Source organism: Mesorhizobium sp. B2-5-4 (assembly GCF_006441095.1).
Lineage (GTDB): Bacteria > Pseudomonadota > Alphaproteobacteria > Rhizobiales > Rhizobiaceae > Mesorhizobium > Mesorhizobium salmacidum.
Genome location: NZ_VFUR01000006.1, coordinates 167,676 through 223,089 on the forward strand (window position 1 = coordinate 167,676; position 55,414 = coordinate 223,089).

At 63.1% G+C, this 55,414-nt stretch carries 55 protein-coding genes (2 of these 55 only partly in view); 30 read left to right on the plus strand and 25 right to left on the minus strand.

What is annotated here, in order from left to right; genetic code table 11:
* Both FJ492_RS09800 and FJ492_RS09805 read left to right on the plus strand, forming a co-directional pair.
* Positions 1-687 carry the 3' portion of an acetoacetate decarboxylase gene (locus tag FJ492_RS09800; protein WP_140503424.1) on the plus strand. It extends 102 nt beyond the left edge of the window, so 687 of the gene's 789 nt are visible here — the last part of the coding sequence; its start codon lies off the left edge, out of view; the stop codon is at positions 685-687.
* The gene (locus FJ492_RS09805) at positions 680-1,840 is read left to right on the plus strand and encodes a patatin-like phospholipase family protein (protein ID WP_140712870.1); all 1,161 of its coding nucleotides are present in this window, start codon (positions 680-682) and stop codon (positions 1,838-1,840) included. The genes FJ492_RS09800 and FJ492_RS09805 overlap by 8 nt, the downstream gene beginning before the upstream one ends.
* A 40-nt stretch (positions 1,841-1,880) precedes the next feature.
* On the opposite strand, the gene FJ492_RS09810 is transcribed toward FJ492_RS09805, so the two are convergent.
* The 3 genes from FJ492_RS09810 to FJ492_RS09820 form a co-directional block, all read right to left on the minus strand.
* Complete coding sequence (locus tag FJ492_RS09810) at positions 1,881-2,906, minus strand: transporter (RefSeq protein ID WP_181166622.1); 1,026 nt, start codon at positions 2,904-2,906, stop codon at positions 1,881-1,883.
* 89 nt (positions 2,907-2,995) lie between these two features.
* Positions 2,996-4,606, minus strand: coding sequence for an inorganic phosphate transporter (locus FJ492_RS09815; RefSeq protein WP_140503430.1), 1,611 nt, complete (start codon positions 4,604-4,606; stop codon positions 2,996-2,998).
* Positions 4,607-4,710: 104 nt separating this feature from the next.
* Positions 4,711-5,925 carry an ROK family transcriptional regulator gene (locus FJ492_RS09820; protein ID WP_140712876.1) on the minus strand — a complete coding sequence of 405 codons (1,215 nt, stop codon included), beginning with the start codon at positions 5,923-5,925 and terminating at the stop codon, positions 4,711-4,713.
* A gap of 219 nt (positions 5,926-6,144) precedes the next feature.
* On the opposite strand from FJ492_RS09820, the gene FJ492_RS09825 reads away from it, so the two are divergent.
* From FJ492_RS09825 to ugpC, 6 genes are all read left to right on the plus strand, one after another.
* Complete coding sequence (locus tag FJ492_RS09825) at positions 6,145-7,383, plus strand: extracellular solute-binding protein (RefSeq protein ID WP_140503433.1); 1,239 nt, start codon at positions 6,145-6,147, stop codon at positions 7,381-7,383.
* Between the two features lie 76 nt (positions 7,384-7,459).
* Positions 7,460-8,344, plus strand: a complete 885-nt coding sequence (locus tag FJ492_RS09830) for a sugar ABC transporter permease (RefSeq protein ID WP_140748030.1) — start codon at positions 7,460-7,462, stop codon at positions 8,342-8,344.
* Positions 8,344-9,189, plus strand: a complete 846-nt coding sequence (locus tag FJ492_RS09835) for a carbohydrate ABC transporter permease (protein ID WP_140769748.1) — start codon at positions 8,344-8,346, stop codon at positions 9,187-9,189. Before FJ492_RS09830 ends, FJ492_RS09835 begins: the two co-directional genes overlap by 1 nt.
* Complete coding sequence (locus tag FJ492_RS09840; protein WP_140769750.1) at positions 9,186-10,208, plus strand: SIS domain-containing protein; 1,023 nt, start codon at positions 9,186-9,188, stop codon at positions 10,206-10,208. Before FJ492_RS09835 ends, FJ492_RS09840 begins: the two co-directional genes overlap by 4 nt.
* Positions 10,208-11,146 (plus strand): PfkB family carbohydrate kinase, encoded by a 939-nt coding sequence (locus FJ492_RS09845; RefSeq protein ID WP_140769752.1) that lies wholly within the window; start codon positions 10,208-10,210, stop codon positions 11,144-11,146. Before FJ492_RS09840 ends, FJ492_RS09845 begins: the two co-directional genes overlap by 1 nt.
* Positions 11,133-12,218 carry a sn-glycerol-3-phosphate ABC transporter ATP-binding protein UgpC gene (ugpC, locus tag FJ492_RS09850; protein WP_140769755.1) on the plus strand — a complete coding sequence of 362 codons (1,086 nt, stop codon included), beginning with the start codon at positions 11,133-11,135 and terminating at the stop codon, positions 12,216-12,218. Before FJ492_RS09845 ends, ugpC begins: the two co-directional genes overlap by 14 nt.
* A 35-nt stretch (positions 12,219-12,253) precedes the next feature.
* Here ugpC and FJ492_RS09855 read toward each other — a convergent pair whose 3' ends face one another.
* On the minus strand, positions 12,254-12,787 hold the full coding sequence (locus FJ492_RS09855; RefSeq protein WP_140509808.1) for a TetR/AcrR family transcriptional regulator: 534 nt from the start codon (positions 12,785-12,787) through the stop codon (positions 12,254-12,256).
* A gap of 145 nt (positions 12,788-12,932) precedes the next feature.
* On the opposite strand from FJ492_RS09855, the gene FJ492_RS09860 reads away from it, so the two are divergent.
* Together FJ492_RS09860 and FJ492_RS09865 are read left to right on the plus strand one after the other, a co-directional pair.
* Positions 12,933-14,276: an efflux RND transporter periplasmic adaptor subunit gene (locus tag FJ492_RS09860; protein WP_140769758.1), complete on the plus strand. Its 1,344-nt coding sequence runs from the start codon at positions 12,933-12,935 to the stop codon at positions 14,274-14,276.
* Positions 14,273-17,356, plus strand: coding sequence for an efflux RND transporter permease subunit (locus tag FJ492_RS09865; protein WP_140769760.1), 3,084 nt, complete (start codon positions 14,273-14,275; stop codon positions 17,354-17,356). The genes FJ492_RS09860 and FJ492_RS09865 overlap by 4 nt, the downstream gene beginning before the upstream one ends.
* A gap of 105 nt (positions 17,357-17,461) precedes the next feature.
* Here the strand turns inward: FJ492_RS09865 and FJ492_RS09870 are convergent, their stop codons facing one another.
* On the minus strand, positions 17,462-17,917 hold the full coding sequence (locus FJ492_RS09870; RefSeq protein WP_140769762.1) for a L,D-transpeptidase: 456 nt from the start codon (positions 17,915-17,917) through the stop codon (positions 17,462-17,464).
* 283 nt (positions 17,918-18,200) lie between these two features.
* On the opposite strand from FJ492_RS09870, the gene FJ492_RS09880 reads away from it, so the two are divergent.
* Positions 18,201-18,368 (plus strand): hypothetical protein, encoded by a 168-nt coding sequence (locus FJ492_RS09880; RefSeq protein WP_140509800.1) that lies wholly within the window; start codon positions 18,201-18,203, stop codon positions 18,366-18,368.
* Positions 18,369-18,439: 71 nt separating this feature from the next.
* Here FJ492_RS09880 and FJ492_RS09885 read toward each other — a convergent pair whose 3' ends face one another.
* Positions 18,440-19,141, minus strand: a complete 702-nt coding sequence (locus FJ492_RS09885; protein WP_140509798.1) for a response regulator transcription factor — start codon at positions 19,139-19,141, stop codon at positions 18,440-18,442.
* Positions 19,142-19,186: 45 nt separating this feature from the next.
* Here FJ492_RS09885 and FJ492_RS09890 point away from each other — a divergent pair, with 45 nt between their 5' ends.
* Positions 19,187-19,960, plus strand: a complete 774-nt coding sequence (locus FJ492_RS09890; protein WP_181166623.1) for a response regulator transcription factor — start codon at positions 19,187-19,189, stop codon at positions 19,958-19,960.
* Between the two features lie 79 nt (positions 19,961-20,039).
* Positions 20,040-22,127: a PAS domain S-box protein gene (locus tag FJ492_RS09895; protein WP_181166624.1), complete on the plus strand. Its 2,088-nt coding sequence runs from the start codon at positions 20,040-20,042 to the stop codon at positions 22,125-22,127.
* Between the two features lie 131 nt (positions 22,128-22,258).
* Here FJ492_RS09895 and FJ492_RS09900 read toward each other — a convergent pair whose 3' ends face one another.
* A complete protein-coding gene (locus FJ492_RS09900; RefSeq protein ID WP_140769768.1) occupies positions 22,259-22,666 on the minus strand; it encodes a hypothetical protein in 408 nt (135 codons plus the stop codon).
* Positions 22,667-23,122: 456 nt separating this feature from the next.
* Between FJ492_RS09900 and FJ492_RS09905 the strand changes: the two genes are divergently transcribed.
* The gene (locus FJ492_RS09905; RefSeq protein ID WP_140769770.1) at positions 23,123-24,325 is read left to right on the plus strand and encodes an aromatic ring-hydroxylating dioxygenase subunit alpha; all 1,203 of its coding nucleotides are present in this window, start codon (positions 23,123-23,125) and stop codon (positions 24,323-24,325) included.
* A 45-nt stretch (positions 24,326-24,370) separates the two neighbouring features.
* On the opposite strand, the gene FJ492_RS09910 is transcribed toward FJ492_RS09905, so the two are convergent.
* Positions 24,371-25,789 carry an aminotransferase gene (locus FJ492_RS09910; RefSeq protein WP_140712897.1) on the minus strand — a complete coding sequence of 473 codons (1,419 nt, stop codon included), beginning with the start codon at positions 25,787-25,789 and terminating at the stop codon, positions 24,371-24,373.
* A 266-nt stretch (positions 25,790-26,055) separates the two neighbouring features.
* Between FJ492_RS09910 and FJ492_RS09915 the strand changes: the two genes are divergently transcribed.
* From FJ492_RS09915 to FJ492_RS09925, 3 genes are read left to right on the plus strand one after another with little or no spacing between them, the layout of a single operon-like run.
* Positions 26,056-26,973 carry an ABC transporter permease gene (locus tag FJ492_RS09915; protein ID WP_140712899.1) on the plus strand — a complete coding sequence of 306 codons (918 nt, stop codon included), beginning with the start codon at positions 26,056-26,058 and terminating at the stop codon, positions 26,971-26,973.
* Positions 26,970-27,791 (plus strand): ABC transporter permease, encoded by an 822-nt coding sequence (locus FJ492_RS09920; RefSeq protein ID WP_140712901.1) that lies wholly within the window; start codon positions 26,970-26,972, stop codon positions 27,789-27,791. The genes FJ492_RS09915 and FJ492_RS09920 overlap by 4 nt, the downstream gene beginning before the upstream one ends.
* A gap of 52 nt (positions 27,792-27,843) precedes the next feature.
* Positions 27,844-28,917 carry an ABC transporter ATP-binding protein gene (locus FJ492_RS09925; RefSeq protein WP_140712903.1) on the plus strand — a complete coding sequence of 358 codons (1,074 nt, stop codon included), beginning with the start codon at positions 27,844-27,846 and terminating at the stop codon, positions 28,915-28,917.
* Here FJ492_RS09925 and FJ492_RS09930 read toward each other — a convergent pair.
* From FJ492_RS09930 to betI, 4 genes are all read right to left on the minus strand, one after another.
* Complete coding sequence (locus FJ492_RS09930) at positions 28,881-30,191, minus strand: flavin monoamine oxidase family protein (RefSeq protein WP_181166625.1); 1,311 nt, start codon at positions 30,189-30,191, stop codon at positions 28,881-28,883. The genes FJ492_RS09925 and FJ492_RS09930 overlap by 37 nt on opposite strands.
* Before the next feature lie 43 nt (positions 30,192-30,234).
* Entirely contained in the window at positions 30,235-30,441 is a 207-nt protein-coding gene (locus FJ492_RS09935) for a hypothetical protein (RefSeq protein ID WP_246672653.1), read from the minus strand.
* Positions 30,442-30,560: 119 nt separating this feature from the next.
* Complete coding sequence (locus FJ492_RS09940) at positions 30,561-31,643, minus strand: ABC transporter substrate-binding protein (protein WP_140712907.1); 1,083 nt, start codon at positions 31,641-31,643, stop codon at positions 30,561-30,563.
* A 25-nt stretch (positions 31,644-31,668) separates the two neighbouring features.
* Positions 31,669-32,382, minus strand: coding sequence for a transcriptional regulator BetI (betI, locus tag FJ492_RS09945; protein ID WP_140712909.1), 714 nt, complete (start codon positions 32,380-32,382; stop codon positions 31,669-31,671).
* Between the two features lie 427 nt (positions 32,383-32,809).
* Between betI and FJ492_RS09955 the strand changes: the two genes are divergently transcribed.
* The 4 genes from FJ492_RS09955 to FJ492_RS09970 are packed head-to-tail and all read left to right on the plus strand — an operon-like array spanning position 32,810 to position 37,537.
* Positions 32,810-34,429 (plus strand): NAD(P)/FAD-dependent oxidoreductase, encoded by a 1,620-nt coding sequence (locus FJ492_RS09955; protein WP_140769772.1) that lies wholly within the window; start codon positions 32,810-32,812, stop codon positions 34,427-34,429.
* A complete protein-coding gene (locus tag FJ492_RS09960; RefSeq protein ID WP_140769774.1) occupies positions 34,416-35,996 on the plus strand; it encodes an NAD(P)/FAD-dependent oxidoreductase in 1,581 nt (526 codons plus the stop codon). Before FJ492_RS09955 ends, FJ492_RS09960 begins: the two co-directional genes overlap by 14 nt.
* A gap of 51 nt (positions 35,997-36,047) precedes the next feature.
* Entirely contained in the window at positions 36,048-37,274 is a 1,227-nt protein-coding gene (locus tag FJ492_RS09965; RefSeq protein WP_140769776.1) for an aminomethyltransferase family protein, read from the plus strand.
* A 2-nt stretch (positions 37,275-37,276) separates the two neighbouring features.
* The gene (locus FJ492_RS09970) at positions 37,277-37,537 is read left to right on the plus strand and encodes a hypothetical protein (RefSeq protein WP_027141923.1); all 261 of its coding nucleotides are present in this window, start codon (positions 37,277-37,279) and stop codon (positions 37,535-37,537) included.
* A 6-nt stretch (positions 37,538-37,543) separates the two neighbouring features.
* Here FJ492_RS09970 and FJ492_RS09975 read toward each other — a convergent pair whose 3' ends face one another.
* The 4 genes from FJ492_RS09975 to FJ492_RS09990 form a co-directional block, all read right to left on the minus strand.
* Entirely contained in the window at positions 37,544-38,602 is a 1,059-nt protein-coding gene (locus FJ492_RS09975; protein WP_140769778.1) for a dipeptidase, read from the minus strand.
* Between the two features lie 96 nt (positions 38,603-38,698).
* Positions 38,699-38,998 carry a GNAT family N-acetyltransferase gene (locus tag FJ492_RS09980; protein ID WP_006200562.1) on the minus strand — a complete coding sequence of 100 codons (300 nt, stop codon included), beginning with the start codon at positions 38,996-38,998 and terminating at the stop codon, positions 38,699-38,701.
* 2 nt (positions 38,999-39,000) lie between these two features.
* Positions 39,001-39,621, minus strand: coding sequence for an alpha/beta hydrolase (locus tag FJ492_RS09985; RefSeq protein ID WP_140769780.1), 621 nt, complete (start codon positions 39,619-39,621; stop codon positions 39,001-39,003).
* Between the two features lie 4 nt (positions 39,622-39,625).
* Entirely contained in the window at positions 39,626-40,558 is a 933-nt protein-coding gene (locus FJ492_RS09990) for a VOC family protein (RefSeq protein WP_140748051.1), read from the minus strand.
* 226 nt (positions 40,559-40,784) lie between these two features.
* On the opposite strand from FJ492_RS09990, the gene FJ492_RS09995 reads away from it, so the two are divergent.
* The gene (locus FJ492_RS09995) at positions 40,785-42,329 is read left to right on the plus strand and encodes an alkaline phosphatase family protein (protein ID WP_140769782.1); all 1,545 of its coding nucleotides are present in this window, start codon (positions 40,785-40,787) and stop codon (positions 42,327-42,329) included.
* Positions 42,330-42,373: 44 nt separating this feature from the next.
* Here the strand turns inward: FJ492_RS09995 and FJ492_RS10000 are convergent, their stop codons facing one another.
* On the minus strand, positions 42,374-43,675 hold the full coding sequence (locus tag FJ492_RS10000) for a PRC-barrel domain-containing protein (protein ID WP_140769784.1): 1,302 nt from the start codon (positions 43,673-43,675) through the stop codon (positions 42,374-42,376).
* Positions 43,676-43,980: 305 nt separating this feature from the next.
* On the opposite strand from FJ492_RS10000, the gene FJ492_RS10005 reads away from it, so the two are divergent.
* Positions 43,981-44,901 (plus strand): diacylglycerol kinase family protein, encoded by a 921-nt coding sequence (locus tag FJ492_RS10005; RefSeq protein ID WP_140769786.1) that lies wholly within the window; start codon positions 43,981-43,983, stop codon positions 44,899-44,901.
* Between the two features lie 29 nt (positions 44,902-44,930).
* Here the strand turns inward: FJ492_RS10005 and FJ492_RS10010 are convergent, their stop codons facing one another.
* The 3 genes from FJ492_RS10010 to FJ492_RS10020 all read right to left on the minus strand — a co-directional run bounded on the left by FJ492_RS10010 (position 44,931) and on the right by FJ492_RS10020 (position 46,180).
* On the minus strand, positions 44,931-45,131 hold the full coding sequence (locus FJ492_RS10010; protein ID WP_140712925.1) for a hypothetical protein: 201 nt from the start codon (positions 45,129-45,131) through the stop codon (positions 44,931-44,933).
* A gap of 232 nt (positions 45,132-45,363) precedes the next feature.
* On the minus strand, positions 45,364-45,843 hold the full coding sequence (locus tag FJ492_RS10015) for a hypothetical protein (RefSeq protein WP_140769787.1): 480 nt from the start codon (positions 45,841-45,843) through the stop codon (positions 45,364-45,366).
* Positions 45,844-45,853: 10 nt separating this feature from the next.
* The gene (locus FJ492_RS10020; RefSeq protein ID WP_140509753.1) at positions 45,854-46,180 is read right to left on the minus strand and encodes a DUF883 family protein; all 327 of its coding nucleotides are present in this window, start codon (positions 46,178-46,180) and stop codon (positions 45,854-45,856) included.
* Positions 46,181-46,532: 352 nt separating this feature from the next.
* Here FJ492_RS10020 and FJ492_RS10025 point away from each other — a divergent pair, with 352 nt between their 5' ends.
* Positions 46,533-46,913, plus strand: coding sequence for a response regulator (locus FJ492_RS10025; protein ID WP_246675955.1), 381 nt, complete (start codon positions 46,533-46,535; stop codon positions 46,911-46,913).
* Positions 46,914-46,949: 36 nt separating this feature from the next.
* Here the strand turns inward: FJ492_RS10025 and FJ492_RS10030 are convergent, their stop codons facing one another.
* Positions 46,950-47,501 carry an RNA polymerase sigma factor gene (locus FJ492_RS10030; RefSeq protein ID WP_010911883.1) on the minus strand — a complete coding sequence of 184 codons (552 nt, stop codon included), beginning with the start codon at positions 47,499-47,501 and terminating at the stop codon, positions 46,950-46,952.
* Between the two features lie 3 nt (positions 47,502-47,504).
* Positions 47,505-47,708: a NepR family anti-sigma factor gene (locus tag FJ492_RS10035; protein ID WP_032934943.1), complete on the minus strand. Its 204-nt coding sequence runs from the start codon at positions 47,706-47,708 to the stop codon at positions 47,505-47,507.
* Positions 47,709-47,923: 215 nt separating this feature from the next.
* Between FJ492_RS10035 and FJ492_RS10040 the strand changes: the two genes are divergently transcribed.
* The 6 genes from FJ492_RS10040 (at position 47,924) to FJ492_RS10060 (ending at position 51,344) form a co-directional block, all read left to right on the plus strand.
* Positions 47,924-48,718 (plus strand): response regulator, encoded by a 795-nt coding sequence (locus FJ492_RS10040; RefSeq protein ID WP_140509751.1) that lies wholly within the window; start codon positions 47,924-47,926, stop codon positions 48,716-48,718.
* A 205-nt stretch (positions 48,719-48,923) separates the two neighbouring features.
* Entirely contained in the window at positions 48,924-49,088 is a 165-nt protein-coding gene (locus tag FJ492_RS10045) for a DUF1328 domain-containing protein (RefSeq protein WP_006203859.1), read from the plus strand.
* 162 nt (positions 49,089-49,250) lie between these two features.
* Complete coding sequence (locus FJ492_RS10050; RefSeq protein ID WP_140769788.1) at positions 49,251-50,285, plus strand: sensor histidine kinase; 1,035 nt, start codon at positions 49,251-49,253, stop codon at positions 50,283-50,285.
* Between the two features lie 133 nt (positions 50,286-50,418).
* Complete coding sequence (locus tag FJ492_RS28690; RefSeq protein ID WP_181165928.1) at positions 50,419-50,595, plus strand: hypothetical protein; 177 nt, start codon at positions 50,419-50,421, stop codon at positions 50,593-50,595.
* Between the two features lie 145 nt (positions 50,596-50,740).
* Complete coding sequence (locus tag FJ492_RS10055; protein ID WP_246675957.1) at positions 50,741-51,016, plus strand: hypothetical protein; 276 nt, start codon at positions 50,741-50,743, stop codon at positions 51,014-51,016.
* A gap of 82 nt (positions 51,017-51,098) precedes the next feature.
* A complete protein-coding gene (locus FJ492_RS10060; RefSeq protein WP_027141909.1) occupies positions 51,099-51,344 on the plus strand; it encodes a YMGG-like glycine zipper-containing protein in 246 nt (81 codons plus the stop codon).
* Positions 51,345-51,473: 129 nt separating this feature from the next.
* On the opposite strand, the gene FJ492_RS10065 is transcribed toward FJ492_RS10060, so the two are convergent.
* From FJ492_RS10065 to FJ492_RS10075, 3 genes are all read right to left on the minus strand, one after another.
* Positions 51,474-53,114 (minus strand): CHASE domain-containing protein, encoded by a 1,641-nt coding sequence (locus FJ492_RS10065; RefSeq protein WP_140769790.1) that lies wholly within the window; start codon positions 53,112-53,114, stop codon positions 51,474-51,476.
* A gap of 137 nt (positions 53,115-53,251) precedes the next feature.
* Positions 53,252-54,010 (minus strand): ATP-binding cassette domain-containing protein, encoded by a 759-nt coding sequence (locus FJ492_RS10070; protein ID WP_246672658.1) that lies wholly within the window; start codon positions 54,008-54,010, stop codon positions 53,252-53,254.
* 54 nt (positions 54,011-54,064) lie between these two features.
* Positions 54,065-55,414 carry the 3' portion of a sugar ABC transporter permease gene (locus FJ492_RS10075; protein ID WP_140769791.1) on the minus strand. Its footprint extends 3 nt past the window's final position, so the window shows 1,350 of its 1,353 coding nt (coding positions 4-1,353); the start codon falls outside the window, past its right edge — the gene reads right to left on this strand; it ends in the stop codon at positions 54,065-54,067.

The following is a 55,414-nucleotide window of genomic DNA, read 5'->3' on the forward strand; positions in this document are numbered from 1 at the left end:
ATCACCTACCGCACGACACGCGAGGCGCTCGAAGCCGTCGTGCCGGCGCCGTTGGAGATCGACGAGCCGCTGGTCAAGTACGAGTTCATCCGCATGCCGGATTCGACCGGCTTCGGCGACTACACCGAGACCGGCCAGGTCATCCCGGTACGCTACAAGGGCCAACATGGCGGCTATGTCCATTCGATGTATCTTGACGACGACGCGCCGATCGCCGGCGGGCGTGAACTGTGGGGTTTCCCGAAAAAGCTTGCCAATCCCAAGATCGTTCATGAAGGCGAGGTGATCGTCGGCACGCTGCACTATGGTAGCGTGCTCTGCGCCACCGGCACGATGGGTTACAAGCACAGTGAGGCTGATCATGACCAGGTGCTCGCTTCGCTCGCCGCCCCCAATTTCCTGATCAAGATTATCCCGCATGTCGACGGCACGCCGCGCATTTGCGAGCTGGTCCGCTACTACCTCACTGATATCACGCTCAAGGAAGCCTGGACGGCGCCGGCCGCGCTCGATCTGCGGCCTCATGTCATGGCCGACGTGGCGAAGCTGCCTGTGCTTGACATCGTGTCGGCGGTTCACTTCAAGGCCGATCTGACGCTCGGCCTGGGCGAAGTCGTGCATGATTACCTCCCTGACCACAGCCGATCCGCTGCCAGCGCAACCGAGCTGGAGAAAGTCGGTGCTTGAGCGTAACCGCAACAAGGCAGCCGCCGCCACCATCGAGGAAATCACGGCGCAGTATGACCGTATCGCGCTGGTCTTTCAGGGCGGCGGCGCGCTCGGCGCCTATCAGGCAGGGGTCTACCAGGCGCTGGCCGACGCAGGCTGCGAGCCGAGCTGGCTATCAGGCGTCTCAATCGGCGCCATCAACGCCGCGATCATCGCCGGCAATGAACCGAGCCGCCGACTGCAACGGCTGGAACAGTTCTGGCAGACGATTTCCGGCCGCAAGATCTGGTCCTACACGCCCGAAGGTGACATCTACCGCGACATCCGCAACCAGACCTCGTCGTTGATGACGATGACGATGGGCCAGCCCGGCTTCTTCAAGCCGCGCAATCCCAATCCCTGGTTCCAGCTGTCGGGAGCGGAAGGCGCCACCAGCTTCTACGACACCGCCGAGTTGAAGGACACGCTGGAGAGCCTGATCGATTTCGACGTGCTGAACGACGGCAAGAAGCGGCTGAGCGTCGGCGCGGTCAATGTCAGGACCGGTAACTTCGTCTATTTCGACACCGAGAACGTGCGTATCGAGCCGGAGCACATCATGGCGAGCGGCGCGCTGCCGCCGGCCTTCCCCTCGATCCGCATCGAGGGCGAGTATTACTGGGATGGCGGCATCGTCTCCAACACGCCGCTGCAATATCTGCTCGACCAGGAAGAGGACCGTTCCTCGCTGGTCTTCCAGGTCGATCTGTTCAGCGCCCGCGGCGTGCTGCCGCGCGGCATGGCCGACGTGCTGTCGCGCCACAAGGACATCATGTATTCGAGCCGTACGCGGCAGAACACCGATAATTTCGAGCGCATCCATGCGCTGAAGATGAAGCTGCTCGATGCGCTGAAGCGCGTGCCGCCGGAGCAGCTTAGGGAAGGCGAGCAGGAGTTGATCGCCGACTATTCCAACGCCGGCGTGGTCAACATCGTCCACCTGATCTACCAGCACAAAGGCTATGAGGGCCACGCCAAGGACTATGAGTTTTCGGGCACCTCGATGCGCGAGCATTGGGAGATGGGCCTCGAGGACACCGAGCGCACGCTGCGTCACAAGAAATGGCTGATGCTGCCGACCAATGCCGACGGCGTTACCATCCACGACCTGCATCGCGAAGATCCGACCTGAGTTTCGGGCGGGGCGCCCGGCTCGGAATACTGAGCCGGGCTCAGAATCTGAGATTGGCGCCGGCTCTCAGCAAGAGCCAATAGAACAGGCCGGTCGCCCCCGCCGCGATCAACAGCGCCAGCTCGAAGCCGCCCGGCGTTTGCGTGAGCGGCAGCCCGGCGGTGTTCATGCCGAACATGCCGACGATCAGCGAGCCCGGCAAAAGCAGCGCGCTCATCACCGCCAGCGCCTTCAGGCTGCGGTTGGATTCGTCCGCGAGCTCGGCGGCGACCTCGTCCTGCAACAGCCGCGCACGGTCGTTGACCATGACGACTTCGCGGTCGAGCCTTTCGAGCCGCGTGGTAAGCCGGCGCAGGATCTCGTGCGCCCCTCCCGACAGCTTCCAGTCCGACCGGTCCTCGTCCTGGAAAAGTGCCGCCAGCGCCGAGATCGGGCGGTGCAGGGAGACCGCCAGCCGGCGAACATCTTTCAGCCGCCGCCTTTCGTCGGCAAGCCGTTCGGTCACCAGATGATCTTCCACCTCGTCGAGCCGCTTGGTGGCGACTGCGAGCCGCAGGCTCGTTCCGCCGCAGAACGCCAGCACGATCGCCTCGAACAGTTCGAAGGCGGTGGCGGGCCGCAGCCCCGCGGCCAGCGCCTCGTGCACCTCCTCGACCGCTGCCAGCGAATGGCGGCGGCCGGTCACCAGCAGCCGCTCCGAGACCGCGAAGCGCAATCTGCCGATGGTGGTCGACTGACGCGCGATTTCGCTGTGCAGGTCGGCGGAAATGCCATGAACCACACCGCCCTCATGCGCCAGCGCGGGGCTGTCCTCATGGCCTTCGAGGATCGCGTTGGCCGAAGCCGGCAAGTCGCAGGTACGGCTGACCCAGGAATGGGCGCGCTGGTCGACGAGATCGACATGCAGCCACACCCAGCCTTCCGGCATCGCCAGTGCTGTGGCGATGTCGCGCGGAGCAAGCGCCACCGGCGGTTTGCCTGGCAAGCCGTGACAGGCCCAGACCAGGCCAGGCGCCGGATGCTGGTCGTCGACGGCAAGCAGGGCCAGATGCGATGCGTCGTTCATGACTGCCGCCCGAAATCGTCGCGAACCTGTCGCCGGAAAACGAGACGGCGCCAATGTGGCGCCGTCGTTAGTGTCGTCGCTTCGCCCGCTCAGAACACCTGGCGGAAGATGATGAACAGCACGAAGGCCAGCGTGATCGAGCAGGGCAGGGTCAGCACCCAGGCGAGCAGCAGGTTGCGAACCGTCGACCATTGCAGACCCGAGCCGTTGGCAGCCATGGTTCCGGCGACGCCGGACGACAGCACATGGGTCGTCGACACCGGCAGACCCAAGCGGTCGGCCATGCCGATAGTGACCATCGCCACGAGTTCGGCGGCAGCGCCCTGGCCATAGGTCAGGTGGCTTTTGCCGATCTTCTCGCCGACCGTGACGACGATGCGTTTCCAGCCGACCATGGTGCCCAGGCCAAGCGCCAGGGCCACCGCGACCTTCACCCATATCGGGATGAACTTCGTCGCATTGTCGACGGCCTTGTGATAGTCGGTGACCGCCTTGAGATCGGCGGCCTCCATCGGCAGCAACTTCTTCTTGTCGATCAGCTTAAGCGCCTCGCCGATCAGATAGATGTCGTTGCGGGCGTTGCTGACCAGATCTGTCGGCACGTTGTCGACCGAAGCGTAAGGCTGCAACTCGGCCGTCGTGTTGTGGATGTAGCTCTGCAGAGCGACGGTCGTCTTGTCGCTCCAGCTCCGGGTGCGCACGGCATCCTGCACGGCAGCCTTGGCATCCTTCGCATCGGCGACGGTGACACCGGGCTTCACATATTTGCCTAGCGCGGTCTCCACGCTGACCGAAGCCGACTTGTAGGCTTCGAGATAGTTGATGTCGGGCGTGCGGTTGAGCGCATAGGCCGTCGGCACCACGCCGATCAGGATCAGCATGATCAGGCCCATGCCCTTTTGTCCGTCATTGGAGCCATGCGCGAAGCTGACGCCGGTGCAGGTGAAGATCAGCAGCGCGCGGATCCACCAGGGCGGCGGGGCATTGCCTTTCGGCGCCTCGTAGAGCGCCGGATTGCGGACGAGAAGCTTCATCGCGTAGAGCAGGATGGCGGCGGCGAAGAAGCCGATGATCGGCGACACCAGCAACGTCACGCCGACATTGGTGGCCTGCGACCAGTCGACGCCGCTGGTGGCGCTGCCGGCAGGTGCCATGAATTGGTTGGCGAGGCCGACGCCGATGATCGAGCCGACCATGGTGTGCGAGCTCGACGCCGGCAGGCCGAGGAACCAGGTGCCGAGGTTCCACAGGATCGCGGCCACCAGCAGTGCGAACACCATGGCAAAGCCGGAGGAGGAGCCTACCTGCAGGATCAGCTCGACCGGCAGCAGCGACAGGATGCCGAAGGCGACCGCGCCGCTGGAGGTGAGAACGCCGAGGAAATTGAAGGCGCCCGACCACATGACGGCGAATTCCGCCGGCAGCGAGCGCGTGTAGATGACGGTCGCCACCGCATTGGCGGTGTCATGGAAACCGTTGACGAATTCGAAGCCGAGCGCGATCAGCAAGGCGATGCCGAGCAGGATCCACGGCACCGTCCTGGCCACCGCCAGATCCTGGCTCAGCGCGTAGCCGACATAGACCACGCCGACCAGCACCAGCACACCGAAGACCGGCAGGAACCACTTCGCGCCGCCCGAACTATCCAGCGGATGATCCGGCCTTGGAATGCCCGCCTCACTGGAAACTATGTCCACCATGTCCCACTCCTATTGCATTGCAGCAAAGAACTGGAAAAGACGCTATGGCCGGACGATGAACCCTGTGTGACGCCGGAGAGGCCTGGCCTTTCGCGCGGTCTCCTTCAGGCGGGACCGGAGCGTGTCTTTAGGATCGCCGAGAACAGCGGATCGAAGGCTCGGCTGATCGGCGCTGCGGCGGCTCCCAGCGCGATCGACCAGGGATCGGTTGTGCCGAGCTGCAGGCGCGGCAAGGTCCGGCCCGGCCGGTCGGCGATTGACGAAAGCAGCGGATGCATGGCCTCGACAAGCCGGCGCGCCAGCGCTTCCGGCGCGCCGCTGGTCAGGATGACTGTCTGCGGATCGAAGATGGTTTCGATGAGATGCACGCTCCAGCGCAGGTCATGCGCCGCGCCCTCGATCCAGCGCATGATCTTCAGATCATCCGCCGCGACCAGCGCGTCGATCTTTCCGTAGAGATCCTCGTCGGCAGGATCGAGATCAAGATGCTGGTAGAGCGAGGCGAGCGACGCGCGATGTTCCAGCGGCGTCGAGCCCGGACCGGCCGGCGACAGCAAGGCCATGCCGATTTCGCCTGCATTGCCATGACCACCGCTGTACAGCTCGCCGTTCAGGATCAGTCCGGCGCCGATGCCATAGCCGACATAGAGACACACCGCGTGATCGACGCCATGCGCGGCACCCACGATGCGCTCGGCCGTCGCGCAGGCCGCGGCATCGTTCTGCAGGCCGACATTCAGTCCAGTGCCTTTGGCCAGCGTGTCCAGCAGCGGAAACTTCTGCCAGGCCGGCATCATCCATTTGTCGTCCGAATTCTTCAAGCCGAACGGGCCGGGCATGGCGACGCCAAGACCGACGAGGCGTTTTTCCGACTGCGAGGAGATGCCGGACAGCTCGCGCCGGACGCCATCGATCAGGTCCAGGATCACCTCGACGCCCCTTGACGGCTCATCGAAAGGCAGGTTCGCCTCGGCGCGCGTCAGCACGCTGCCCATCAGGTCGACCGCGACCGCCCGCGTCAGATGACGGTCGATCTGCAGGCCGATGGCGAAAGCGCCTTCAGGAACCAGCCTGTAGGGGGTCGACGGCTGGCCCCGGCCCTTGCGCACCGCCTTGAGCGCGACGACCAGGCCATCGCTTTCCAGGTCCTCGATGATGTTGGAGACCGCCTGCTTGGTGAGCTGCGTCGCTCGCGCGAGGTCGGCCCGCGACAGCGCGCCATTGAGGCGCAGTGCCTCGATCATGACGCGGCGATTGTGCGCGCTTGTGCCCTCCTGGTTGGTGCCGCTCTTGGCGCGGATCTGGCTGATGTCGTCCATCGGCGTTTCCCCTCTTGACTCCATTAGGATATTGATCGACTAATTAAGTCAAGCGAATTGACTTAATGCAAACCGAGCGCCCAAAAACAAGATGGCCAAGGCCTCCGCCTGTCGCCACTGGTCAGCCGGGTAACCATCAGGTCACGCGACACGGATCCGGGAAGACGATGCCGAATGCCTGGCAGCGCCGGCCCGTCAACGCTGCAATGGGAGAAGAAAATGCTTAGGACGATCACCAAGACACTGGTCGGCGCGGTTTTTGCCGGAGGACTGCTCGTCCCCCATGCCTTCGCCGAGACGACGCTCAATGCGCTCTTCATGGCGCAGGCCGCCTACAGCGAGGCCGACGTGCGCGCCATGACGGATGCCTTCACCAAGGCCAACCCCGACGTCAAGATCAATCTCGAATTCGTTCCCTATGAAGGCCTGCATGACAAGACCGTGCTCGCCCAAGGGTCGGGCGGCGGCTATGACGTTGTGCTGTTCGACGTCATCTGGCCGGCCGAATACGCCACCAACAAGGTGCTGGTCGATGTGTCGTCGAAGATCACAGACGACATGAAGAAGGGCGTGCTGCCCGGCGCCTGGACCACCGTCCAGTATGACGGCAAGTATTACGGCATGCCGTGGATCCTTGACACCAAATACCTGTTCTACAACAAGGGCATCCTGGAAAAGGCCGGCATCAAGGCCCCGCCGAAGACCTGGGAAGAGCTCGGCGCACAGGCCAAGATCATCCAGGACAAGGGTCTGCTGAAGACACCAATCGCCTGGAGCTGGTCGCAGGCCGAAGCCGCGATCTGCGACTACACCACGCTGGTCAGCGCCTATGGCGGCGACTTCCTCAAGGACGGCAAGCCGGACTTCCAGAATGGCGGCGGCCTGCTGGCTCTGAAATACATGGTAGACAGCTACAAGTCGGGTCTCACCAATCCCAATTCCAAGGAATTCCTGGAAGAGGACGTTCGCAAGGTCTTCGAAAACGGCGATGCCGCCTTCGCGCTGAACTGGACCTACATGTATAACATGGCCAACGACCCGAAGGACTCGAAGGTAGCCGGCAAGGTCGGCGTCGTGCCGGCGCCGGGCGTTGCCGGCACCAGCGAAGTGTCGGCCGTCAACGGCTCGATGGGTCTCGGCGTCACCGCGGTCTCCAAGCATCAGGACGAGGCCTGGAAGTACATCACCTTCATGACCTCGCAGGCAACGCAGAACCAGTACGCCAAACTCTCGCTGCCGATTTGGGCCTCGTCCTATGACGACCCGGCCGTCACCAAGGGCCAGGAGGAACTGATCGCCGCCGCCAAGCTTGGCCTGGCCGCCATGTATCCGCGCCCGACCACCCCGAAGTACCAGGAGTTGTCGACCGCCCTGCAGCAGGCAATCCAGGAATCGCTGCTCGGCACGGCCTCGCCGGAAGATGCCCTGAAAACCGCCGCGCAGAACAGCGGCCTCTGATTTCCACCCATTGCGGGCGGCCTTGTGCCGCCCGTGCTATTTCTGAAATCGTGTTGAATTGAAAGAGGCTGCTCCGATGTCGAGCACCTGGATGACAACCCGCGCCTGGCTGCTGATGCTGCCGCTGCTCATGGTCATGGTCGCCGTCATCGGCTGGCCGCTGGTCGATACGGTCGGGCTCTCCTTTACCGATGCCAAGCTGGTCGGCACGGCCGGCAATTTCGTCGGCGTCGACAATTACACCAACATGCTATCGAGCTCGAATTTCTCGCGTACGCTGATCACCACGACATTGTTCGCGGTCATTTCGGTCGCCGCCGAAATGGTGATCGGCGTCCTGGCCGCCCTTCTGCTCAACCAGGAATTTCGCGGCCGTGCCATGCTGCGCGCCCTCATGATCCTGCCGTGGGCGCTGCCGACCGTGGTCAACGCCACGCTGTGGCGGCTGATCTACAATCCCGAATATGGCGCGCTCAACGCCGCGCTGACGCAACTGCATCTTATCGACGCCTATCGGTCCTGGCTCGGCGAGCCGGGCACGGCGCTGGCTGCCCTCATCGTCGCCGATTGCTGGAAGAACTTTCCGCTGGTGGCGCTGATCGCGCTCGCCGCCCTGCAGGCGGTACCACGCGACATCACCGCGGCCTCGCTCGTCGACGGCGCGGGACCGTTCAATCGCTTCCGTTTCGTCATCCTGCCCTATCTCGCAGGCCCGCTGATGGTGGCGCTGGTGCTGCGCACCATCGAGGCTTTCAAGGTCTTCGACATCATCTGGGTGATGACCCGCGGCGGGCCGGCAAACACCACGCGAACACTGTCGATCCTCGTCTACCAGGAAGCGTTCTCCTTCCAGCGTGCCGGCTCGGGCGCGTCGCTGGCGCTGATCGTCACCTTGCTCATCACGCTGCTCGCCGTCGCCTATGCGGCCCTGGTGAGGAAGACCGCAGGGAGTGCCGCCTGATGGAACGCAAGAGCCCCGCTTTCACCATCTTCATCTATGCCTGCGCGCTGCTGCTCGCCGCGATCATCCTTGCGCCCATCGCCTGGCTGTTCATCATGAGCATTTCGCCGGCCGCCGATCTTGCCGCCAAGCCGCTGCGCTGGTGGCCGCAGGCAGCCGATTTCTCCCGCTACCAGCTATTGCTGTCGACGGCTGAAAACAGCGCCGGCGCCGCCTTCACCTCTTCGCTGCGCAACAGTCTCGAGATCGCCGGCATGGCGACGCTGGCGGCACTCGCCTTGGCCATTCCCGCCGGCTGGGCGGTGTCGCGCACGCCCGCGATCGGCTGGTCGCTGTCGATGGTCATCGCCACCTACATGCTGCCGCCGGTGGCGCTGGCCGTGCCGCTCTATATGGGCCTGTCGCATCTCGGCCTGCTCAACAATGTCTTCGGCCTGGCTTTGGTATATCTCACTATCCTGGCGCCCTTCACCACCTGGCTGATGAAATCTGGTTTCGATTCCATCCCGCGTGAGATCGAGGCGGCGGCGATGATCGACGGCGCCGGCCTGTTCCAGACACTGCGCATCATCACATTGCCGCTGGCGGCACCGGTGATGGCGACATCGGCGCTGTTCGCCGTGCTGCTGGCCTGGGACGAATTTTTCTATGCGCTGCTGTTCACCTCGGACCAGCGCGCCAAGACCTTGACCGTCGCCATCGCCGATTCGGCCGGCGGCCGTGTTTCCGACTACGGATTGATCGCCACGGCCGGGGTGCTGGCCGCGCTACCGCCGGTGCTGATCGGCCTTGTCATGCAGCGGGCGCTGATCTCGGGCCTGACCAGCGGCGGTGTGAAAGGATGACCATGACTGCAACAGGGATTCGGCCGGCCGGACTGGTCGCCATCGATCGCGAAATGCAGCGCCAGCATGCGGATGCGCGCGCTTCATTCGAACAAAACACCGCCATGGCGCTAAAGGTCGCCGGCTCGATCAGGAAGACCGGACGCCTGCTCCTGCTTGGCATGGGCGGCTCGCATGCGGTGGGGCGTGCCGTTGAGCCGCTCTATCGCACGCTGGGCATCGATGCGCTGGCGCTGCCGCTGTCCGAACAACTCGGCCAGCCGCTGCCGCTCGAAGACCGCACCGTGATCGTGACCTCGCAATCCGGCGAGAGCGCCGAGGTCGTCAGATGGTTTTCGCAGACCGGCGGCAGCTCGGATATTTTCGGCCTGACGCTCGAAGGCAGTTCATTTCTCGCCCGCACTGCGCCTTGCCTGGTCGGCGCTGGTGGCACTGAGCTGGCTTTCGCCGCGACCCGCAGCCTGACCGTGACCCTGGCCCTGCATCTGGCCATCCTGGCTGCTCTGGGTGAGGATCCGGCCGCCGCGCTTGCTGTGCTCGAGGCTCCGCAGGATTGCGTCATCGCCCCCGCACTTGTCGCGCTTGGCAAGGTGGACACGATCGTCACCTCCGGTCGCCGCCTGCAAGGCGTGGCCGAAGCCCTGGCGCTTGGGCTGACCGAACTGTCGCGGCTCCCCTGCTTTTCGCTGGAAGGCGGCCAGTTGCGGCACGGGCCGATGGAGATGCTCGGCCCCCAGATCGGCGTCGTCCTGTTTCGTGGTGACGACCTGACGTCGGACCTTGTCACCGCCATGGCCCTTTCGGTGGTAGAGGCCGGCGCGCCGCTGGTCATCTTCGACGCGTCCGGGCAACCGCCTGTCGTCGGCGCCGTCACGCTCTCGTTCAGATCAGCATCGGGGATGGCCGCTGTCTTCGCCATGCTGCCGGTGGCGCAGCGCCTGATGATCGCCTTCGCCGACAGCCGCGTCGACAATGCCGGCACGCCCGTGCGCACCACCAAGATCACCAGGAGCGAGTGATGCGTCCGCTGGCGGTAATCGGTAACGTCAATGTCGACCTGATTGTCGGCCCGATCGCGCCATGGCCGAAGGCGGGAACCGAGACCGTCGTCGACCATGACGAATTGCGGGTCGGCGGCCAGGCCGGCAACACCGGGCTTGCCTGGCAAGCGCTGGGCATCGATTTCGCGATTGCCGCCAATGTCGGTGACGACCAGTTCGGCCGCTGGCTTCGCGAAGCGTTTGGATTTCGCGCCGAGAAATGGGCGGTCCGTCCCGAAGGTACGACCTTGTCGGTCGGCATGACCCATCCCGATGGCGAACGAACTTTCTTGACCACGCGCGGCCACCTGCCCCGCTTCAGCCTCGGCGATGTCTTGTCCGTTCTCGACGGCGGCGCGCTTTCCGGTGGCTATGCATTGCTCTCCGGCTCCTTCCTGACCGAGGACCTCACGCGCGACTATGAAGCTTTCTTCGACTGGACCGACAGCCACGGCATATCAGTGGCGCTCGACACTGGCTGGCCGATCGATCGCTGGACCGAGGCCAATTGCGCCGCGACAAGGGCGTGGCTCTCGCGCTGCGCGCTGGCGTTGTTCAACGAAGTCGAGACGGTGACCCTGGCGGGATTGCCAGGTCCTGAGGAAGCGGCGCGTGAAATCCGATCCAGCATGAGGCAAGGTGCGACCTTTGTGGTCAAGCGCGGACCGCGTGGCGCCATCGCCATCGGCCCGGACAATACGCTTGTCGAAGCCGTCGCGCCCGATGTCCGTGTCGTCGACACGATCGGGGCCGGCGACGTCTTCAATGCCGCCTTCCTGGCCGCATTGGCACAGGAACAGCCGCTGTCCGCCTGCCTCCGCGCCGCGACGCATGTCGCCTCGCGCGCCATTTCCACCTTGCCCCGCAACTATGGCGGGCCGATGCAGTTCGAGGGTCCCATGCATGAGCGCGCTTGAAATCCGCGGCATCCGCAAGAGCTATGGCAGTGTCGAAACGCTGAAAGGCATCGACATCGCGCTGCAGAGCGGTGAATTCCTGGTGCTGCTCGGCTCATCCGGCTGCGGAAAATCGACGCTTCTCAACATCATCGCGGGACTGGCCGAAGCCACGAGCGGCGACGTGCTGATCGGCGGCCGCTCGATACTCGGCGTACACCCCAAGAACCGCGACATAGCCATGGTTTTCCAGTCCTATGCGCTCTATCCGAACCTGACCGTGCGCCGCAACATCGGCTTCGGACTGGAGATGCGCGGCGTCGCGGCCGACGAGCGTGACAGGGCGGTGAACGAAGCGGCAAGGCTGCTGCAGATCGAAGCTCTGCTCGACCGCAAGCCGAGCCAGCTGTCCGGCGGCCAACGCCAGCGCGTCGCCATCGGCCGGGCGCTGGTACGCAAGCCGCAGGTCTTCCTCTTCGACGAGCCGTTGTCCAACCTCGACGCCAAGCTGCGCCTGGAAATGCGCACCGAGTTGAAGCGCCTGCACCAGATGCTGCAGACCACCGTCGTCTATGTCACCCACGACCAGATCGAGGCGATGACGCTGGCCAGCCGCATCGCTGTCATGCGCGACGGCAGGATCGAGCAGCTCGGCACCCCGGAAGAAATCTACAACGACCCGGCAACACTCTATGTCGCCGGCTTCGTCGGCGCGCCGTCGATGAATACGCTTCAGGCCACCATTGCCGGCGGCAGGCTGGCCATTGCCGGGTCCGATGTACGGATCCCTTTGCCCGCGCGCTATGCGAATGCGGCTCATGAGCGCGCACAAATGGTCGTCGGCATCAGGCCGGAAGCGCTTCGTGTGGCGACCGGAGCCGCCACGGACCTGTCATTGCCGGTGGAGATCGAGGTGGTCGAACTGACTGGCCCTGAACTGGTCACCACGGCCCGGATCGGCGCGCAGCGGCTGACGGCTTGCTTGCCGCCGCGAGCCCAGCTCGCCAAGGGCGAAAAGCGCAACCTCACCTTCGACGAGGCCGCGCTTCGCTTGTTCGACCCCTCGACAGGCAAGGCCTTGCCGGCGATTTGAGATCACAGCGTCGTCCTGCACCCGCGCAGGCAGGCCTATTTGGCGATCTCGAGAAGTGACGATACCAAGAGTTGGCGCTCGTCCTTCGACAGCACGTCGGAATCGAACAGGTTCATGCTGCGCAGTCCTTCGATGGCGAGATAGCAGACCAGCAGCGATCTGAGGTCCGGCGCCTCGCCCTTCAGGCGCTCGAAAAGCTGCCGCTTGAATGTCTTTATCGGCGTCATGAAATCGGGATCCTCGGCGATCGCCGAAAAAATCCAGGATGCCGACGGCTGCTTTTCCTCGCAATCCTCGGCTGACAGTCTGATATAGACGGCGAGGGGATTTTTGCCGTTGTCGTTGCTGTTCGCGGTTTCCAGCGCTTGCTCGAAATCGCGCAGATAGTCTTCGACGAGGCCCTGCATCAATTTGGCCTTGGTCGGGAAATTGTAGAGCAGCCCCCCCTTCGACACGCCGGCGCGGCTGGCGACTGCATCGAGCGACAGGCTACCGGGCCCGGATTCCCGGGCAACATCAGCCGCCGCGGCGAGAATCTTCTCGCGCGAGTTCGGTCTTTGGGCTCTCATGGTGCCTCCCATCGCAAGCTTAGGCCCAATTGACAAGACCGTCCAGACGGTACAGTAAGACCGCCACCATTTGAAATCGGGACCCACAGTCCGTATGTGTCCCGAGTCCGTGCTTCGCGCCGGATTTTCGACTGAGGGGACTTCCTTGTTCAAGCGCATACTCCGTGTCTTTATCATTATTGTGGTTCTTGCCGTGCTCGTCATTGTGGTCGGCGGCATCGTCGGCTTCAACTTCCTGCGCGACAACGGCATCAAGCAGTATTTCGCCACCATGAAGCCGCCGGCGGCGACCGTGTCGACGACCATCGTCAAGCCGTCGAGCTGGACGCCGGGCGTCGAGGCGATCGGTACGGTGCGGGCCGTGCGCGGTGTCGACCTGACGGTCGAGACCGCCGGCATCGTCAAGCAAATCCCTTTCCATGCCAACCAGAAGGTGGCGGCCAATGCGGTGCTGCTGCAACTCGACGACGCCGTCGAGCGCGCCGATCTTGATGCGCAGAAGGCGCAGGCGGCGCTCGATCAGACCACGCTGACCCGCGCCATCGAACTGACAAAGCGTGGTGTCGGCTCCGACTCGACGCTGGACACCGCGCGTGCGGCGGCGTCCGCTTCGGCATCCCAGGTCACCAGGCTGCAGGCCGTGCTCGACCAGAAGCAGCTTACCGCGCCTTTCAACGGCACCGTCGGCATCCCGAAGATCGATCTCGGCCAGTACCTGTCACCTGGCACCTCGGTGGTGACGCTCCAGGATCTCGACACGATGCGGGTCGACTTTTCAGTGCCCGAACAGCAACTCCCGCTGCTCAAGATCGGCCAGACCGTTCGGCTCGGCCTTGGTGGCGACGACAAGCCATTTGCCGGCGCCATTCGGGGCATCGACCCCAAGATCGACCCCTCCAGCCGGCTGGTGAACATCCGGGCGGAAGTCGCCAATCCCGAAGGGAAGTTGACCCCAGGCCAGTTCGTGCAGGTGCGCGTCGAACTGCCCGCGGAGCAGAACGTGCTCTCCCTGCCGCAGACGGCGCTGACCACCAGCCTCTATGGCGACTACATATTCGTGGTGCAACCGGCGAAACCCGCCGGGGCGCCCCCGGCGCAGCCGGCCAAGCCGGGCGAAAAGCCAGCCGCTGCGGCCACCAACAAGCAGGCGGACACCAAGCCTGCGGACGCAATGAAGCCGGCGGCCGATGCCACCAAGCCGGCGGACGCCAAGCCAGCGGACAAGGCCGCTTCCGATGCCGCCAAGCCAGCAGCGGCCGATCCGGCCAAGCCGGCGGCCGAAGGTGAGAAGCCCACGCTGGTGCTGTCGCAGGTCTTCGTCAAGCCCGGCCGCCGCAATCAAGGCATGGTCGAGATCGTCGAAGGGCTCAAGGCCGGCGACGAGGTCGTCACCGCGGGTCAGAACCGCCTCTTCAACGGCATGATCGTCAACGTCGACAACACCATCGACCCGACCAAATCGGCAAACAAGCAGGCCGACCAGCAATGAGCTTTTCCGATCTCTTCATCCGCCGGCCGGTCCTTTCGACCGTCCTTGCCTGCATGATCCTGCTGCTCGGTTTCCAGGGCATCTTCAACCTGTCTATCCGGCAGTATCCGAAGGTCGACGAAACCGCGATCACCATCACGACGGCCTATCCGGGCGCCAGCGCCGACCTGATCCAGGGCTTCATTTCAGCCCCGATCGCGCGCGCCGTCGCCTCGACCGAGAACATCGACTACGTCACCTCGTCCAGCCGGCCGTCCTCCAGCACCGTGACGGTGCAGATGAAGCTCGGTTCCAATCCCGACGTGGCGCTGACCGAAGTGCTGTCCAAGGTCCAGGGCGTGCGCGGCACCTTGCCGGACGCCTCCAAGGACCCGGTCATCGTCAAGGGTACGGGTCAGCAGTTCGCGATGATGTACATCTCGATGCAGAATCCGAACATGACCAAGGAGCAGCTGACGGAGTATATCGAGCGCGTCATCAGGCCCCGCATGTCGACGGTCGAAGGCGTCGCCGACGTGCAGATCTTCGGCGCCCAGGAATATTCGATGCGCGTCTGGATCGACCCGGTCAGGCTTGCAGCGCGCGGCGTGACGGCGGCCGAAGTGCTGACGGCGATCAACAATTCCAACTTCCTGTCGGCGCCCGGCAACACCCAGAACGAATATGTCGTCTCATCGATCACCGTGCGCTCGACGCTGCAGACACCGGAAGCCTTCGCCGCGCTGCCATTGCGCTCGGCAGACGGCAATGTCGTGCGCCTGCGCGACGTTGCCCGCGTCGAACTCGGCGCCGAGAACACCGACACCAGGGTCTCCTTCAACGGCAAGCCCGGGACCTTCCTCGCCATCTTCCCGACCCCGGCAGCCAATCCGCTGACCACCGCGGCAGCGCTCACCAAGCTCGTCCCGCAGATCCAGGAGACGCTGCCCAAAGGCATGACGATCGAGGTCGTCTACGACGCGACCGGACAGATCAGCGCCTCGATCGAAGAAGTGTTCAAGACCATCGGCGAGGCGGTCGCCATCGTCGTCGTCGTCATCCTCCTGTTCCTCGGTTCGTTCCGCTCGGTGATGATGCCGATCATCACCATTCCGCTGTCGTTGATCGGCGTCTGCTTCCTTTTGTTCGCGGTGGGCTATTCGATCAACCTTCTGTCGCTGCTGGCCATGGTGCTGGCGATCGGCCTTGTCGTCGACGACGCCATCGTGGTGGTGGAAAACATCCATCGCCACATGGAAGAAGACCACATGCCGCCCATGCAGGCGGCCTTCAGCGGCATGCGTGAGATCGCGTCGGCCATCGTCGCCATGACGATGACGCTGGCCGCCGTGTTCGCGCCGCTGGCCTTCACCGGCGGCCTGACCGGCGCCCTGTTCCGCGAATTCGCGGTGACGCTCGCCGGATCGGTGGTGCTGTCTGGCGTCATTGCCATCACCATCACGCCGATGATGTCGGCGCGTCTCCTGAAGCCCGGCAATGCCGGCCGTTTCCAGCGTATCGTCGACGGCACCTTCTCGCGCGTCGAGCACGTCTATGAGCGCGCCGTCACCGGCTCTTTGAACTATCGCCCGCTGACGCTGCTCATCGTGCTGGCGCTTGTCGGCGTGACCGGCTTCATGTTCACCAAAACCTCGACGGAACTGGCGCCGGAAGAAGACCAGGGCTTCCTGCTCTCGCTGGTGACGGGGCCGCGCTATGCGACCTCCAATTACACCGAAACCTACGTCAACCAGATCCTGGGCCTGGTCAAGGATATTCCCGAAACCCGGGCGCAGTTCTCGGCCGTCGCGTTCGGCGGCACGACCAACAGCGCCTTCGTCGGTTTTGCCTTCAAGGATTGGGCGGAGCGGAAGCGCAATTCGAAGGAGCTGCAGGCCGACATCACGGCTCGTATTGCCAAGGTGGCGGGTGTCCAGGCGTTTGTCTTCGCACCGCCGACGCTGCCGGGCTCCGGCGGCGGCTTGCCGATATCCATGGTGGTGCGCTCGACCGGGGATTCCGCTCAGGTCTACGAGGAAGCCGAGAAGATCAAGAACAAGGCGCAGGCGTCGGGCCGCTTCATCGTCGTGCAGAATTCGATGGCCTATGACGCACCGCAGGTGACGGTGACCATCGACCGCGACCGCGCGGCCGCGCTCAACCTGCCGATCGCCGACATCGGCCGGACGCTGACGCTGCTGGTCGGCGGCGCCGAAGTGGCGCAGTTCGACCGCGACTCCAACAGCTATGACATCATCCCGCAGGTGCCGCAGGAATTCCGCGACAATCCCGAAAAGCTCGGCGAGTACTTCGTGCGCAGTGTGACGGGCGAGATGGTGCCGCTATCAGCCGTGGTGAAGATTTCGAACAATGCGTCGCCAGCGGCAATCGAGCAGTTCAACCAGCTGAATTCATCGACGATCTCGGCGCTGCCGCTGCCCGGCGTTACCACCGGCGATGGTTTGAAAGTCCTCGAGGACATTGCCAGGGAGAGCCTGCCCGACACCTTCTTCATCGACTATTCCGGCCAATCCCGGCAGGAGAAGGAACAGGGCAACACGATCCTGATCGCTTTCGGCGCGGCCGTCATCGTCATCTACCTGGTGCTGGCGGCGCAGTTTGAAAGCTTCCGCGATCCGCTGATCATCATGATGGCGGTGCCATTGTCGATCTTCGGCGCGATCGTGCCGCTCAATCTGGGCCTCGGCACGCTCAACATCTATACGCAGGTCGGCCTGATCACGCTGATCGGCCTGATCACCAAGCACGGCATTCTGCTGGTCGAATTCGCCAACCAGCAGCGCGAACTGCATGGCATGAGGCGGCGTGACGCCATCATCGCCTCGGCCAAGGTGCGCCTGCGGCCGATCCTGATGACGACGGCCGCGATGGCGCTGGGCGTGGTGCCGCTGATCGTTTCCAGCGGCGCCGGCGCCGCGGCCCGCTATTCGATGGGCCTGGTCATCTTCACAGGCATCCTGGTCGGCACCATGTTCACGCTGTTCGTCGTGCCTATGTTCTACACCTTCATCGCCAGCAAGGACCTGCCGCATCTGGCGGAAAAGCCGGATCCAAAGCTGATGCCGGCGCTGCCGAGCTGAGGCACAAGGCGCAAGAAACAAAAAGAGGCCGGGATTTCTCCGGCCTCTTTTTTTGGGGGTCGCTCCAGCAACTCCGGCACATGGCCGAATGCGGCAACCTGCCTGCTACTTGACGATGACGATGCTGGTGTTGGCCGGGCCGAAGGTCTCGACGAGCTGGTAGAAATCGGCGGCATTGTCCGGGTGCAGCCGCACGCAGCCGTGCGAGGCCGGCTGGCCGAGGCGCTTGATGGCATAGGTGGCGTGAACCGCATAGCCGCCGCTGAAAAAGACCGAATGCGGCATCGGCGCGTTGTCGTACTTTTTCGAATACCACATCTCATGTATGCGCGTCGGCTTGAACGAACCGGTCGGCGTGACATGCGCCCTGTCGCCGGTGGAAACCTTCCAGGCGAAAGTCGGCCGGCCGTCGACCGAGACTTCCATGACCTGCTGCGACAGCGAAACGCGCGCCACGATGCTGTTGGCGGCGTGGGCGGCGTTGGCGCCGAATAGAAGCGCGCTGCCCACGAGCGCCGCGAAGGTGATGTTGATGAGCTTTGCGGAAATAGTGGTGTGCATGATGTCCCCTCTCTGCCGGCCCGGCCGGCTCCAATTCGATGAGCGGCTTATCCCTGCGGCATGTTTCGGAGAGATTTCGCGAAATGTTCGTTTGTGTTTCGAAACTGTTTCCTCTGGTTAACAGGCCAAACCCCGCATCTCGGCACTGCCCGCCCCTCCGGCAACTTGCTGCCGAGAGGACCGAAGGCCCGCGCCGCGACGGGGGGCTCCGTGGGCGGCGCGGGCACTTCGGGAGTTTCCTGAAGCGACCCGCGATACAGTCATCTTTTTGGGGAATTCCGATATGAAAACAAAATTCGCGGCTTCGGTGCTTTCCGCACTGCTCTATGCGCAGGGCCTGCTCGGCTTTGCCGCTCTCGCCAGTGTGCTCTTCAAGGAGCGCGCTCATGCAAGCGAGTTCGCCGCCGGCGGCGACATGGCCTCGGGCCCGTCATTGCTGGTGGTGCGCTGAACCTCGCGGGCATCGGCGCGGAAATGGAAAGTCCGATGCTCATCCGGGGAGCCAGCTGGAAAAACCAGCCGTCAGTCGGCGAACTGCCGTGGCGGATCGAACCTGTAGCCGGCGCCGCGTATGGTGGTGATGGTCTCGGTGTCGAGCTTGCGGCGCAGCCGCACGATACGCGAGTCGATCGAGCGATCGAAAGCGTCGGCATTCTCGGCCGGTGCGGCGGCGATAATGTCGTCACGCGTCAGCACCTTGCGCGGGCTCGCCAGGAACAGCCTGAGCAGCGCCACCTGGCCGGGCGAGAGCTGCTCCTGCGTACCGGAGCGATGCATGACGATCGCCGATCTCAGATCGACGGTCGCGTTCTCCAGCACGATCAGTTCCTGGGTGCCCCTGCCGCGCCGCGAAAGCAGGCCGCCTACACGCGCGGCGAGTTCCCTGACATTGAGCGGACTTTCGACGACGTCGGCGGCGCCAAGCTCGAGCGCCAGCACCTTGTCGAGGAGATCGGCCGGCCGGCATATCAGGATGAAATCCGGTCCATGCTCGCCGCCCCCACTTTGGCCGCCATAACGCCTGAGCAGATCTCGCCCTTCCGCCTGGCTAACGCTGTCCCCGACGACGACGACATCGATGCCTCTGCCCGCCAGCAGCGATTCCGCCTCCCAGGGCTGCCGCGCCTGGCGCACGTCATGGCCGCGCCGCTCAAGATGGTCGGCAAGCTCGGTCGCCACGACGTCGGCAACGGAAACAAGCGCGATGACGGCTCGTGCGGCCATGTTTTCCAACCGTTCCCTGGCAACCGGATATGAGTACTGGACATCATGTTTATACCCAATCTACTTTCCACTGAAAGTGGGAGCGAGAGCATCGTGCGGGCAAGAATTGTCATCGTCGAGGACGAGCCCGACCTGAGGGACGCGGTCGCCGAATATCTCGGCGCCGCCGGCTATGATGTGGCGACCGCGGAAACCGCGGCCGCCGCGCGCAGCCTGATCGAGACGCAGCTCTTCCATCTGGCCATCCTCGACATCGCCATGCCGGGCGAGGATGGCCTGTCGCTCGGCCGCTGGCTGCGCTCGAAAATGCCCATCGGCATCATCTATGCGACCGCCGCCGGCACCGCGCTCGACCGCATCGTCGGGCTGGAACTCGGCGCCGACGACTATATCGTCAAGCCATATGAACTGCGCGAAGTGCTGGCCAGGGTGCGCAGCGTGCTGCGCCGTGTCCCGCAGCCGACGGAGCCGCAGGACAGGAAAGCCAGAACCGACCGCCGTTCCGTGGCCTTCGGCCCCTTCCAGGCGGATCTCGACGGCAGGCTGGTCACCGGCGCCAATGGTACGGTGATCGACATGGCCAAGAGCGAGTTCGACGTGCTGGAGGTTTTCCTGACCCGAGCCAACCGGCTGCTGACCAGGGCCGCGATCTCCGAGGCGATCGGCTTCACCGAGGATCCGGAATCATCGCGCGCCGTCGACATCCGCATCATGCGGCTGCGCAAGAAGATCGAGACTGATCCGGCCAACCCGAAATTCCTGCGCACGGTGCGCGGCGAAGGTTATATCTTCTCGCTGCCGACCGGCGACGGCAACTGAGCGTCAGACCCACAGGGTTTCCGCTCCGCAGCCGTTGCCAGCCGATCGAAGTGACGTGACTCTGGAATGACGGCTGACAATGACGGGCGAGACGGCAAGCACGGATATGCAGGGTTTCAGGCAAGGCGCGGCGATGGCGGCCGTGCGTGTCGTGCGCCGGCTGCGCGAGGCCGGCGACTGGCAGCGCGAAATGGACGGCATACTGGAAACGCTGTGCCACGCCATGGAATGCCAGCGCGGTATCCTGTTCCGCCTGCGCGAATTGCCCGGCCAAGGTTTCGCCCAGTCGGTCGCCGCCTACTGGATCGACCCTGATTTCGGCGGCGAACTGGCCTCGCCGACCGTCATCATGCAGTCGATCGTCAATTCGGATCCGCTGTTGGAGCGGCTGGCCGAGGATGAGCGGCAGGGCAAGGTCTTCGCCGGGCACACACGCGATCTCGAAGGGTTCCTGAGAGCCGATTTCGAAAAGCAGAACATCAAGTCCTTCCTGTCGGTATCCGTCTTCGCGCACGGCCATCTGTGGGGCACGCTCGCCGTCAATGATTGCGTCGAGGAGCGTGAATGGACCGACGAGGAAGAGGCGACGCTGCACATCATCGCGCTCGCCATCGGCGACGCCATAGAACACTCCCCCTCCGACGCCCATGCCAGCGAAGTGATCCGCCGCACCATGCTGCAGGCCTCGCTCGATGCCATCATCGTCATCGACGAGGCCGGATCGATCATCGAATTCAATCCGGCTGCGGAAAAGATGTTCGGCTTCCAGCGCAGCGATATCCTTGGCAAGGACCTGCTCGATACCGTCGTTCCGGAATACTACCGCAAGGGTTATGCCTCGGGCGCCGACTACATGTCCGGCCGCGGCGCGCCGATGGTCGGCCAGCGGCTCGAGACGGTGACGCAGAATGCCGCCGGCGAGGTCTTCCCGATCGAGCTGACGGCGACCGAGATGCGGGTCGCCGACCGCCGGCTTATCTTCGGCTCCATCCGCGACCTGCGCGAGAGGCTGCGCGCCGAGGAGGAGATCAACCGGCAGCGCGAGAAGCTGCACCAGAACGAGAAGATGGCGGCGATGGGCTCGCTGCTCGCGGGCGTTTCGCACGAGCTCAACAACCCGCTGGCGGTGGTGGTCGCGCAATCGACGCTGCTGCATGAATTCGCCTCGGACCCGCAGACCAAGGTCCGTGCCGAAAAAGTGCGCGCCGCAGCCGAGCGCTGCGGGCGCATCGTCAAGAGCTTCCTGTCGATGGTCCGCCTCCATCCGGCGGCGCAGACCGAGACCGATCTCAACCAGGTGATCCGCGCCGCTCTCGAGGTGACCGCCTACGGGGCGCGCTCGAGCGGCATCATCATCGATACCGATTTCGCGCCGGGTCCCCTGCTGGCCATGGCCGACGCCGACCACGTGACGCAGGTGGCGGCCAATTTCCTCATCAACAGCCAGCATGCTCTGGCTGGCATTGCCGGCGACCGGCTAATCAAGGTACGGAGCTTCCGCAGCGACCGGGGCAATCCGGGCTTCTCGGTCGAGGACAACGGACCCGGCATTCCCGAGGCCATCCGGTCGCGCATTTTCGAATCCTATTTCACCACCAAGCCGGTCGGCGTCGGCACCGGTATCGGCCTGTCGATTTCGAAGTCCATCATCGAGCGGCACAATGGCAATGTCTGGTTCGAGGAAGTGCAGCCGAGAGGCGCGCGTTTCGTCGTCCAGTTGCCGGCTATCTCGGCGGGCATCGCCGCCGCTGGCGAAAGCCAGCCACGATCGAGCGGCCTGCGCCACGCCTTGATCATCGATGACGAACCCGACGTCGCCGGTTCCTTGTCCGACATTCTCGAATTGATGGGCATCAAGTCGCGGATCGCGCCGGTCTGGGAATCGGGCGCCGCCACCTTGAGCGGCCACATGCCGCCGGACATCGTCTTTTCGGATCTGCGCATGCCCGGCACATCAGGCATTTCGATCTACCGCGAACTACTTGCCGAGCGGCCCGACCTGGCGCGGCGCTTCGTGCTGGTCACCGGCGACCTCATAGGCGCAAAGGCGGAAATCGAAGCCTTGCCGGCGCAGCAGCGGCCACAGATCCTCGAAAAACCGTTCAGCACGCTGGATGTGCGCAGCGTGCTTTCGACCATCGCCGAGCAGGCCGTGTCGAAAGCATAAAAAAGAGGCCCCCGGCCGACATCGCGGCGGGAGCCGAAGGGAGCGCTGGAGGACGCTCGGGGAGATCAGGGCATGATCCCCAAACGGGAACCGGTTTTCGGGATCATGCCAGGCAAATCCAGAGACAGAAATCAGAAGATGTTGGGCGTGCTGGTCAGCGGCGCGGCGTTGGCGATCATGCGGATCGCGCGGGCCTTGTGCGTTCCGGACTGCTCGGCAATGGCGCGCAGGCAATCCACGCTCTCGGCGCCCCAAGCCTGCCCCTTGCAGGCGAAATCGATCGCGGGCATCGGCAGGCGGGCGGTCGTGGTCGTGGTCGGCGCACCTTCGACGATGTTGGCGGGCGGATTCAACGAAGCGAAGGCTGGGCCGACCGTCGGCGTGAACGCCATGCCGGCGAAGGCGCAACCAGCCAGCGCCATGAACATTGCCATCGGGTGGTCGCTGGCACGCTGGCGAAGCGCCAACTTCGGGCGGCGGTCAGCGCGCTCTGGAGCCTGAAAGCGGTTGCTGCTGGTGATCTGGACTTTCGCATGCATCATTATCCCCTTCGTTGATTTTCTTTTTGCGATAAAGCGAATTTAATCGCGCCTTGTAACGACGGAAAGGTGACGAGAGCCCGGCAATGTAACCGGATTGAAACATTAATACGGGCAGAGACGGTCAAAATCGGTCATCGACTATTTTGATCCGGGATAGCGGGTTGCCCAGCGTGCCCCGCTGGTGGCCGACGCGAACGGCAGGGCTTTTTCTTGCCCCCGGAATACCTTGTCGGAGGGCGCGATTTGCAGCGTGACCGGCAACGGGTGGAGGTTATGAACTCTGGCTAACACCCGGATTTTCCGGGGTTTTCAGAGGTCACGGTGGAGCAGGATTCCGCTGGAACCGGGGCTGACATTTTCGCCCTGAAACCTGAGCATTTCCACAAACCATTGCATTTCAACGCAAAATATGATTATATTGAATGCATATTCAATAAAAAGAAGAGACGTTTCATGAACCCGCACCTCCGTGACGTGGCAATCCCGAACGATTGGGACCGGCGGGGATTGCCGGGCTGGAGTTACCATTCCACCGCCCTTCTCGAACTGGAGAAGGAGCATGTCTTCCGCAATCATTGGCAGATCGCCGGGCATATCTGCGACATACCCAATGCCGGCGACTACCTCACCATGGATATCATCGGCGAGCGCGCTTTGATCGTGCGCGGCAAGGACGGCGTCGTGCGCGGCTTCAACAACATGTGCCGCCACCGCGGCAGCCGCGTCGTGGCCGACAACCAGGGCAATTGTAAGAACGCGCTGGTCTGCCCGTTCCATGGCTGGGTCTACAATCTTGACGGTACGCTGCGCGGCGCCGCCCGCCCGCGCTCCTTCCCCAATCTCGACAAGACCGAGTTCGGCCTGATGCCGCTCGATCTCGAAATCTGGATGGGCTTCATCTTCATCCGCTTCCGCAATGGCGGGCCACAGCCTTCCGTTGCCGAGCTGTTGAAGCCGATCGAACCCGAATTCGCGCATTACAATGCCGCCGACATGGTGCCCTCCTGGGGCATCTGGACCCAGAAAACACCGGTCAACTGGAAGTCCGTGCGCGACGTCGACAATGAAGGCTATCACGTCGCCATGGCGCATCCGGCCCTGCAGGATCTCTACGGCGCCACCTATTTCGACGAGCCTTTCGTCAACGGCGTCTCGCGCTCCTTCGCCACCTACAACCCGCATGCCGGTCGTCGCTGGAGCGTCAGGAACTACGTCAAGATCGCGCCGGAGCCGACGCATCTGCCGGACCACCTCAGGAAGGCCTGGGTCTATTACGGAATCTTCCCGAACGCCGTCCTGTCGGTGATGCCGGAATCGGTGCAGTTCTATCAGGAGTTCCCGCTGTCGACGGGTGAGACGCTGCTGCGTGGCGCCATCTATCGCTACCGCGACGAAAGTCGCGAGCAGGCCGCTGCCCGCTATCTCTCCTTCCGTATCGATCGCGACACCATGTCGGAAGACGTGCAGCTTTCGGTCTGGTCGAACGAATCCATGCTGTCCGAGTCCTTCGAGGGTTTTTACTTCTCCGACCTCGAATATGGGGTGCGCACCCACCACGACCATCTGCGCAAGCAGCTTCCGGTGCTCGGCCTGGAAACAGCGCCGGAAGAAAAGGACATGTGGAACCTAAACGATGCGCTGAGATCGCGAGGGTAGCGGCGCAAGCCGCGAAACTCTCCCCCACAAGAGGAAGATTGGCTATCACCCCCGCCAGACACCCTCTTTCCTGAGGTCATCCATGGTGCGCGAAATGCCTTCGCGCAGGGTGCCGACCATGTCGTCGATCTGCTCGCGCGTGATGATGAGCGGCGGCGACATCACGCACATGTTGATCAGTGGCCGCACCAGCAGGCCAAGCTCATGGCAGTGGGCGTCGATGCGTTTTCCGACATTCTTGTCGAGTTGCAGCGGATCCTTGCTTTCGCGGTCGGCGACGCATTCGACACAACCCATCAGCCCCACGCCGCGCACCTCGCCGACCAGCGGCAGCTCTTCCAGCGTCTTCAGCTGCGCCTGGAAATAGGGGGCGACCGCCTGCGCGTGGGCAAGCACGCTTTCTTCCAGCAGGTCGAGGTTCTTCAAGGCCACCGCGCAGCCGACGGGATGGCTGGTGTAGGTCAGCCCGTGGCCGAACATTGCGTCGGGATGGTTCGAGCGGCGCAGCTCCTCCAGCAGCCGTTCCGAGATGATGACGCCGCCGAGCGGGAAATAGCCTGAGGTGACGCCCTTGGCAAACGTGATCATGTCGGGGTCGATGCCGAAGACGTCGCCGGAGGCAAAGACATGGCCAAGCCGGCCGAAGCCCGTCACCACCTCGTCGGAAACATAGAGAATGTCGTTGTCACGGCAGATCTCGCGGATGCGCTTGAGATAGCCGTCGGGCGGCACGACGACGCCGCCGGACGCCTGCACCGGTTCGCCGACGAACGCGCCTATTCTGTCGGCTCCGAGGCGCGCGACCGCGTCGCGGAACTGGTCGACGAGGAAATCGGTGAAGGCAGCGATGCTCATCCCTTGCGGACGCCGGAACGGGTCGGGCGAGGAGAGCTTGACCACCATATCGCCGGCGCCGTCCATCCAGTCGCGATCGCGCGGGCGGCCATTGAGCGAGGCCGAAAGATAGGTCGAGCCATGGTAGGCGCCGCCACGGCTCAGGATCAGCTTCTTTTCCGGCCGGCCACGTACATTGTTGTAGAACTGCATGAAGCGCAACGCCGTCTCGACCGCGGATGAGCCGCCCGTGGTGTAGAAGACATGGCTGAGGTCGCCTGGGGCATGGCCGGCGAGACGTTTGGCAAGCTCCGCCGATGGCGCGTTCATCGTGTACCAGGGCGTGTTGTAGGACAGCGCCATCGCCTGGTCGTACATCACCCTGGCGAGTTCCTCGCGACGATGGCCGACATTGACGCACCACATGCCGGCCGGGCCGTCGATGAGCCGCTTGCCGGTGTTGTCGGTGATGTAGATGCCATCGCCCTCGCCGATCAGCGCACGCGCCTCCGAACCGACGGAACCGGCATAAGGCCAGGGCTGGATGAGATGACGCTTGGCCAGCTCGACCGCATCGTCGTCGCCAGGGCCAGCCGTTTCGCCTGCCTTCAGATCTCTCACCGCCGCCATCATCGCCTCCACATCACCGAATTTTCCCGGGTATCAATCCGATTCGCTATGGCCGAAATCATCGCTCCGCTCACACGATTTTGAATGTCCGTTCAATCAACATTGCAGAAATGGCGCTTGATTTCAATCCGCGGATGCGCGCATGATGAAAGAAAGCCGGCAAGGGGAACAATAGCCGGCGCCAGCCCAATGGGATGCCGTATGGCGGGACAGTCCAGGCCAGCAACCGAGATCACAACCGGAGCCCCGCCCTCTGGTGCCCTGCAATGACGGTGGCTGCGGAAGGGTTGCCTCCGTTGCGCACGACGCGGGCCAGACGAAATGCCCTTCTGCAATCCGAGCCCGTACAGGGCTTTGCCCTGATCAGCCCGACCTTGCTCTACGCGCTCATCCTGCTGGTCCTGCCGATACTGGTGGTCATCGCCCACTCCTTCTGGACGCAGCACTACCTGACCATCGACCGCACCTTCACGCTGGAGAATTACCGCGTCGCGCTGACCGAGCCGATTTACCGCGATCTGTTATGGCGCTCGCTCTATATCTCGCTGACGGTCAGCCTGTTCACCGTCGTCCTCGCCTACCCGATCGCCTACTTCATTTCCTTCCGCGGCGGCCGTCACAAGAGCCTGTGGCTGTTCCTCATCACCATCCCGTTCTGGACCAGCTATCTCTTGCGCGTGATGTCGTGGAAGGTCATCCTGGGCTATAACGGCGTCTTGAATTCCGGCCTGATGGGTCTGGGCATCATCGACGAACCGTCGACAGCCCTGCTCTACAATTCGAGCGCCGTCATCATCACCCTTACCCATGCCTGGGCGGCCTTCGCCATTCTGCCGATCTTCGTGTCCCTGGAGAAGGTCGATCGCACGCTGGTCGAAGCGGCCACCGATCTTGGCGATGGCCCCTTGCGCTCGTTCCTGCGCGTGACCTTGCCGCTCTCGGCGCCTGGCATCATTTCCGCGGCGCTGATCGTCATGATCCCGACGGTCGGCGACTACGTCACGCCAAAGCTCGTCGGCGGCAAGGACGGCGTTATGATCGCCAACGCCATCCAGGCACAGTTCGGCAAGGCAGCCAACTGGCCGCTCGGTGCCGCACTTTCCGTCACCACCATGCTGATCGTCTCCCTGATGGCCGGCGCCACGGTGCTGATCATCCGCACTTTGCAAAGGATGGCGCGATGAGGGCGCGGCGCCTCCTGCCGGGCGGCTGGCTGTCCGCCTACGCGTTCCTCTATATTGTCTTCCTCTATCTGCCCGTCATCTTCCTGCCGATCTTCTCGATCAACACGGCGGCGACGCCGAAATTCCCGCTGACCGGCTTCACCCTGCAGTGGTACGAAGACCTGCCGCGCACACCGGCGCTGCTCGATGCCGCCTGGAACAGCCTGATCGTCGGCGTCTCGGCGGCCATCCTCTCGACCGTACTCGGCATCCTCGCCGCCCGCTCGATCACCCGCTACCGCTATCCCGGCCGCCCCGCCATCAATGGCCTGATCATGGCGCCGCTTGTGCTGCCTGAAGTGATCGTTGCCATCTCCATGCTGCTGGTGATGCTGCAGCTTGGCTTGAGCCTGTCGCTGGTCACCGTCGTGCTCGGCCACGTGCTGATCTGCATTCCCTATTCGATGACAGTGTTGACCTCCGGCTTCGAAGGTTTCGACCGCAGCCTCGAGGAAGCCTCCGCCGATCTCGGCGAGAGCGCCTTCGGCACTTTCCGGCGCGTGACGTTGCCGATGGTGGCGCCGGCGATCATTTCCAGCCTGCTGGTCTGCTTCACCATCTCTCTGGATGAATTCATCATCGCCTTCTTCCTCACCGGCACCAAGGCGACGCTGCCGATCTACATCTGGGGCCAGTTGCGTTTCGCATCGAAACTGCCCGGCGTTCTGGCGCTGGGCACGCTGCTGCTGGTCGCCTCCTTCCTGCTGATGACGATCGCTGAAATGCTGCGTCGCCGCGCGGCCAGACGCACCCAGAACGAGGGAGGCCTCTATGCCTGAGCGGCCGCGGATCGAGCGCACTCACGCGGACAGGATCCAATCCGAAAGACCGATGATTGAGATCCGCAACGTCACCCGCAGCTACGGAGCCTTCAGGGCGCTGGACGACGCCTCCTTGACCATCAGGGAAGGCGAGTTCTTCTCGCTGCTTGGTCCGTCCGGCTGCGGCAAGACCACGCTTTTGCGCATGATCGCCGGGTTCGACAATCCGACCAGAGGTTCGATCGCGGTTGGCGGCCAGTCCATGGAAGGCATCCCGGCCAACCGCCGGCCGACCAACATGGTGTTCCAGAGCTATGCGATCTTCCCGCACCTCAATGTCGAGCAGAACGTCGCCTACGGACTGAAGCGGCTGAAGCTGCGGGCCGGCGAGGAGAAGCGCCGCGTCGAGGAAGCGCTGGCGCAGGTCTCGCTCACCGGCCTCGGCAGGCGGCTTGCCACGGAGCTTTCCGGCGGCCAGCGCCAGCGCGTCGCGCTCGCCCGTGCCCTGGTGATGCGGCCCAAGGTGCTTTTGCTCGACGAGCCGCTCTCGGCGCTCGACAAGAAGCTCCGCGAGCAGATGCAGGTCGAACTGCGCCGCCTGCAGCAGGCCGTCGGCATCACCTTCGTATTGGTCACCCACGATCAGTATGAGGCGCTCGCCATGTCCGACCGCATCGCCGTGATGTTCGGCGGCAAGATCGCCCAGGTCGCCTCGCCGAAGGAGATCTACCAGCGCCCGGTCAACCGCCAAGTCGCCGACTTCCTTGGCGGCATGAACTTCGTCAAGGCCGAGATCGTCGAGGAGAACGGCGCCTCGCTGATCCTCGACACGCTGGGTTTCGGCCGCATCAAGACCGACAAGCCCAAGGCTTTCGTGCGCAACGGCGGCGGCGCCACGCTCGGCATCAGGCCTGAGCGCCTGCGCGTGCTATGGGACAATGCGACAGCCAAGTTCGAGGTCGCCGGCAAGGTGGTCGAGCGCCACTATTTCGGCGAGATCACCCATCTGATCGTCGAGATCCCCGGGCTGGAAAAGCCGCTATCGGTGACCGAGACCAACGATTTCGGTGCCGATGATATCCCAGTCGGCACCTCCATCCGCCTCGCCTACGATCCCGAAGCCCTGGTCGCGATGGCCGACTGAACGTCGACGATGATCCTGCGCGCCGCGATGCGCCCGGCCACGATCGCGCCTTCGACATAGCCCGGGAATGACGGCGACAGTTCCGACGAAGCGAAATGCACCGGCGGCGCACCGGCAAGAATGGTGCGCTCGGCATCCCTCGCCGTCACATCGACGATCAGGTCGCTATAGGCACCGCCGCTCCAGCCATCATGCGTCCAGTCGCGGCGGTTGAAATCGAGAATATCGGCAGCCTCCGAACCAAGAGCCTCCACAAGTCTCGTCGTCACCTGCGCCCGCAGGTCCGCCTGGCCGAGTTCGTGCCAGCGCAGCGCCAGCGGCCCGCCAATGAAAACGACTAGCGCCGCATGCTCGGAATCCCTGCTGGCGTCGCAGGCAAACAGCCCCGGCAGATCCCGCCACATCACCATCCCGCTCAAATTCCGTTCGCGCCAGAATGGCTTGGGATAGCGCACCAGGATCTTGATCACAGCGCCGCTTTCCCAGGCGCCGAGCGCCGTTTCCAGGGCTGCTGGCAAGGCTGGCGTAAAATCGAGCTTCGCGGCTGTCGCCGGCGGCACGGCGACCAGAACTTCGCGCGCTTCGACCACGCTATTGATCGAGACGACCCGAACCCTTGGCGGACCGTATTCGATGCGGCTCACCGGTTCACCGAGCCTCACACGGCCGCCGAGGTCCTCGGCCAGATCATCGGCCATCGACTGCATGGTCTCGCGCAGGGAATATTGCAGCTCCGGCACCTCGTTGGTGATGCGCCGGTCATTGTCGATGAGATACCACAGTGGCACCTTCTCCAATGCCAGGCACCACAGGCCTTCGATCATCGACCGGAAGGCCGCCTTGGCCTCGCCGGCGTCACCCTGCGTCTCCAGCCACCCGGCAACGGTCAATCCCGCAATGGCAGGATCGTTGGGCTCGATCCTGTTCATGCGCTCGCGGATTGCCATGGAGGCGTGATAGGTCCGCTCGGCCTGGTCGACCGACATTGACGGGTGGGTGATGAAATCACCCTCGACGTAAGTCTCGACGAATGTCTTGCCGCGAGCCCGGGCCAGTTCCATCAACTGCGGCATGTCCTCGCACAGGAATTGGCCGCCGCTGTCGATGCGCTCGCCAAGTCCATTTCGCACGGTCTCGACGCGGCCGCCGACACGATCGCGGGCCTCCACAAGCACGAAGTCGACGCCGGCGCGCTTCAATTCAATCGCGGCCGATAGGCCGGTGAAGCCGGCGCCGACGATAACGACGTCGGTTCTTTCGATCTTGTCGTTCAATAGCCAGCCTTGATTTTCTCGAACTCGTCGATCATGCGCTTCTTCAGCTCCGGCGGTACCGGCTGCTGGAACAGGGTCTTGTCGAGGAACTTGTCGAGATTGTCGTGTAGGCCGGGTGTAGCAGCGGGTCCTCATGGCCCGACCAGTCGAACACGACGAGGTCGCCGCCGCCCTCGGCGAGCGCATAAACCGCGCCGGCACCGAACGTGCAGGCAGCGGCTATGACAAGGTGGCGAAGCACGGAATTCATGGTGCGAAAAACTCCCCCATCGCGAAAGATGCCGAGAGCGAGGTTAGGCAAATTCAAGCGCTTTGGCGAGCCCATCCGCCGCTCCTGCCGGCGCACGGACGGGTCCGCCAGTCAAAGGCTTAATAGCCCGCTTTGATCTTCTCGAACTCGGCGATCATCTTGAGCTTGAGATCCGACGGCAGCGGCTGTTGGAACAGCGTCTTGTCGACGAATTTCTGCACGTCGTCATAGCCCTTTTCCTTCAGGACGGCCTGATCGACGCCGGTCATGCCCTTGGCATTGGCCTGGCCGTAGCCCCAATCCTTGACCAGCACCTTGGCGATCTCCGGATCATTGACTGCGTTGAGATAATCATAGGCCTTGTCGGTATTGCCGGGTGAGTCCTTGAACAGCACATAGCCGCAGACCCAGGTCGAGATGCCTTCCGCCGTGTCCTTCTTCGACTTGATCGGCACGCCGGCGGCGACCGACTGCACGGTCGCATCGTTCCAGGCCCAGGCGAGATCGACCTCGCCGCCGCTCAGAAGCTGGACGACGTCGGTGGTGTCGGTCCAGTAGGAGCGCACATTCTTGTGTACCTGGCGCAGGAAGTCGGAGGCCTGCTTGAACTGGTCGTCGGTCATCTTGGTCCAGTCCCTCAGGCCGATGGCGAGGCTCGCCAGCGCATAGGCATCGTCGACATTGTCGCCGATCGAGACCCGGCCCTTGAACTTCGGATCTACGAACGCTTTCAGCGACTGCACGTCCTTCTCGTCGATCTTGGAGGAATTGTAGGTAAGCTGCGTGTTGCCCCAGTCCCAGGGCATGAACCAGGCTTTTCCGTCATCGGTTGTGGCGAGATTCTTCATCGCCATGATGCCGGGATTGAGGTCCTTCCAGCCCGTGATCCTAGAGGTGTCGAGCGGCTGCAGCAGGCCAGCCTCGCGCCACTTCACCACGCTCTGCGAGCAGGGATGGCCAAGGTCGGCCTTGAAGCCGGAACGGACCTTCTCGAACGCCTCGTCCTCATCGCCGAAGAATGCGAAGGTCGGCGAATCGCCGTTCTTCTCGACGTATTTCGGGTGGAAGCCCGGGGCCTCGTAGCCGGACCAGTCGAACACGATAAGATCCTTGTCGGCGGCGATCGCCAGGGCGGCGGCGGAAGCCGCCAGTGCACCGGCCAGTGCAAGCGTCAGTGTCAGGCGTCTTGTCAGTGTCTTCATTGCTGCTCCATCCTCTGTGATTTTCTTATGATTTCGTTGGGCCGGCCCCCTTCCGTGGGTAGTGTTTCGGGAAAGCCGCCGACAGGAATTCATTGGCCGCCTGCAAGGCCGTCTCGCGGGTCGTGTCCTCGGTGCCCATCATCAACCGCAGCCACAAGCCTTCCAGCATGGCGCTCAGCGCCAGCGCCATGACCTGCGGCTCGTAGGCATAGCCGCCGTTTTGCTTGAGCGCCGTGCAGAGGTCGATGAAAATGTTCTGGTAAACGGCATCCCGCGCACTGCTCAGCGCCTGGTAGGTCGGCCGCGATTTGGCCTCGCCCCAGAAGGCGCACCAGGCGGCAAGCTTGCGCTTGTTGCAGATCGAGCGGTCGAAATCGGCCGCGACCAGCGCCTGGAGCTGGTCGGCAGGATCGTCGCCTGCCTTGTGCAGCGCATTGCGCCAATGCGCCGAGTATTCGTCATACATGTACTGCAAGGTCGCGATGAGCAGCTTTTCCTTGCTCTCGAAATGGAAATTGACGATGCCGCGCGACAGACCGGCGCCATCGGCGACATCGGCCATCGTCGTTTCCGAATAGCCGCGCTTGGCCAGCGAATCGATCGTCGCCTCGATAAGCTGAAGCTGCCTGACCTCCTTCGCGGCCTTGCGCCCGCGCTTTTCGGATTCAGCCTTCCGTACGGGTTCAAGGAGCGCGTCCCTGGCGTCTGCCGTCTTCATGCGTATGATGGTCTCCAGCATCGCCGGCTATCCCTTTGCGTCCGGCTTCAACCCGCGAAGATGAGTGGGACGGTGCTCGCCACTGTCAAGCACCTTCTGCATGGCTTCCCAGGTTCGAATGTTGTCGACACAGGCCGACCGACCACGGCGGCAACGGCCGAATAGCGATCCCTTCAACCCCATAGCGCCTCTGGGAGCGGATGGCGGTGTAGTCATACTCCGGCTCGGCCTCGGCCGTTTCGATCATCAGCCCTCGGTCCCCAATGGACGAACGCCTGTTTCGAACGCCGGCAGAGCGTAATCCATGTCTGGAAAAATGCAACATCATTTGTTGAACATTCATTCAGAATGGCTGGACAGAATGGCTGACGCCATGCCAAATTCCACGTATTCGGGGAACAGATCACGCGAAAATGAAGAGCGGGTCGCAGATGAGAACTGGGCCAAAATGAAAGCTTGGGACGCGATCATCATCGGCGGCGGACACAACGGCCTGGTCAACGCCTGTTACCTGCAGCGCGCCGGGCTCGACGTGCTGGTGGTGGAGAAGAACGACTGGGTCGGCGGTGCCGCCACCAGCCGCGAGCTGACGCCGGGCTTCCTCTATTCCAACTGCTCTTATGTCTGCTCGCTGTTCCGGCCGGAGATCATGCGTGATCTCGAGCTGCCGCGCTTCGGCCTGCAGGTGATTTCCTATGAAGGCGGCGCGGTCTTCACCCGGGATGGCGATTATCTCGCCAACTACCGCGACCACGACGCGCACCGGCGCGAATTCGCCCGCTTCTCCAAAAGGGATGCCGAGGCCTATGACCGCTACTCCCGCGACGTGACGCGACAGTGCCGTTTCATCCAGCCGCTGCTGATGCGCACGGCGCCAGATCCGACCAGCCTGCGTCCGCGCGATCTCGGCGAACTGCTCTATCTCGGCAAGAAATTCGCCGGTCTCTCCGCCGAGGAAATGGCGCTGACTCTGCGCTTCTGGACCATGTCCATCTCGGACTTCCTCGACGAATATTTCGAGACCGATGTCATCAAGTCGAACTTCGCGCTGTCCGGCATCATTGGCACGGCACTCGGGCCGATGTCGCCCGGCACGGCTTACGTCCTGCTGCACCACTATATGGGCGAGGTCGACGGTTCGGTCGGTGCCTGGGGCTATGCGCGCGGCGGCATGGGCGCGGTCACCAAGGCACTGGCCGCTTCCTTCAAGGCCTCGGGTGGAACCATCCGCACCGGCGCCGAGGTCGACCACGTGCTGGTAAACAGAGGCAAGGCGAAAGGCGTCGTTCTGGCCGGCGGCGAGGAGATTTACGGCAAGCTGGTTGTCTCCAATGCCGACGTGAAGCGCACCTTCCTGAAGCTGGTCGAGGAAAAGGAACTGCCCGACATCTTCCTGCGCCGGGTCAAGAATTTCAAGATCCGGGGCTCCTCAGGCAAGGTCAACATCGCGCTCGATTCGCTGCCGGAATTTCCCGCGCTGCCGAAGGACTCGCCAGTCTATCGCGGCGACATGCATTTCACCGATTCGATCGAGCGCATGGAGCGCGCTTATGACGACTGGAAGGCCGGCCGCTGGTCCGCCGATCCCTTCCTCGACATGGTCATCCCGACGACACTCGACCCGACCATGGCGCCGCCTGGCAAGCATTTCATGAGCTGCTTCGTGCAGTACGCGCCGCACAAGATCGCTGGTCGCGAGTGGACGGACGCCGATTGCGACGGTTTTGCCGAAAGCGTGGTCGCGCAGATCGCTGAGTATTCGCCGGGTTTTCGCGACCACATCGTCCATATGGAGGTGCGCACGCCGCGCGAGATCGAAGCCGAGGTCGGCCTCACCGAGGGCAACATCTTTCAGGGCGAACTCACCTTCGACCAGCTGCTGTTCAACCGCCCGGTGCCGGGCTACGCGCAGTATCGTTCACCGCTCAGTGGGCTCTATATGTGCGGTTCCTCGACCCACCCCGGCGGCGGCGTCATGGGTGCGCCCGGACGCAATGCCGCGGCCGAAATCCTGCGCGATCTCGCAAAATCCACCTCGCATATGAGCCCGGCCCATGACGTCATCTGATGCGCCAAAATGGGATGTGCTTGTCATTGGCGGCGGCCACAACGGGCTTGTCGCCGCCGCCACGCTGGCGAAGGCCGGCCGCAAGGCGCTGGTGCTGGAAGCCGGAGCCGAACTCGGCGGCGCCGCGCGCATCGAGGAATTCGCGCCCGGCTTTCGCATCTCGTCGGTCGCGCATGTGCTGAACCGGCTGCATCCCGATGTGGTGAAGACGCTGGGGCTGGAAAAACACGGGCTGCAAATCGCTCGCGCCGACTTCGCCCCGTCGGTCGCCTTGTCGAAGGATGGGCCGCCGCTTGTCCTGCATGGCGCCTATGGCGAGGTGCTGACTGGCGCCAGTCCGTCTGAACAGTCCGCCTGGAGGGAATTGCGCGCGCAACTGCTGCGCTATGCAGGCGTCCTGAAACCCTTCCTGTCGCGCCGGCCGCCCGATCTCGGCGGCATGTCGCTGTTCGAAGGCGCGGCACTTGGCCAGACCGCGCTGGCGCTGAAGAAGCTCGGCAAGGAAGACATGCGCGATTTCCTGCGCGTGCTTTTGATGAACGTCGCCGACATGCTTGACGAGCAGCTTACCGACGACAGGCTGAAAGGCCTGCTCGCCTTCGATGCCACGCTCGGCAGCCATCTTGGCCCGCGCTCGCCGACCTCGCTGCTCGGCCTCTATTATCGTCTGGCCGGAGAGATCGGCGGTGCGGCCGGAGCGCAGCTACTGCCACAGGGCGGCATGGGCGCGGTGGTCGCCACGCTCCGCGCCGCTGCCGAAAAGGCTGGCGTCACGATCCGCACGTCGGTGCCCGTCGCAAGGATCATTGTCGAGAAAGGCCGCGCCGTCGGCGTCGTCCTCGACAATAGCGAGGAGCTTCGCGCCAGGACGATCGTCTCCGCCACCAATCCGGCGACCACCTTCCTTGAGCTTGTCGGGCCGCGCGGGATCGACACCGGCTTCATGCGCAAGGTCAGAAATATCCGCATGAAGGGCAATGCCGCCAAGCTCCATTTGGCGCTCGACCGGCCGCCGCAATTTTCCGGGGTCGATGCTGCCGGCAGCAAGGGGCGGCTGGTCATTGCGCCCTCCCCAGACCATGTCGAGCGTGCCTTCAATCCATCCAAATATGGCGAGTTCTCGCCCGAGCCGGTGATGGAAATCACCTTGCCCAGCCTTGCGGACCCATCGCTGGCGCCAGGCGGCGCCTGCGTGCTGTCGGCCGTGGTGCAATATGCGCCTTATGCACTGAAGGAAGGCTGGGATGCCGGCAAGCCGAAATTCCTCGAGGCTATCATGGCTCAGTTGGAGGCCTACGCGCCTGGCGTAGGCAAGACGGTGGTTCAAGCCGAACTGCTCACCCCTGCCGACATCGAGAAGCGCTTCCGCATGCCAGGCGGCCACTGGCACCATGGTGAACTGCAGGCCGATCAGATGCTGATCTCGCGCCCCGTCTCCGGCCGGTCGGGCCACGACACGCCGCTCGACGGGCTGTTCCTGGCCGGTGCGGGTTCGCATCCCGGTGGTGGTGTTTCGGGTGCGCCCGGCTTGAACGCGGCACGGCACATCATCGCGATGAAAGGGTGACGGGATGTCTCAGTTGGCCAACATCGGCTTCCACTGCGAAGGAACGCTGCCATGACCAGCCAGCTCGACAACGCGGCCCGCAGCCTGGCGCAATCCCACTTCCGCACGCTGCGCATTGGCACGCCGTTCCAGCCGCGTATCGACGCGCTAGCCAAGACCCAGGACTGGTACAATTGGGCCGGCTACCGCGCGCCGCATTCGCTTTGGGACGAGGAGCTCGAATATTTCGCCATCCGCAGCCAGGCAGCACTGTTCGACATCTCGCCGATGACCAAATACCGGATCGAGGGACCGGATGCCGAAGCCTTTCTCGACCGCGTCACCTTGCGCGATGTCACGAAGCTCAGGCCCGGCCGTGTTCATTACACCGCGTGGTGTGACGACGAAGGTTTCGTCCTGGATGATGGTACGCTTTTTCGCTTGTCGCCGACACGCTTCCGGCTGTGTTCGCAGGAGCGGCATCTGCCGTGGCTGCTGGACAGTGCCCTTGGCTTCGAGGTCATTGTCGAGGAAGAAACCGAGGCCGTCGCAGGGCTCGCCTTGCAGGGCCCAACCGCCTTCGCCGTGCTGCGCGATGCCGGTTTCGCCGGTGCCGAGAAGCTGAAAATATTCGACCTTGCCGAGTTCCCGCATGACGGCGACACGGTCACCATCTCGCGCACCGGCTTTACCGGCGATCTCGGCTACGAGCTGTTCGTGCCGGTCGACAAGGCGCTCAGCCTGTGGGACCGGTTGATGGCCGCGGGCGAACTTCGCGGCATCCGCGCCATCGGCTACACCGCGCTTAATCGGGCTAGGCTCGAAGCCGGGCTGATCGTCGCCAATGCCGATTTCACCACCGCCGAACACGCCATTCGCGCCGACCGCCGGCGCATGCCCGACGAGGTCGGGCTCGGCTTCATGATCGATCTGGAAAAAGGCCATTTCAACGGCCGTCGTGCCATCCTCGAAGCGAGGGCGAAACGCAAGCTGCGCCATGTCCTGGTCGGGCTGGAGATCGAGGGCAACATCCCGGCCGAACACGCGATCGTCTACCACAAGAAGTCAAAGGACGTCGGCCTGGTCAGCGCCGCCATGTGGTCGCCGACGGCCAAGCGCAACATCGCCATCGCCTCGCTGGCGCGGCCCTATGGTGATACTGTCGTAGAGGACCTCTGGGTCGAGATCTACGCCATGCGCGAGCTGCAGTACCAGAAGCTGATGAAACGGGCCAAGGTCGTGGCGCGGCCTTTCATAAAGCTCGACCGCCGCACCGCCAACCCGCCATCGGATTTCTGACCATGACCGAGGAAGCGGGCAAGCACCAGGAAGAAGGCGAGGCCGCCGAGCAGTGGGAGCTGGTCAACACGCCGCTCGGCGAGAAATGGTCCGGCCGCACGCGCTATGCCGCCGCCATGTTCTTCTACAAGCAGGGCGAGATGAGCGCCGAGACGCTCGAAGTCTACCGCATCTGCGCGCGGTTGGATGCGGAAAACCCCTTGCCGATCATTCGCGATCGTGGTGTCGGCAAGGACTGGCTGAAGCGCATGGGCTTCGAATAAACCACTCTAACCTATCGTTCTTTCCAGCATGCTCAGCCAGTTGCGGTAGGCGATCTTTTCGATCAGCGCGCGGCCGAAACCGCGTGCCGCCAGCGCATCGATGAGTTTCGGCAGGCCAGCGACGTCGCCGATGACGGCCGGGATCATGGCACCGTCGAAATCCGAGCCGAGACCGACGCCGTTCTCGCCCAAAGCCTGCAGCAGGGAATCGATATGGCGCACCATGATGTCGAGGCTGGTGTCGGCATTCATGCGGCCGTCCTCGCGCAGGAAGCCGGTGGCGAAGTTGAGGCCGACCATGCCGCCGGACTCGCGGATCGCTCCGAGCTGCCAGTCCGTCAGATTGCGCGAATGGCCGCAGATCGCGTGCACGTTGGAGTGGGTGGCGACCAGCGGCGCATCGCTAAGTGCTGCAACATCGCGGAAGCCCTTCTCGTTGAGATGCGAGAGGTCGATCATGATCTTCAGTTCATTGCAGGCCTTGACCAGCGCCTTGCCGGCATCGGTCAGGCCAGGTCCGGTGTCGGGCGAGGACGGAAAGCGGAACGGCACGCCATTACCGAACTCATTCGGCCGACTCCAGACGATGCCGAGCGAACGCAGGCCCGCGGCATGCAGAACGTCGAGCATGGTGAGTTCGGGATCGATCGCCTCGACGCCCTCGATGTGGAACACCGCGGCAATCGTGCGTTGTGCCATGGCGTTGCGCACGTCGCCGGCACTGCGGCAGATCGCCAACGCGCCGGCGCGCTCAAGCCGGAACAGGATGGACGCCATGGCGATCGTCGAGTTGAGCGCATCGGCGCGCGGAACCTCGGGCGGCAGCGGCTCGCTGTCGCTCGGCGCCGAAGGCACGGCGCTGCGCCGCGCTTTCTCGACCGGCGGCGGGAAGATGGCGAACATGCCGCCGGCGAATCCGCCGGCCTTCGCGCGCGGCAGGTCGATATGGCCGCCCGATTTCCCGTCGATGAACAGCTTTTCGACTTCGCTGTCCTTGGACTGGTAGAGCCGCAGCAGCGTGTCGTTATGGCCGTCGAAGACGGGGACGAGGTCGGAGTCTGTCATAGGGGGTCATTCGGTTCGTTCATCGGCGCGGGAGCGATATATCATACCCACTTAGGCAAGATGTGCTACCCGCGCAAATGACAAAGCCTGACCGACCTACTGCTTCAGCACGTCGGCCCATTCCGGATGGCGGCGGAACTGGGCATTGGCGAACGGGCAGAGCGGGATGATCTTCTTGCCCGCTGCCCGCGCGTCCTCGACGGCGCGGGTGACGAGCCGAAGCCCGGCGCCCTGGCCGCGAAAGGCGTCCGGTACTTCGGTGTGGTCGATGATGAGCTGGTGCTCGCCGATCTTGGTGAAGGTCATCTCGGCCTCGGCGCCGCCGGGGCCGCGCAGGAAGTAGCGACCCTTGGATCCGCGATCTTCAAGTTCGATCTCTGGCAGTTGATCGGGCATCTCTACACTCCTTGGACGACACCGGCAAAAAGCCGCCGCGCCGCCTCGATTTCGTTTGGCCGCACCTCGTGCCCGCCGTCGTGCCACTCCACTGTGACATCGGCGCCATCGGCACGCAAATAGGCTTCTAGCCGCGCCGTCAGGTTCGGCGGGCAGATCGGATCGCGCCTGCCGGCGGTCACCAGGATGTGACGGCCGGCAAGGCTGCCTTTCACCTCCGGTTCGAACGGGATCAGCGGATGCATCAGCACCGAAGCGTCGAACAGGTCAGGGGCTTCGAACACCAGCGAGGCCAGGATGTTGGCGCCGTTGGAATAGCCGAGGCCCAGCACGGCCGACGGCGTCGCAGCCTCGACATGGGCCTTGACGAATTCAGCCATCTTGCCCGTCGCCCGCGCCAGGTCGTCCATGTCGTAGACGCCCTCGCCGGTGCGGCGGAAGAAACGCGCCGCACCTTGTTCGGAAACATCGCCGCGCGGCGAGATGATGGTGGCCTGGGGCGCGAGATCACGCCCCAGCGAAACAAGCTGGCTCTCGTCGCCGCCCGTGCCATGGAAGACGAAGAGCAGCGAACCGCCCGGCGAACCGGGCAGCACCTTGTGGATGAAAGCGTCCTTGCTCATCGTCTCAGCCCTCCAGCTTCTGCAGATGCTGTTCGAGATAGGGCCGCAGGTGCTGATGCTGGGTGGGCAGCTTCAGTGCCTCGCCGAGATGGGCGGTGTCCTCATCACGGTCGAAGCCCGGCTCGTTCGTGGCGACTTCGAACAGCACGCCGCCAGGGGTGCGGAAATAGATCGCCCAGAAATAGTCGCGGTCGATCACCGGCGTCACGCCATAGCCCGTATCCATCAGCGCTTTGCGCACTTCGAGCTGCTTGGCGCGGTTCTCGACGGAGAAGGCGACATGATGGACGGAGCCCGCGCCGAGATCGGCGAAAGGAGCAGTCGGCAGCGATTCGATGTCGACGACATCGGCGCCGTTGCCGTTCCTGATGGCGAGCCGCCTGACATTGCCTGACTTGTCGACCTCCTCGTAGCCCATGAACTTCAATAGCTCCTCGGTGGCGCCGCCATCCTTCAGCCTGAGCGAAACCGAGTGAAAGCCGCGGATCGCCTCGTCCGCGGCAATGCCGCCTTTCACCCAGGGCGCTCTGCTGTCGGCCTTGTCCTCGACGAGGGCAAAGCCATCGCCGTCCGGGCCGGCAAATCCGAGCCGCTTCTCGCCAAAGCTGTCCTCGCGGGCGACATTGGTTACGCCTTCGTCGGTGAAGCGTTTTTCCCAATAGGCGAGCGTGCCTTCCGGCACGGAGTAGACCGTGGTGCCGACTTCGCCGACGCCATGGCGGCCTTTGCCAATATTGGGAAACGGGAAATAGGTCATCACGGAACCCGGCGTTCCGACCTCGTCGGCATAGTAGAGATGGTAGACGTCGGGCGCATCGAAATTGACCGTCTTCTTGACCCGGCGCAGGCCAAGCTTGTGGGTGAAGAAATCATTGTTCTGCCGTGCATCCCTGGCCATCGAGGTGACGTGATGCAGGCCCTTGATCTGGTCGAGCATGGTCTTTGCTCCTTCCCTTGGTGCTTGTGCGGCCTCGCCGCTGTCCACGCCAATATGAGGACGCGATCGATTGTGGCAAAGGCGGCAAACACAGAATGGACTGTGCTTCAAAAGTGAACAATGAGAAGGCGCTTGTTCACCATCCAGCCAACAGCCTTGGTCTTGCGCGGTTGATGGAAATCGGTTCCATGTGCGCATTCGAATATACTGGGAAGGGGTAGCGCAAGTGACTGGAAAAGGCAGCCGGCCGAATGTCCTCCTCATCACTTGCGACCAGTGGCGCGGTGATTGCCTGTCGGCTGCCGGCCATGCCCAGGTGAAGACACCGAATGCCGATGCGCTGGCCGCCGAAGGTGTGCTGTTCAAGCACCATTACGGCGGTGCGGCTCCGTGCTCGCCCGCGCGTGCCTGCCTCTACACGGGCCTCTACCAGATGAACAACCGTGTCTGTCGCAACGGCACACCGCTCGATGCCCGCCACGGCAATATTGCGCTTGCCGCGCGCAGCGTCGGTTACGATCCAACCTTGTTCGGCTATACCGATGTGTCGCTCGATCCGCGCCAGCTTGCACCGGCCGATCCGCGGTCGCACAGCTACGAAGGCGTGCTGCCCGGCTTCACTGTGCGCCAATTGCTGCCCGAACATCAGAAGCAGTGGTTGTCCTGGCTGAAGCAGCAGGGTATCGATGCCAGCGCTGGAAGTCCTGATATCCATCGCCCCGTTGGCGAGGCGGACGGCGCGGTGACTGAGGCGCCACCCATCTACTCGAAGGATCAGACGCCAACGGCCTTCCTCGCCGGCGAATTCATCCGCTGGCTGAGCGAGCAAGAGGAAGCCACGCCATGGTTTGCGCATCTTTCCTTTATCAGCCCGCATCCGCCCTTCATCGTGCCGGAACCGTACAACATCCAATACGATCCGGCGGACGGCCCCGCTTTTCACCGCGCGGAAAATTGGCGTGCCGAATCTCAGGGCCACCCCTACATCGCCTATGATCTTGGCCGGCAAGAACGCGCGAAGTTCCGCCCCGGCGCCACGGGCAAGGTACACGACTGGAGCGAGGACGATTTCCGCCGTATCCGGGCAATCTATTACGGCATGATCTCGGAGGTCGACGCACAGCTCGGCCGCCTATGGCAAGCGCTGAAGACCGAAGGCGCGTGGGACAACACCATCATCGTGCTCACCTCCGACCACGCCGAAATGATGGGCGACCATTTCATGCTGGGCAAGGGCGGCTATTTCGACGGCAGCTACCATATCCCGCTGATCATCCGCGATCCGCGCCACCGTAAGGCGGCCGCCAGCAAGATCGATCGTTTCACCGAAGCGGTGGACATTTTGCCTACGCTCATCGACCTGCTCGGCGTGGCCCCCGAGCCGCATCTTGACGGGTGCTCGCTGAAACCCTTCTTGAGCGGTGGAACTCCAGCCGTTTGGCGCGACGCCGCGCACTGGGAGTTCGACTTCCGCTCGGTCGCGGACGGTGAAGCCGAACAGCACTTCGGTATTACCTCGCGCCAGTGCAACCTCGCTGTCATCCGCACACAGAAATTCAAATACGTGCATTTTGGCGGCGGCTTGCCGCCCCTGCTTTTCGACATGGAGGCCGACCCTGGCGAACTGAAGAACCTCGCCAGCAGTCCGGCACACCGTCCCACCCGACTGGAATTCGCCGAAAGGCTGCTTGCCTGGCGGGCCGAACATCTCGACCAGTCGCTTGCACTCTGGGAACTGACGGAAAACGGGGTGGCTGGATATTCTAGGTAGCAAGCAGGGCGATAAGGGATTTCCCCTACCGCCCGCATCCTTGCCTACCGGACGACGAGGCGCTGCTCGTCGCGCTTCTGGGCGTAGGAGCCCTTGTCGTAGGCCGCTTGCTTCTCAAGCTGCTCCTTGGTGAAGGTCGTATAAAGGTACTTCTTGCCGTTCTTGTCGGTCATGAACTTCAAATTATCCATGCCGACCGCGACCTCCTTCGAGCCGATGCCGAGGAAGCCGCCGACATCGACGATCACGGCATCGGTTTTCTTGTCGGGCGTCAGCACGACATCGCCGATCTCGCCGACCTTGGCGTCGTTGGCGCCATAGACCGTCGTACCCTTCAGATCGTCACCCCTGATCTCGCCAATCGGCATCTCCGTCAGCTTGGACTTGTCGATAGCCGCGGTCTTTGTCTGGTCGGGAGCCGTGGCGTCAGCCGGCGCAGCCGCCGTCTTGGCCGCCGGAGCGGCAGCGGGAGCTGTCGCGGCGGAAGGCGCCGTCGCGGGCGCAATTGCCGCCGGCGCGTTCGATGCCGTCGTGGCCGGCGCCGGATCATAGGCCTTGCGGTTAAAGTCCGGCTGCGCCTGCAGCTCTTCCTTGGTGGTCTGCGCCACCAGCCAGCGGTCGCCATTCTTCTGTGCCCACTGCGCCTTGGCGAAATCATAGGCGACGTTCTTTTCGCCCATGCCGAGGAAGCCGCCCACGCCCATAATCAGCGACTGCGCCTTGCCTTCCTTGGTCAGTACGATGTCGTTCACGTCACCGATCTTCTGGGCGTCATCGCCTGTGCCGTTGTAGACATTTTCGCCGATTATGTTTGTGGCCAGGTTGCCATCAGCCTGTTTCACCGGTTGCGCGTTCGCCTCTGCGGGCTTCTGTGCGGTGTCGGTCGACGTGGCCGGTGCCTGGGCAGTCGTCGGTGCGGCCGGGGCCGGCGCATAAGCTTTGCTGTCGAACTCCGGACGCGCCTTCAGCTCGTCCTTGGTTGTCTGGGCCACGAGCCAGCGGTCGCCGTTCTTCTCGGCCCATTGCAGCTTGTCATAGTCGAAGGCGACGTTCTTGGTTCCGACGCCAAGGAAGCCGCCCACGCCGATGACGACGGATTTCGCCATGCCGTCCTTGTCAAAGACGACGTCAGTGACCTTGCCGATATTCTCGGCATTGTCACCAGTGCCGTTATAGACGGTTTCGCCGATGATATTGGTGACGATGCTGCCTTCCGCCCGGATCACTGGCGCTGCCGGCTCCTGGGCGGCCGGTGGATTCGCGGGGGCTGGGTTTGCGTTTTGCGCGAAGGCACCGGTTGCAACCATTGTTGCAAGGGCGGTGGTCGCTAAAAGGGTGCGGATCATGATAATCTCTCCTCGTGCCTGATTTCGTGCACGCCGCAGCCGGTTGAACCCATCGCTGGGAAATCGGGTGCGGCATCTCTACAGGTTCACAACGTCGTGACCATGCTGTTGTTCCGACAAAAAACCGCGGCATCCGAGACCAAAACCACCATGCGGATGGGTAGCGCCAGCCGACGCAACCCCCGGATTCCGACCCTGGATACCGGCCTGGATTTCAGCGCAACCGGAACCTTTCCTGGTCCGCTGCGTTTCGGCATCCGGCTAGGTACGCCTGGGCCAGTTTTAATTGAACAGCGGAGCCGGGCATGAAATTTGCAGCGGTGCTGAACCGGGAGGGCGGCACCTTGCGCACCACCGATCTCATGGCCTTTTCCGACCGGATGCGTCAGACGCTGGAATCGGCGGGCCATTCTCTCAGCATCGACATCGTTGCCGGCCGGGATATCGCGGAAACCCTCGACAGCGCCGTCTCGCGCCGCACCGTCGACGTCGTGCTCGCCGGCGGCGGCGACGGAACCATCTCAGCCGCGGCGGCCAGGCTGATGGGCAAGAAAAAGGCGCTCGCCATATTGCCGGCCGGCACGATGAACCTGTTCGCGCGCGGTCTCGGCATTCCGCAGTCGCTCGATGCCGCGCTGGAATCCTTCGCCGACGGCGAAATCATTTCGGTCGACATGGCCACGGCCAATGGCCAGCCATTCGTTCATCAGTTCTCGATCGGCATGCATGCCAAGATGGTGCAACTGCGCCAGAAGATGGAATTCGGGTCGCGCCTGGGTAAGATCGGTGCTTCAGCCAAGGCCGCCTGGGCGACGATCAAGAACCCCCCGGCAATGAACGTTACGCTCGGCATTGGCGACGCCGAGGTGACGGCGCGCATATCGGGCATCGGCGTCACCAACAATCTGTTCGGCGAAGGCCATTTGCCTTATGCCGACAACCCTGCGGGCGGCGTGCTTGGCATCTACGTCACGGTGGCGCAACAGCGCGCTGAACTGGTCAAGTTCTTCTTCAACATGGCGCGCGGCAAATGGCGCGACAACGAGCACGTCGAAATCCATCAAGCCGACCGTGCAGTGCTGAAAATCCACTCCGGCGGCAGAAAATTTCGCGCCGTGATGGATGGCGAACTGGTCAGGCTCGATCGTGAGACGACGATCGAAATCAAACCCGGAGCGCTCAATGTGCTGGTGCCGGCCAGCGTGGCCCAGGCGAAGGCCGCCTGATGCGGTGTGACGCCACGGGAGCCGCGATTTTAGCCGGAAGGCGCCGGGCCGGAATCCGGCGGAGCGGGGACGGGTTGTTCGCCTGTGTTCGGTGCTTTGATCAACTCGCCGTAGATCTCGGCGACGCCCCAGGCGATGAGTGCCAAGAGCAGTCCGGCGATCAGGATTTGGAACCCATGCCAACCCCATCGCCCCTGACGCGCTTTGTTTTCGGGAATGTTCTTGGTCATGGCGGTTCCTCGTCTGGCTTCGCATCGGCTGGCCCGATCGGCAAATCACGCTCGGGTAACGGTCCCTCGCAAGGATGGTTCCGGCTGCAAGGTTGTCTCTGGCTGGCGAGGACATCAAGGCAAGCCGTTGGAGACTTCGTTGGATACTGGGTGGAAACGGTGTCCAGCGCGAGAGATATTGATGGCGCTGGAAGATCTGTCGAAGTGACACGAGGCGGGCCGGCCGGCGCTGCTATCCCTCGCCGGCATCCGGACGGTCGGCGTCGGACTTCACGTTCTCGCGGTAGATGGCATAGGCCGCGAGTGCCACCGCCGGACCAAGAATAATCCCGAGTCCACCTTTTCCCTTGAGCCCACCTTTTCCCTTGAGCAATGCCGGTAGCACCGCGAGCGCGGCCGTAATGCCGATCGCTTTCATGTCGGCCTTGCGCCGCCTTGCTTCGCGGCGGACCTGGGCGCCCGACACCAGCCGATGGATCAGAACAATAAGGCCCGCGATCACCAGGAAGCCGACACCGAAACCAACCGCGGCAGCCAGCGATCCATAGCGCGCCGACGTCCAGATGTAAGCCGCCCCGACCAGGAAGCCGAGGCCGCAGAATGCCGCCAGCGCTGCAAGCGCATAGGCGGTGGCCGCTGTGCGCGCACGGCGCATCACAGCCATGGTCTCACCCGAGGCGAAACCCGAGAGCAGGGAAGCCAGCAGTCCCATCTCGGCGAAACTAGCGACGCGCGAGCAGCGCGAACAGGAAGCCGATGCCAGCGGCGATTGCCAGCGACGTTACCGGCTTTTCGCGTACGCTTGCCACCATCTGCGCCTCGATATCCCTGGCATTGCCGCGCAGGCTGTCGAAGGCGGCCTCCCCTTGGGCGCGCAACTGCTCGACGCCTTCGGCCGCCGCCCGGCGCGCTGTGCCGTAACCGTGTTGACCGGTCTGGGCCAACTGTTTGGTGAGCTTGTCGATATCGGCCTTCAACTGCCTGATGTCGGCTTCAAGATCCGAATTCGTCCGGCCTTCGTTGGCGGTTTTCCCTGCGGCGGTTGCCATTGCTTAACTCCTTGTGATTGCTCGGTTTCAAACGCGCCTTGCGCTTCAAGGTTCCGATGCCGGGGCAAACTAGCCGAAAACCCGGTCATGCGCACCCGATCCCCCGCCTCTGGCAAGAAGCGCTGCGTCAGGTCAGCGGCCGGTAACGGCCATTGCTCGCAAGGATATTGCCGGTTTGAAAAACCGCACTCGGTCTTGCTGGGCATTTCGCCCGCTTGCAAATGCCTGCCGCAGCAGGTCCGTTCTACGCGCTTGCCTGAGATTGGCCTTTCATCGGCGCCGTGTATCTTTTTTAAATGACAACACACCGAATTGCGATCATGACTCCCGACGTTTCAAGGAGCAATTGCCTGTGCCTCAATTACTTGACGGATTGCGCATTCTTGTCCTGGAGGATGAATACCTCATAGCCATGGATGTCGAGCAACTCTGCCGCGACCACGGTGCAAGCGAGGTGGTGGTTGCCCGCGACCTGGCCGAGGTCGATGGCCGGAAGGTCGCGACGGATTTCGACGCGGCCATTGTCGATCTAGTGCTGGGCGGTGCCTCGACGCTTGAATTCGCCGCGGGTCTGCGTGAAACCGGCGTCCCGTTCGTTTTCGCGTCCGGCTATTCGGATACGGACGAGATCAAGGCGTCATTCCCCGGGGTGAGGCTGGTCACCAAGCCCTATTCAGGCGAAGACCTCGTCGAAGCCGTGGCGCTGGCCTACGGTCGCGGCTCCCCTGACTGACGCGACACGTCCGCATCGCCGTTATTCGGCCCGCGTTCAATGCGCCGCCGTCCCCGTGACCTGAGCCGAGATCGCATCGGGGCCATACTCGTCCTCGCCGGAGATTTTCAGGATTTCCTGCAGGCGCGTGCGGGCCCTGCTGACGCGGCTCTTGATCGTTCCGACCGCGCAACCGCAGATTTCGGCGGCCTCCTCATAGGAGAAGCCCGAAGCGCCGATCAGGATGATGGCTTCGCGCTGGTCCTCCGGCAATTGCTCGAGAGCGCCGCGAAAATCCTTGAGGTCGAGTTGGCCGTGCTGGGCAGGGTGCACTGCAAGCCGGGCCGTCATGATGCCGTCGCTGTCCTGCACCTCGCGGCCGCGCTTGCGCATTTGCGAATAGAATTCATTGCGCAGGATCGTGAAAAGCCACGCCTTGAGGTTGGTGCCGGGCTGAAAGCTCTCATGCTTGTCCCAGGCCTTGACCAGCGTTTCCTGAACGAGATCGTCGGCCTTGTCGGCATTCTGAGTCAGCGACACGGCAAAAGCCCGCAAGCTTGGGATTGCCCCAAGCAAATCGGTCTTGAAGCCTTGGGAGACCGCTGCCATGCCTCAGTCCTTCTTCTGTGCGGGTTCGGCCTGTTCCAGTTGGCTGAGCAACCGGGCGAAGCGATCCGGCACATTGTCGGAGACCAGCTCGTCATAATATTGTTTGAGTTTGCGCCCGATTTCGGAGTTCGGCCCAAGAGGGTCGCCGACGCCGTTCCGGCGCCTGCCCGCGGCGCCAGCCAGAATATCTTTCGTCATATCCTTCATTTCGCCCTTTTATTCCCAGAGCTCAAGCCGCTCATACATAACACGAGACAAGCGCTACCCTCGTCTGGTTTGCCCAACCCGACGTCCAAACGCCATTGCCACTGATTCGTTCCATATCGGCGGAACTTTTTCGGGAAAGCGGCGTTATTTCCACCGGGCTTGCAATCAGTGACCTGCAATGCATCCAACTGCGTCATCTGAGGGAGACGTCCATCATGAGCTTGTCCGCCACCATCGCTCCGCATCTGCCGTTCCTGCGGCGCTTCTCGCGTGCCGTCTCGGGATCGCAGGAGAGCGGCGACGCGCTGGTCGCCGCGATGCTTGAGGCCATCATTGCCGATATCGACATCTTCCCGGAGGCGTCGAGTGACCGGATCGCCTTGTACAAGGTTTTTGCCAAGCTCTTCACATCCGTTGCCATCCGCGTTCCGCAGGAGCAGTCACAATCGGCTTGGGAGCAGCGCGCGGCCGCCAATCTCAATGCGATCGCGCCGCTTCCCCGCCAGGCCTTCCTGCTGGTTGCCGTCGAAGGCTTCAGCGAGGACGAGGCGGCCGAAATCCTCGACGTCGGCGACCAGCAGTTCTCCGAGCTGCTCGCCCAGGCAAGCAACGAGATTTCCCGTCAGGTGGCGACCGACGTGCTGATCATCGAGGATGAGCCGCTGATCGCCATGGACATAGAGGAGATGGTCGAAAGCCTCGGTCATCGGGTCGTGGGAACGGCGCGCACCCATGCCGAAGCGGTGACGATGTTCGGCAAGACCCGGCCGAAGATGGTCCTGGCCGATATCCAGCTCGCCGACGGCAGTTCAGGCATCGAGGCGGTGAACGAAATGCTCTCTTCGACATCGGTGCCGGTGATCTTCATCACCGCCTTTCCCGAACGTCTCCTGACCGGAGAGCGCCCCGAACCCGCCTTCCTCGTGACCAAGCCGTTCAATCCCGACATGGTCAAGGCGCTGATCAGCCAGGCGTTGTTCTTCGACCGGCAGGCCAAGGCTGCCGCATAGATCGCTGCCTCGGACGCAGGACAGAGACATCAAGGCCGCTGGATGCGATTGTTTCCGGTGGCCTTTTTGACAAGCCGGATCGGCCACCGGCGAATTTCCGGCCCGCGCTGCCCGGAACGATTTGCAAGCACCGTCTTTTTCGGCGAATGGTGGAACAAACCGCATCCACCCACGTTTTTACCGCATCATTGGAAGGAGATGAGCCATGCTTTACTGGGCGCTCGTATTTCTCGTTGTGGCGATTATCGCCGGTGCGCTTGGTTTCGGCGGCATTGCCGGCACCTCCGCTGGTATCGCGCAGATATTGTTCTTCATCTTCCTGGCTTTCCTGATCATTTCGCTTCTGGCCGGCCTGTTTAGGCGGGCGTGAGCCTGGCGAGTTATCAGGCGAACACTGGAAGCCGCACCCCTCAAACGGTTTCCAGCCACCGCCGGGCGGCGTCCTTCAATGGATACCGTCCGGCGGACCGCTTTTAGCGGAACCCATTCGACAGTGAGCCGTTCAGCCTGAGTTGGGTGAACAGATTGACCTATGCGCTCCAAGACTTCAGATAAGACGGGAGGCGCACGGAGCGATGAAGTCATCGCCATGCACCCCGCTGAAAGCGGCATGCAGCTTGGCCGTGCCCTTCTTCACGCCCTGCACAATGCCGGCATTTCCGTTCTTTATCAGGATCGCGAGATGAAGACCGTATGGGCCCGCAACATGCGCGCGCCCTGGGTCTCCGATGAGGTCGAGGGGAACGGCACCCTGCCGATGGCGCAGGCCGACCGCATCGCCGCCGCCAAGCGCGAGGTGGTCGCGACCGGCGATGCTCAGCGCTTTGAAATCAGTGTCCCGGTCGAGAATGGCGTTCGCTGGTTTCATATCTGGGTCGATGCCGACCGAGGCGATGGTGGCGATGTACAAGGCGTCGTCACCACCATGGTTGAGACGACCGAGCAGAAGCGGCGCGAACAGACATTGACGACGTTGCTGCGTGAAGTCAGCCACCGCTCGAAGAACCTGCTGGCGATCATCCAGAGCATCGCGACCCAGACCGGTCGTTATTCCGACGGCGTCGGCGACTTCCTGACGCGCTTCCGCGGCCGGCTGCAGTCGCTGGCCTCCTCCCAGGATCTGGTGACATCCTCCAACTGGCGGGGGGCAGCCCTTCATGAACTGGTGGCGAGCCAGGTCGGCCGCTACGGAGCGAACCCATCGCACAGCCTTCGCTTCCGTGGCGCCAATCCCTACCTCAATCCCAACGCCGCGCTGCATATTGGCCTGGCGATGCATGAACTCGCCGTCAACTCCGTCAGCTACGGCGCCCTGTCCCGGCCGGACGGTTTCGTCGAGGTCACCGCCGACCTTAACGCCGCCGCCACGGGGGACGTGGCCTTGTCTTTGACATGGGCCGAAACGATAGGGACCGACGACGATGGGAGCGGTCAAAAGCGATTCGGCAGCGTCGCGTTGGAGCGTGTGGTGCCAGCGTCCCTGAACGGAACCGCGAACCTCGATATCGGCGACGGCCACCTCGAATACCGCCTGGTCGTTCCGCACAGCAATTTCGAGACGCAGTGAGAGCCCGGCAAGCAGCGATTCTTAACCGGCTGTTCACCATAAGAGCGAATACTGTTTTTCCCAGATATCGCCGGAACCCACCCCGTTTTCGGACATTGTTGGCAGGCTTGCAGCGCGGTACGGGAGGAACGTCTTGACGGTTGCCGACATGAACAGACTGGAACAAGCCGCCCGGATTTCGATGGGCGAATTTCAGGAATCCGAATCCTCCGCAAGAACACTCCCTGAAGCAGGCAAGGGTTTGATGAAGGGGCTCGTTCTTGCGCTGGCCGCGATAATGTCGCTGGCCGTTCTTTGGCAGTTGAGCTGACTTAGGTCCTGCTCACCTCACCGTGCGCGCTGTTGAAATCGCCGATCGGTCAACGCGGGGGCACCTTCGACCGTGAGAGCCCCGTTGGAATGACAGGAACTTTTTGACGATGTCGGTCGTTATTGCGGCCAGAGGAACATCTGTCATGCAACACATAACCGCGTTGGCCGAATGCCGGGAATTGCAGGTCCCTGTCAGTGTTTTTGCGACTGCTGACGAATGCAACGCTGAGCGCCCCTTCGCGATGGGCGACGTACAGGGGCAGGCGCAGCATGTCGTCACCGAATGCCTCGCGGTCGATCCTGCGTCGGAGGACGAGTACGATCAAATTGTCTGCAAGATGCGGCCAGGCGGTAGCCTTAACGCTTCGTTGACCATTTCCGACCTCCGCCCAGGAAAAGACGACGTTAATCAACAATAAATTGCAGCAGCAAAGGCCGTCGTTTCGTGCTAAACGGCGGTTGGAGCTTACTAAAGTGTGGACACAAGTGAGGAGTGACTCTATGCGGAAAATACTTATTGCCATGGTTGCGGTGGTCGCCGTCAGCGGCTGCACCACGACCGAGCAGGACGTCGTCGGCGGCGGCTTGATCGGTGCGGGCGTAGGCGGGTTGGTCGGCGGCGGCAAGGGCGCGCTGATAGGCGCGGCCGTCGGTGCCGGGTCCGGCCTGCTGGTTCGCAACCTGCGCAACGGCTACTGCCAGTATCGCGATCATCGCGGCCGTATCTATACGGCTCGCTGCAACTAATTCAGCGATTAGAGCAATCAGGAGCGGCTCGGCGATTTCTATCAAACGCTGAACCGCTCTAATGGAATACAAAACCGGGGGCCATATCCGGCCTCCGGATTTTCTTGGCCGTTGCCGATCGGCAGGATTTCAGCCGACCAGCGGAATTCTGATTTCCACCTTCAGGCCGTCAGCCTGGAAATCCCGCTTGATCGTGCCGCGCAATTCGCGGGTGACGTTGAGGTCGATCAGTTTCGTACCGAATCCGGTCACGGCCGGCGCCTCGATCTTGTTTTTTCCAGCTTCCCGCCAGTTCAGCGCCAGGATCCGCTCGCGTCCACGCCCTTCCAGCGACCAGTCCACTTTCAGCGCCCAATCCCCCTTGGACGAATTCGCGGAATTGCCGGCTTCACCATATTTCAGCGCATTGGTGGCGAGTTCATGAAAGGTCAGGCCAAGCGCCTGCGTTGTGGTTTCATCGAGCAGCACCTCCGGGCCTGACAGGAGCCCCTCCGGCAACTCCTTGCCGAACACCTGGCCGAGCTCGATGCGCAGCAGGTCGGCAAGGTCGGCTTTCTGCCAGCGTGAGCGCGTCAACATGTCCTGCGAGGCGGCCATCGCCTGCAGCCTGGCCGAGAAGGAATTGGAGAACTCATTGACGTCGGTTGCCCGCGACGCCGTCTGCCGGGCGATCGCCAGCACCCTGGTGATCGAGTTCTTGATGCGATGCTTCATCTCCTGCAGCATCAGGTCCTTTTCGAGCAGGCTCTTTTCCGTTGTTTCATGCAAGGCCGACACCGCGTCATAGGCTCGCTCCTGATAGCGCGCCACCAGCGCGATGGCGCCGGCCAGGAGCAGGCCGAACAGTCCCAGCATCACAGGGATGGCGCGCGACGAGGGTTGCGAGAAGGCACTGGTCGGCCTGAACAACACGGTCCACGGGCGCCCCGCCACGGTCATCTTGCGGGTGACCAGCAGCCGGTCTCCCAAGGATGAAGCCGGTGGCGTCTCCGAGCGGAACAACAGATTGTCGCTGTTTGCCGTTCCGTCATAGATCTCTGTGTTGACCGGCAGCAGCGGCGCGCGGCTGAGCGCGATCTGGAACAGATCCCGGGCGCGGAAGGCGGCATAGAGAAAGCCGGCGGTCGAGGAGCGCGATGCGTTGATGACCTCCGGCGCCGTTTCGACGTTGAGCCGCACGAAGACCAGGAAGCCGGTGAAGGTCTGCGCGGCACCCGTGCCCTGGCCGAGCTGCACCAGCCCGCTTGCATGCTGTTGGTCGTCGGCCATCGCCTTTTCGATCGCCGCGCGCCGCACCGGCTCGCTGAACATGTCGTAGCCGATGCTGGCCTGGTTGGACGGATCCAGCGGCTCGAAAAGCGCAATCGGCGTGCGCCAGGGCTGCGTCGTATCCGGATAGACCGGATGGCTGGCGCCGAAATCGTGGAGGATGTCGCGTTCGACCGTTTCCTCGTCGCCCGTCTTGACCAGCCGCAGGAAGCCGATGCCGCGCAGGCCGCCGAAATTGCTGTCGACATCCAGCGCCTTGAAGAAGGCCTTGAACTCGTTCTGGGAAATATCGCCGTTGCGCGCGTCGAACAGGGCCTTCGTCGAGCGCAGCAGCGACAGATGCAGGTCGATGCGGCTCTCGATCCGATTGAGGGCGTCATCGGCCGCCCCTTCGAACTTGATGCGGGCGGCTTCCTGCGTCGCGAAATAAGCGAATCCCGCCATGGTCATGCTGATCAATGCAACGGCAATGAACGCGACGATTGGAAAAAGCTTCTTCAACGGATGATGCGGTCCACGATCAAACAGGACCTTTATGGGCAAGTCGCCGGGCCAACACAATGGTCAGGCCAAGCCATCGTGATCACTGGCATATCATGTGAACGGCAACGGCGCGTGCCCGAGCAGCCTGGCCGGCCTCAGGCGGCGATCTTCAGCGCACCCGGCCCCGGTATGGCACCTGGAGGACATTTACCCAGGATGATCATGCCCAGCACCTCGTCCTGGGTGACATCCGTGGTGCGTGCCGTGCCGACGACCTGACCGTTCTTCATCACGCAGACCCGGTCGGCAAGCTCGAACACGTCGTGGATGTCGTGGCTGATCAGGAAGATGCCGATGCCGTCGGACTTGAGCTGCCTGACCAGTTCGCCGACCTGTGCCGTTTCCTGGGGGCCGAGTGCCGCCGTCGGCTCGTCCATGATCAGGATGCGGGCGTTGAACAGGATGGCGCGTGCGATCGCCACTGACTGGCGCTGTCCGCCCGATAGTTTGATCACCGGTTCCTTGAAACGCTGGAAGCGAGGATTGAGCCGCCCCATCACCTTGCGCGCCTCGGCCTCCATGGCGACGTCGTCGAGCGTGCCCCAGGCGGTCATCAGCTCTCGGCCGAGGAACAGATTGGCGGCGGCATCGACATTGTCTGCCAACGCCAGCGTCTGGTAGATCGTCTCGATGCCGTATTTCTTGGCGTCGCGCGGGTTGGAGATCGCTGCCTCCTCGCCATTGACGAATATCTGGCCGGAGTCGCGCTTGTAGGCGCCGGACAGGATCTTGATCAGCGTCGACTTGCCGGCGCCGTTGTGGCCGAGCAGCGCCACGACCTCGCCGGGGAAAAGATCGATCGAGGCATCGTCGACGGCACGGATGCCGCCGAATGCGATCGAGATATTACGCATGTCGACCAGCGCGGTGGCTGCAGGAGCAGTCTTGTCAATCACGGTGATGCCTCCCTAAACGCGCTTGCGGTAAACGGTGTCGAGCCACACCGCGATGACCAGCACGGCGCCGACGACGATGCTCTGCAGAGGCGAATCGACGCCGAGCAGCACCATGCCCGACTGCAGCGACTGCATCAGCAACGCGCCGAGCATGGCGCCGATGATCGTTCCCGAGCCGCCGGCAAGCGACGTGCCGCCGATGACGGCCGCGGCAATGACGAGCAGCTCATCCAATGTTCCAAGCACATTGGTGGCCGAGTTCTGCCGGGCCGACGAAATGGCGGCGGCGATCGTGGCCAGCACGCCCATGATCATGAACACCTTCATGGTGATCCAGCGCGTGTTGATGCCGGCGAGGTTGGCCGCTTCCGGATTGCCGCCGATGGCAAAGACATAACGGCCGAAACGGGTGCGTTTTGTGATGAAGGTCATGACCAGACCGACGGCGACGGCCATCAGTACCGGTATGGCGATGCCGTGGGCGATGAATAGCCCGCCCTCCGGCACGGTGATGTTGTTGGCGGCCGCGTACCGGTTCACGATGCCGATCGGCCACGGATAGGAGTTAGCCAGCCACACCACGCCCATGATGACGGCACAGGTGACGACGCCGAGCAGCGTCTCGGCCCAGATCGGCCGCAGCGGGAAGCGGAACCGCTTTCGTTGCACCCGCCCGTTGAACAGCGCCAACACGACGGCCAGGCAGGCGACGATGCCTACGACCCAGCTCCAGGTCGCACCGATCGATCCGGCCGGTCCGCCGCCCATCAGCTGGAAGGTGGCGTCGAGCGGTGCCACCGTCTGGCCGCTGGTGACCCACCAGGCGGCACCGCGCCAGACCAGCAGGCCGCCCAGCGTGACGATGAAGGCCGGCACTTCGAGATAGGCGATGACGAAGCCCTGGAAGGCGCCGATCAAAAGGCCGAGCGCCAGGCCGATGACCAGTGCCAGCACCCAAATCCATGGATTTCCGAGTTCAAGCCCCACGAACCGGACCAGGAAATGCACCTGGGCAAAGCCCATGACCATGCCGATCAGGCCCTCGGCGGAACCGACGGACAGGTCGATGTTGCGCATGACGATGACCAGCACCATGCCGCAGGCCATGATTGCGACCGCGGACGTCTGCACCGACAGATTCCATAGATTGCGCGGCGTCAGAAACGTGCGGCTGTCGAAATCGAACGGATTGACGCCAAGACGCAAGCTCGAAATCACATGCAGCGCGACCCAGATCAGCAGCAGGGCGCCAATCATGCCGAGCATACGGGTGTCGATCTCGGTCGCTTTCAGGAACCGGGCAACCGCGCCGAGTTCCGAGGCGCGCGCGGTATCGGCCTGCAGGTTGGACGTCGTGTCGGT

What these genes read in the sequence shown, in the direction of transcription:
- FJ492_RS09810 (WP_181166622.1), bottom strand. Translation starts at nt 2,906, where the DNA reads ATGAACGACGCATCGCATCTGGCCCTGCTTGCCGTCGACGACCAGCAT.
- FJ492_RS09815 (WP_140503430.1), bottom strand. Translation starts at nt 4,606, where the DNA reads ATGGTGGACATAGTTTCCAGTGAGGCGGGCATTCCAAGGCCGGATCAT.
- FJ492_RS09820 (WP_140712876.1), bottom strand. Translation starts at nt 5,925, where the DNA reads ATGGACGACATCAGCCAGATCCGCGCCAAGAGCGGCACCAACCAGGAG.
- FJ492_RS09825 (WP_140503433.1), top strand. Translation starts at nt 6,145, where the DNA reads ATGCTTAGGACGATCACCAAGACACTGGTCGGCGCGGTTTTTGCCGGA.
- FJ492_RS09830 (WP_140748030.1), top strand. Translation starts at nt 7,460, where the DNA reads ATGTCGAGCACCTGGATGACAACCCGCGCCTGGCTGCTGATGCTGCCG.
- FJ492_RS09835 (WP_140769748.1), top strand. Translation starts at nt 8,344, where the DNA reads ATGGAACGCAAGAGCCCCGCTTTCACCATCTTCATCTATGCCTGCGCG.
- FJ492_RS09840 (WP_140769750.1), top strand. Translation starts at nt 9,186, where the DNA reads ATGACCATGACTGCAACAGGGATTCGGCCGGCCGGACTGGTCGCCATC.
- FJ492_RS09845 (WP_140769752.1), top strand. Translation starts at nt 10,208, where the DNA reads ATGCGTCCGCTGGCGGTAATCGGTAACGTCAATGTCGACCTGATTGTC.
- ugpC (WP_140769755.1), top strand. Translation starts at nt 11,133, where the DNA reads ATGAGCGCGCTTGAAATCCGCGGCATCCGCAAGAGCTATGGCAGTGTC.
- FJ492_RS09855 (WP_140509808.1), bottom strand. Translation starts at nt 12,787, where the DNA reads ATGAGAGCCCAAAGACCGAACTCGCGCGAGAAGATTCTCGCCGCGGCG.
- FJ492_RS09865 (WP_140769760.1), top strand. Translation starts at nt 14,273, where the DNA reads ATGAGCTTTTCCGATCTCTTCATCCGCCGGCCGGTCCTTTCGACCGTC.
- FJ492_RS09870 (WP_140769762.1), bottom strand. Translation starts at nt 17,917, where the DNA reads ATGCACACCACTATTTCCGCAAAGCTCATCAACATCACCTTCGCGGCG.
- FJ492_RS09880 (WP_140509800.1), top strand. Translation starts at nt 18,201, where the DNA reads ATGAAAACAAAATTCGCGGCTTCGGTGCTTTCCGCACTGCTCTATGCG.
- FJ492_RS09885 (WP_140509798.1), bottom strand. Translation starts at nt 19,141, where the DNA reads ATGGCCGCACGAGCCGTCATCGCGCTTGTTTCCGTTGCCGACGTCGTG.
- FJ492_RS09890 (WP_181166623.1), top strand. Translation starts at nt 19,187, where the DNA reads ATGTTTATACCCAATCTACTTTCCACTGAAAGTGGGAGCGAGAGCATC.
- FJ492_RS09895 (WP_181166624.1), top strand. Translation starts at nt 20,040, where the DNA reads ATGACGGGCGAGACGGCAAGCACGGATATGCAGGGTTTCAGGCAAGGC.
- FJ492_RS09900 (WP_140769768.1), bottom strand. Translation starts at nt 22,666, where the DNA reads ATGCATGCGAAAGTCCAGATCACCAGCAGCAACCGCTTTCAGGCTCCA.
- FJ492_RS09905 (WP_140769770.1), top strand. Translation starts at nt 23,123, where the DNA reads ATGAACCCGCACCTCCGTGACGTGGCAATCCCGAACGATTGGGACCGG.
- FJ492_RS09910 (WP_140712897.1), bottom strand. Translation starts at nt 25,789, where the DNA reads ATGGCGGCGGTGAGAGATCTGAAGGCAGGCGAAACGGCTGGCCCTGGC.
- FJ492_RS09915 (WP_140712899.1), top strand. Translation starts at nt 26,056, where the DNA reads ATGACGGTGGCTGCGGAAGGGTTGCCTCCGTTGCGCACGACGCGGGCC.
- FJ492_RS09920 (WP_140712901.1), top strand. Translation starts at nt 26,970, where the DNA reads ATGAGGGCGCGGCGCCTCCTGCCGGGCGGCTGGCTGTCCGCCTACGCG.
- FJ492_RS09925 (WP_140712903.1), top strand. Translation starts at nt 27,844, where the DNA reads ATGATTGAGATCCGCAACGTCACCCGCAGCTACGGAGCCTTCAGGGCG.
- FJ492_RS09935 (WP_246672653.1), bottom strand. Translation starts at nt 30,441, where the DNA reads ATGAATTCCGTGCTTCGCCACCTTGTCATAGCCGCTGCCTGCACGTTC.
- FJ492_RS09940 (WP_140712907.1), bottom strand. Translation starts at nt 31,643, where the DNA reads ATGAAGACACTGACAAGACGCCTGACACTGACGCTTGCACTGGCCGGT.
- betI (WP_140712909.1), bottom strand. Translation starts at nt 32,382, where the DNA reads ATGCTGGAGACCATCATACGCATGAAGACGGCAGACGCCAGGGACGCG.
- FJ492_RS09955 (WP_140769772.1), top strand. Translation starts at nt 32,810, where the DNA reads ATGAAAGCTTGGGACGCGATCATCATCGGCGGCGGACACAACGGCCTG.
- FJ492_RS09960 (WP_140769774.1), top strand. Translation starts at nt 34,416, where the DNA reads ATGACGTCATCTGATGCGCCAAAATGGGATGTGCTTGTCATTGGCGGC.
- FJ492_RS09965 (WP_140769776.1), top strand. Translation starts at nt 36,048, where the DNA reads ATGACCAGCCAGCTCGACAACGCGGCCCGCAGCCTGGCGCAATCCCAC.
- FJ492_RS09970 (WP_027141923.1), top strand. Translation starts at nt 37,277, where the DNA reads ATGACCGAGGAAGCGGGCAAGCACCAGGAAGAAGGCGAGGCCGCCGAG.
- FJ492_RS09975 (WP_140769778.1), bottom strand. Translation starts at nt 38,602, where the DNA reads ATGACAGACTCCGACCTCGTCCCCGTCTTCGACGGCCATAACGACACG.
- FJ492_RS09980 (WP_006200562.1), bottom strand. Translation starts at nt 38,998, where the DNA reads ATGCCCGATCAACTGCCAGAGATCGAACTTGAAGATCGCGGATCCAAG.
- FJ492_RS09985 (WP_140769780.1), bottom strand. Translation starts at nt 39,621, where the DNA reads ATGAGCAAGGACGCTTTCATCCACAAGGTGCTGCCCGGTTCGCCGGGC.
- FJ492_RS09990 (WP_140748051.1), bottom strand. Translation starts at nt 40,558, where the DNA reads ATGCTCGACCAGATCAAGGGCCTGCATCACGTCACCTCGATGGCCAGG.
- FJ492_RS10000 (WP_140769784.1), bottom strand. Translation starts at nt 43,675, where the DNA reads ATGATCCGCACCCTTTTAGCGACCACCGCCCTTGCAACAATGGTTGCA.
- FJ492_RS10005 (WP_140769786.1), top strand. Translation starts at nt 43,981, where the DNA reads ATGAAATTTGCAGCGGTGCTGAACCGGGAGGGCGGCACCTTGCGCACC.
- FJ492_RS10010 (WP_140712925.1), bottom strand. Translation starts at nt 45,131, where the DNA reads ATGACCAAGAACATTCCCGAAAACAAAGCGCGTCAGGGGCGATGGGGT.
- FJ492_RS10015 (WP_140769787.1), bottom strand. Translation starts at nt 45,843, where the DNA reads ATGGGACTGCTGGCTTCCCTGCTCTCGGGTTTCGCCTCGGGTGAGACC.
- FJ492_RS10020 (WP_140509753.1), bottom strand. Translation starts at nt 46,180, where the DNA reads ATGGCAACCGCCGCAGGGAAAACCGCCAACGAAGGCCGGACGAATTCG.
- FJ492_RS10030 (WP_010911883.1), bottom strand. Translation starts at nt 47,501, where the DNA reads ATGGCAGCGGTCTCCCAAGGCTTCAAGACCGATTTGCTTGGGGCAATC.
- FJ492_RS10035 (WP_032934943.1), bottom strand. Translation starts at nt 47,708, where the DNA reads ATGAAGGATATGACGAAAGATATTCTGGCTGGCGCCGCGGGCAGGCGC.
- FJ492_RS10040 (WP_140509751.1), top strand. Translation starts at nt 47,924, where the DNA reads ATGAGCTTGTCCGCCACCATCGCTCCGCATCTGCCGTTCCTGCGGCGC.
- FJ492_RS10045 (WP_006203859.1), top strand. Translation starts at nt 48,924, where the DNA reads ATGCTTTACTGGGCGCTCGTATTTCTCGTTGTGGCGATTATCGCCGGT.
- FJ492_RS10050 (WP_140769788.1), top strand. Translation starts at nt 49,251, where the DNA reads ATGCGCTCCAAGACTTCAGATAAGACGGGAGGCGCACGGAGCGATGAA.
- FJ492_RS10055 (WP_246675957.1), top strand. Translation starts at nt 50,741, where the DNA reads ATGCAACACATAACCGCGTTGGCCGAATGCCGGGAATTGCAGGTCCCT.
- FJ492_RS10060 (WP_027141909.1), top strand. Translation starts at nt 51,099, where the DNA reads ATGCGGAAAATACTTATTGCCATGGTTGCGGTGGTCGCCGTCAGCGGC.
- FJ492_RS10070 (WP_246672658.1), bottom strand. Translation starts at nt 54,010, where the DNA reads ATGCGTAATATCTCGATCGCATTCGGCGGCATCCGTGCCGTCGACGAT.